Genomic DNA, 55,858 nt, shown 5'->3' with positions numbered 1-55,858 from the left:
TCAACGGAACGGGGAAAGCCGAGGATTTTACATGTTCTGGATTGCGATGGGGAGAAGTTTGCTGGGGCTCGCCGGCCGGCCAAGCGTTGAACTATCGGGCGAAACTGATTAAAGTGAGGCGGCCGGATAGGTGGTGCCGATAACGCTGCCGTAGAGCGGCGGCCGGGACGGCTTTCGATCATTAGAATAACAACAAGGGGATCAACATGAGAGGTTCATCAGGCTGGAAACGCGCGGCCTTGCTGTGCGCGGTGTTCTTTTCGGGCGCGGTAGCGGCGGTAACGCCCGACGAAGAAGAAAAACAGCAATGTAAAAAACCCAAATTTCGGGACTTCGAGCCCGCGCACATGGCGGAAGTGGCACCGGGCGTGCCGTTGTCGTTTCACGTTTCGCCCAACGCCGACCCGTTTACGATCACCGCCGAGGCGCGTGGCGAGAAAATGAAAGTGGATGTTGTCAATAAAAAGACCTTCTATCTGGTCAATACGACTTTACCGGCGCTGAGCGGCGGGTTTGCCAGGATACACGTCACCGCGAAAGCCGCCGAAAGCAAGACCATCGCTAGCGGTTGCCTGGGTCAGGATGGTTGGCTGCTGAAAATCAAGGGGGCCGAGGCGCCCGCGAAAACGGCGGTGGCGCCGGCCGCTCAATAGCGGATTTTGTCGGTTTTGGCCTGCCAACGGCGGAACGGCAGATCGGGTTCCGCCAGCGGCAGTCGGCGCATTGCGATTTGGCGTTGCTCGGCGGCCTTGCCGATTTCGTCGTAGATAAAGCCGTCGTCGAAACCGGCTTGGGCTGCGTCGTGGCGGTCACAGGCGTAATACACCGCCTTTAGTCGCGCCCAATAAATCGCGCCCAAGCACATCGGACAGGGTTCGCAACTGGTGTAGAGCGTGCAGTCGGTCAGTTGAAAGTCGCCGAGCGCTCGGCAGGCCAGACGGATTGCCGCGACTTCGGCGTGAGCGCTCGGGTCCAGGTCGGCGGTCACCCGATTGCCGCTGGCGGCGATGACTCGGCCGTTCCGAACGATCAGCGCGCCGAACGGTCCGCCGCCTTGTTCGACATTGGCGGTGGCCAAATCCACCGCTTGCTGTAAAAAGCCGGCGTCCATTAGAGGCCCAACGGGTTGTCCGGGTCGATGCCGGTCATGAACGGCAAACGCCGGTCTTCGTTGGTGATTTGGTAAACCTTGCCCAGCCAATTGTTGAACACCGCCTTGGCGGAGTCGCGCCACGTAATGTCCAAATGGCCGAGTATCTCCTCCTCGGGCAGGGCTTTTAGCGGTCTGGCGCCGTGCCGGGCGGCCTTGACCTCCGCTTCGTACTCGGACAGTAGGCGTTGCGTCGCCGGGTCGAAGTAGTTTTCCGGAAACGGCGGGTAATCGTCGCGTTCCGTGCGGTAAAACCGCAGTACCTCGCGCTTGTATTCCTTCAGCAGGCTGATGTCGTCGTATTCCGGATGGCCTTGGAAGAATACGATACGGAAGCCGTCCGGACTGACCGCCAGATGTACGCCCGCCTGATCGCTGGCCACCAACACTTTCAATCCGTGTTTTGCCATGTCCGCTTGAAAGACTTCGTTGTAGCGCGAGTGCGGTACGTCGAAGCGGGTGTTGATTTCGGCCACCAACGGATGACGGCGGTCGACGACCTTGTGCGAGAACACGCCCCAGCGTTTGGCCGGCAGGCGGGTGCGCTCGACGCCGTAGCAGTGTTGGATCAAGGCATGGGTGGCGAGGCAGGAGCACAGGACCGACGTGACGTTTTGCTTGGCCCATTCGAAGACTTCGGTTAACGGTCCCCAAAATGCTTCGTCCTGCAAGTGGTCGTGGGTGACGTTGGCGCCGCTGATGATCAATGCATCCAGGCCGTCGCGCTTGATTTGCTCGAAGGATTCGTAATAGCGCTCGATATGAGCCAGCGCTTCAGGGCCGCGTTCGAGGCCGGCAATCGTGAATGGATGAACGTGAAATTGGGCAATCTGATTGCAAGCGCCGACCAGCCGGAAAAACTGGCGTTCGGTGGCTTCCAGCGCGGCATCGGGCATGATGTTGAGCAGGCCGATATGCAATTCGCGGATGGATTGGCCTAGCGCGCGCGCCGGACTGAGGATTTCTTCGCCTTCGTCGCGCAGACGGCCGAAGGTCGGCAAATCGGTATGGGCAACTAGCGGCATTGCGGTAGAGGCCTCATGCGCTCTGGCGGTCGATGGCCGCGGCGATCAATTCGATGAAATCTTGCTCGCTTTGAATCCGGGCCGTTTCGTCGGCGCTGACCGTGTAGCCGTATTGGGCGGCAATCGCTTCGTAGCGCGGCACGCGGGCCTTGAACAGCTCCGGAAATACCCAAGTGACGAAGTCGTCCGGCGGAATTTGGTCGGTCGAGGCGTAACCGCGTTCGCTCATGAATCGGGCTAGCTTGGCATCGACGAATTCGGGGCGGTAGTAGAGCGGTTTCGGATCTTGCTTGGCCCGGTCGATGATGGTTTGCTCCAGCGCCGGCGGAATCTGGATGTAAACGATCAGCGTGTGCTCGGCCAGCGTTTCGAGAACCTCGGGGCAATCGAGTTCGCAGACGCTACCGCCTGCGTCGTTCAAAAAATGTTTGTAGCCGTAAATCGCTTCGGCCTTATGAATGAAATCCGGCACGTCGTTCATCGCCGCGATTTCGGCCTGATGGTGTAGTGCCTGCCGGCGCTTGAATTCGGCCAGCGTCAGGCCGCCCTTGGCCGGATCGCCGATTTTGCCCAGGAAACTCGATACCGGCGCCAGATTATCGACGGTAATATTGTTGCAGATGTAGATCGAGTCCGATTTAAGCAGCTCGCGCAAAAACGGCACGCCCATCGCCTGCTGTTTGATGTTGTCCAGGATGGGTTCTTCCAAGTACTTGGTGCCGATCCGGTAGTCTCCGGAATAGTGGAACCATTTGTCCTTGGGCAGTTTGTTGGACAAGGTAGTCTTGCCCGCGCCGGACATGGCCAGCAGCGTGATGCTCTTGGATTCCCAGTCCAAGAATTGTTGGGCGGTCATTTTCATAAAAGGTGATTGCTTAATCCAAAAAATCGCTGATATCCAAATCTTCCGAGTCCGGGCGGGCGTGGCGATCGGGATCGGTATAGCCGAGATCGTCGGCTTCCAGGTCGTCGAACGGCGCGCTCCAATCTTCGGGGTCTTCGATATAGTCTATCGTCGAGTTGTACCAACTTTCGTTGTCGTATTCGCCCAGATCGCCATTGGCGTATTGGACTTCGATGTTGTCGTCGTTGCCTTCGATGGCGACGACCTTGAAGGTGAGGTTGCTTTCCAAGTCTTTATACCAACGGCCGATCACCGGGTCTGCGATAGTAGTCATCGTTGCGTCCTCGCTAAGTGGTTGACCCGCCCAATGATAGCGAGTTTGCCGAGACTGTGCGAGCCGAGTCGCCGGCGAATTCGGTTAGAATGGCGATTTACTCTTGGTCGGTACAGATCATGAACGTGGATAGAATCATCGAATTGGAGATCAGGCAGGCGTATCAGGAAGACCTGATACAGGCCCTGAATCAGGTGGTGGCCGGTCAACAAATCCAGATCGGTAAACTGGAAGAAACTTGCAAGTTATTGCACGACAAGATCAAAAGCCTGGGACATGCTATTAACGATGGCGGCGGAGCGCAGGCGGACGAGCGTCCGCCGCATTATTGAACCGGCCGGCATCCGGCCGGGCTGTGCTCGCGCCGTTTAGCCGGCCTTGACGTGCCGACGCGGCGTTTCGGCGCTAGCGACCGATTTGGCGGATGGCGGCAATGCCGTGCAATCCAGATTTTTAGAATGCAGTCGCCGGCAGAAATCGCGGCTGTCGTCTTGCGCCAGCCCGGTCCAAACGGTTTTCCAAAACACGCCGCCCTTGAATTTTTGGCGGACGATACGAGCTTGGCCGGCTTTGGCTAGCGGGCCGAGCGCGCTCCTGGCGCGTTTCAGATTGACGTCGGCGTCGATCTTGCGCGCGAAATTGCCCATCGCGACCGACCAGGCGCGCTCGCTGGAATGGCTTTTGACGCTGGCCGCGCGGATTTCCTTAACGGCCTTGCCGCGTTCCGAATGGCCGGGATTGATCCGAATCGGCTCGTAACGGTTGCTGCCGGAGTCGGCGCCCATCTGCTCGGCGCTACCGGCGCAACGATTGGAAGACAACTGGAACGGCGGCGGCGCGCCGCCGCCGTCTTGCAGTTGGCTGATGTGGCTGCCGTACAAGCCGCTGGCACTGTTGGTAAAGCCCAGGTCCAGCAGGTTTTCCATTTGTTGGAAGCGTTCGGCACTACTGTGCGCCCCCAACAACACGCCTATCAAGCGATGGCCGTTGCGTTTGGCGGAGGCGATCAGGTTGTAGCCGGAACCGCAAGTAAAACCGGTCTTCAGGCCGTCGGCATCCGGATAGCTTTTCAGAATCCGGTTGGTATTCGGCAGCACCCGGCCCTTGTAGTGAAATTCGGTCGCCGAGAAAAAACGGTAGTGCTGCGGAAAATCGCGGATCAATGCGGCGGACAACAAGGCTAAATCGCGAGCGCTGCTGATCTGGCCGTCGTCCGGCAGGCCGCTGGCGTTCTGAAACGAACTGTTATACATGCCCAGCCGATGCGCCGTTTGGGTCATCATCGCCGCGAAATTGCTTTCGGTACCGCCCAGATGCTCTGCCAGCACCACCGCCGCGTCGTTGGCCGAGCGGGTCGTTACCGCCATGATGGCCTGCTCGACGGTCAGGTTTTGGCCTTGGCGCAAGCCCAACTTGGAGCTGGGTTGCAGCGAAGCGTGTCGGGATACCGTGACTGTGTCGTTCAGGTGCAGGTGACCGGATTCTATCGCCGAGAACGTCATGTAAATCGTCATGACCTTGGTCAGCGAGGCAGGATACCAGCGATGCGTGGAGTCGGTTTCGTGAACGACTCTGCCCGTATCGGCATCGATGACAATGGCCGCGTAACGGGCGGCGGCCGGCGAACCGTGCAGCAGCAGGCAGGCGATTGAGGCGAGGGCCAGGTTTAGGCGCGGCACGGTACTCAAGTTCTTACTTTGCTCCAAGTAGGTGGTGTAAGGTTTTGACTGGATTATTTAATCAGAATAATCGTTTTCAAAAAAGGCTTATTTTCGAATCGGTGACCAAATATTCTGGAATTTTTTTGGGCAAGCTTAGCCGGTTTTTTGCTTGAACAAAAGGGCAATTGCGGTTTGTAAATGCTTAAAATTGTTATATTATCTAAGCTCGGGGCTGCTATTTGACAAACAGTCTGGGCAGCAAGGGATCTATAGTCGTCGGGATGGTGTCGCTTGATTGAAGAAAAACGTTATTTTGACAATAGTTTTGATGTGTTTCTGGCTGATACGCCCGAGAGTCTGGAAATCCATTACAACCTCCGGTTTCGGGTGTATTGCGATGAAATGGGCTACGAAGACAAGGAGCGGTTTCCCGATAGATTGGAGAAGGATTATTGGGATGAAAACGCCGTCCATTTTTTGGTCCGCCATCGCGATAGCGGCTGTTGGCTGGGAGCCATGCGGTTGGTCAAGCCGAGAGGCTATCGGTTTCCGCTCGAGGATCGCTGCACCCCCTACCAGCCTCTGTCGGTGAATCAATACCGCAACTCGGTGGAAATTTCCAGGCTGTGCGTGCTGCGGGAAGCGCGGCGCTTAAACTTGCACAGGCGGCCGGCCAAGGTGTTGGCCAACGGCGAAGTCGATCGGCGTGTCAGTTTCCTGCAAGATTATAAAAACTTGAGCCGTAGCGTGATGTGGGGTTTATATCGGGCGGCCGTCGTGTATTGCCGGCAAACCGGAATCAGAGACTGGTACATCCTGGTCACGCCGTCGTTGGCGCATGCGGTCAAGCGCGAAGGCTTTGAAATGACTCAGATCGCCGAACCTTGCGGGTTGAACGGCGTGCGTACCGCGTATCGATTGAGCGTGGCGCATATCCTGAAAAACCCGATATGGGAACACGACTACAAGCGCGATTTTCTGCGCTACTCCGAGCTGAACGACGAATTCGCCGCCTATGGCTATCTGCGCAGGCCGCTACGCCAGATCGGCTCGGTTTCCTATATTCAGCCGCGCTATTAGAAAAACTATAACGGCGGAAATCGATAGACCGGCAACTCGGTTGCCGATCATCGACAGAAGAGTGCCGCAGCGCTAGTCACGGCGTTAGTCCTTGAGCGTTCCGGCTTGCTCGAGCCATTCGGCAAACAGGGCGCCAGACGTGCAAACTGGGTTTGCGCGCCTGGCTTTTCCGTATCAACCACCGCCGGCTTGGCGAAACCGTGGTCAAGCGGAATCAATCCTCGCGATGCCGGCCGCGGCGGCATTGACTAAAGGTCGAGTCGGCGGCCGCCGAGGCATCGCGAGCCGCCACGCCGGTGTCCGGGAAGTCGGTGAACAAGCCATCCACGCCTAAATCGAAGTAGTAGCTCATTTCCTGTTGCGGGTCCGCGAAACCGTAACCGCCGGAGTCGTTGCGGAAGGTCCAGCTATGCACCTGCAAACCCTTGTCGTGCGCCATTTCCAGTACGCCGGTACTGCCGTCCACTCGGCGGTCGTGAAGGTCTATGCTACCGTCGCCGGTACGGTCCACGCCATCGGCCACCGTTTTCACCAGATAAGGTTTCCATGGGCCGATTGCGTCGGCATAGGACTTAACGAAATCCAGGCCGGTTTCGCTTAACAAATCCGCAAAAGTGCGCGGGTCGCCGGCTTTGACGAAATCGTAAGGCTGTTTGTAAGGCGGAACCAGCGACAGCGAACCATCGGCATTGACATCGTCGGCGTCGATCAACTGCACCAAGCGAATGTCGGTTTTCCTGCTCAGATATTGCAGATTGCCGACTTCGAAGGATTGGATGAACACCGGCGCGCAGGCGCTGTCGCCGTAGGCGGCGTGCAATTTGGCCAACAACTTGTTTTCGAAGAAATTCCGGCCGAACAGCGGCCGGCGGTTGGCGGCTTTCAAGTCGGCGTGATAGGTGGAATGCTTGATTTCCGGATAAATGCCGATGGTCCGGCCGGTTTCCCGGCTTTTTTGCTTGGCCAGCGCGATGACTTCTTCCAGTGTCGGAATTTCATACAGGCCGTCGTAGGCGGTGTTGGCCGGCCGCGTTTGCGGTAAACGTTCCCTGGCGCGCAGGGTTTTGATCTCGGCCAACGTAAAGTCGCTGGCAAACCAGTCTTCGTATTCGACACCATCCACCATCCGCTTGGTTTTGCGGCCGGAGAATTCCGGGTGATTGGCCACGTCGGTGGTGCCGCCTATCATCGGCTCGTGGCGGGCGATCATCTGGCCGTCCTTGGTCAACACCAAATCGGGCTCGATGAAATCGACGCCCATCTCGATTGCCAGCGTATAGCCCGCCAGCGTGTGCTCCGGCCGGTAACCGGCGGCACCGCGATGGCCGATGACGAGGGGGCTGGTTTGCATGGTGCCGTGATCTCGGTGATAGGAATGGGCGGCGGCGGTGCCGGGCCCAGTCAATATAGCCAGGGAAACGGCCGCCGCCGGCAGGTTGTAAAGCATTTTAAACATGTTGGCTCCTTAGTTAAGGAAAGGTGAGCTTCCTAGGAAATTAATCGCGGCGTTCGCCGTCGGCGGGCAGTACTTTGCTGAACACCGTCGCGCCGTTGATGTCTTTCAACGCCACCCGCAGGGCTCGGCTGCGTTGGTCGATATCGACTTGACCGAAGAACTGCAAGCCAGCGTACGGGGACAAGTTGACTTGGCCGGCCGGTGGCGCCTTGCTGAACACCACTTGCGGGCCGAAGGTGCCGTCGGTGCTGTTCGGGCCAAACGAGCCCGCGTTCAGCGGGCCGGCGACGAATTCCCAGAACGGCGCGAAATCTTTGCTGGCGGCCTTGCTGGGGTCGTAATAGTGCGCGGCGGCGTAATGCACGTCGGCGGTCAGCCACACTACGTTTTTGACGTGCGCGTGTTTGATAAAGCTCAGCAAGCGGGCGATTTCCAGCTCGCGGCCGGCGGCCGGACCGTTGTTGCCGTTAGCGACCGCTTCCCAGCGCGGCGTGCCGTCCGGCAAAGTGCCGTCGCCGATGTTTAAACCAAGCGGCATGTCGGCCGAAATGATTTTCCAGGTTGCTTCGGAGCTAGCCAAGGCTTCTTCCAAGCGAGCCAGTTGTTCCTCGCCCAAGAATGCGGTTTCCTCGCTTTCGGACGTTTGCAGATTGGCGGTGTTCGGACCCCGGTAGCTGCGCATGTCCAAGACGAATACCTCCAGCAACTTGCCGTAAGACAATTTTCGGTAAACCCGGTCGGATTCTTCCGCACCGTGCGGGCGTAGCGGCGCGTATTCGTGGAAGGCTTGGGTGGCGTGGGCGATCAGGGTCGGAATATCCTTGATGGTATAGCGCGCGTCGTTGCTCAGGTCCTTGGCATCCGACCAGTTGTTGACCACTTCGTGGTCGTCCCATTGCCAGATTTGCGGTACTTCGGCGTTAAAGCGGCGCAGATTGGCGTCCAGCAGATTGTATTTGTAACGGCCGCGAAACTCGTCCAGCGTTTCGGCCACTTTGGACACTTCCGGCGTGACCAGATTGGTCCAGACTTGGCCGTTCTCGGCGACCACGCTGTCCTTGATCGGGCCGTCGGAATACACGCTGTCGCCGCTTTCGATGAAAAACTGCGGATGGACTTGGCGCATTGCTTCGTAGATTTTCATGCCGCCGAAGCTTTCGTTGATGCCCCAGCCCTGGCCGGCGATGTCGCCGCCCCACACAAAGCGGATGTTGTCGCGTTTGCCTATCGTGTGGAAATGCCCGGTCACCGCCGCGCTGGCATTGCGAGCGTTGGTCAAGTCTTCGAACCAGACCTTGACGTAAACGTCTTGGCCGGCCGGCAGATCGACCAAATCCTGGCGGGCGGTGAAATCGGATTCCGGCGTTGCGTAGGGGCCGCGAATCGTCACCGGATTGGTGAAGTCGGCATCGAACGCATATTGCACGAACATCCGGGCCGGGCGGTCGGCACGGCTCCACACCACGGTTCTGCCCGGCAGCGGATCGCCGAATTGGATGCCTTGCGGCATTTGCGGAGCGTCCACCGCGCAAGCCGGGTTTGTTAAAGCGGCAATGGCCGCCAGCAGCGCCGATTGGCCGGCGATACGGGTAAATCTGCTTAATTTACGCATGCTTAATTCCAGGGCTGGGTAGAGGAGGCCGGGATTATAGGCAGCGCAAAATGACAGGATGATTAAGCGGAGCCGCTTGATTTCTCGAGGGAATCGGCGTGATCGGGTGGTGGGAGGGATTTGGAATGTCGTTTTTATCAGTCGTTCGTCGCGCGGATTTGTGCTGTGGCGAAGTCGTGGCAGACGCATCGAATGCGCCGTTAAGCCCGCCCGGCTGTTGCTGCCGGGCGGAATGAGCTGGCGTGAGGCTTTGCGTTGCAGGACACAGGCGGAATGCACTCGCCGTGTCGTTTCTTTCGCGCGTGCGTTTGGCGCGAAGGTTTGGGCTTGCGGCGCGGTCGGTTTACTGAAGACGTCGCGGCCGAGTTCCGGTGGGGACCGGTCCCCGGTTTACAAGCGGCCGTTTTGGTAGTCGTCTATCGCTTGCAGAATTTCGGCCTCGCTGTTCATCACGAACGGGCCGCGCTGAACGATCGGTTCGCGCAGCGGCCGGCCGGCGATCAGTATGGCTTGGCTGTCCTGTTCGGCGATCATCACCACGCCGTCGCTTTCCGACCGATTATTTAACACCGCCAATTGCCGAGCCGCGAGCTTGCGCCCGCCGACCGTCAGCTCGCCGCGATAAACGTAGATAAAGGCATTGCGGTCGGGCGGCAGCGCTTGGCTGAATGCGCCGCCGGCCGGTAAGTGCAGATCCAGAAACAACGGTTCGGTGGCCGGCCGTTGTATCGCGCCCGCCACGCCGTGACTGTCGCCGGCAATCACGCGGAGCAGGCCGCCGTTCGGCAGCTCGAGTTCCGGTATCGCCGGGCTTTGCACGTCGAGGTAGCTGGGGGGCTGCATTTTGTGCGCGGCCGGCAGATTGATCCACAGTTGAAAGCCTGCCAACAAACCGTCTTTCTGCTCCGGCATTTCCGAATGGATAATCCCGCGTCCGGCGGTCATCCATTGTATCCCGCCGGTCTCCAATAGCCCGGCGTGGCCGGCATTGTCGCTATGCCGCATGCGGCCGGCCAGCAAATAGGTCAGGGTCTCGAAGCCGCGATGCGGGTGGCTGGGGAAGCCGGCGACATAATCGCCGGGGTTGTTGCTGCCAAAGGCGTCCAGCAATAGAAACGGGTCCAGCCGTTTTTGTAAACTTGGCGGTATCAGCCGCGTCAGTTGGACGCCGGCGCCGTCGGTTGTGTTAAGCCCGGTGACTAATTGTTCGATAGTCCGGGAGTGATTTACGGTGGAAGCGGATGTTGGGCTCATCGGTTGATCTCATTTTAATTGGGCGTGTTTAAGGTCCCTTCGGCGTCGCGCGGGGGCCGAGCGGCATCGGCACAGTTCCTGATCCGAGCGTGGCGTTTCCCTGAGCGGAGCGTGGCGTTCCCTGAGCCGAGCCGAAGCATCCCCTGAGCGTAGCCGAAGCGTTCCCTGAGCGGAGTCGAAGGGAACAGCCCGGTCGATTCAATCACCGGCAGGGCAAATCCTCGAGGGGGTGACGGATTTGGAACTCGCCGCAGGATGGGGGGCCGCCGGTCATATTTCCAGCGCGGCAATTTCCAGCTCGGCTTGCCGCAAGGCCAGTTCGGCGACATCGCCGCTTCTTGCCAGACCTTCGGCATGGATGAACGTCAGATCGGTCATGCCCAAAAAGCCCAGCATCGTTTGCAGGTAGGGCGTCATCGTATCCAAGGGAGTGTCGCTGTGTTGTCCGCCATAAGTTAAGGTTAAATAAACCTTTTTGCCGCGCAACAAGCCTTCCGGGCCGGACTCGGTGTAACGAAACGTCAGGTCGGCGCGGGCAATGGCATCGAACCAGGCTTTGAGCTGGGCGGGAATCCCGAAGTTGTACATCGGAACGCCCAGCACGATACGGTCGGCTTGTTGGATTTCGTCTATCAAGGCGTCGAAACGTTCCGCCAAGGCCTGCTGTTCTGCGTCGCGCTGTTCGGCCGGCGTGAACAACACGCCGAGGGCCGCGCCGTCCAACAGCGGTGGAGCGGATTGCGCCAAGTCGCGTTTAATCAACTCGGAATCAGGGTAGGCGGCTTGTAGCTTTTCAGTCAATAGTGTCGCCAAATGGCTGGAGTGGCTTTGTTCGCCGCGAATGCTGGTGTTGATTTGCAGAAGGTTCATCGTTGGTCTCCCAAATGTCAGTGGATGGGGCTACTATAATTCGGGATAATCAAAACGATAAGACGTGAAAATGGATAACATTATTCCACTAGAGCAACAATATCCCGGCATCGAGCCGAACGATTTGTGGCTATTCGCCAAGGTGGCCGATTGCGGCAGCTTTTCCAGGGCCGCCGAAGCGGCGGGATTGCCCAAGTCGTCGTTGTCTAGGCGCATCGCGTTGCTGGAGCAGCGTCTGGGCGAGCGTTTGTTGCAACGCACGACGCGTAAGTTGACCCTGACCGAGCTAGGCGAACGTTTGCGGGAACATGGTCGGCAAATCGGTGAGGAAACCAACGCGGCGGCGGCCTGGGCGGCGCATCGGCAAGTGACGCCGTCCGGCCGGTTGCGTTTATCCGTTCCCGGCGATTTCGCCAGTTTGGCTTTGGCGCCGCTGTTGGCCGAATTCGGGGAACGCTATCCCGATGTGATGTTGGCCCTGGATCTATCGCCGCGACGGGTGGATTTGGTTGGGGAAGGCTACGACTTGGCGATTCGGGTTGGCGAATTGGCCGACGACGCGATGTTGGCGGCTAAGCGCCTGGACCGGTTCGAATTCGGTTTGTACGCGGCGCCACATTATTTGGCGAGCGCCGGCACGCCGGATCATCCCCGGCAATTGGCGGAGCATACCGCGTTGCATCTGGTAGCGGCCAATCAAGAAATCGCGCCCTGGCGGTTGCGGCGCGGTGAAGAACTTTGGACCGGCCTTCCGCGGGCGGCGGTCACCGCCAATTCGCCGGAGTTGTTGGTTAAACTGGCTCGTCTGGGTCGCGGTATTGTCGCGGCGCCAAAAGTCTACGGTGAATTGAGTTTGCATACTGGTGAACTGGTGCGTTTGCTAGCGGACTGGCAGCTTCCCGGTGTCGATGTCTGGGCGGTATTCCCCGGCCGAAAGTTAATGCCGACCAAGACTCGAGTGTTCTTGGATTTTTTGGCGGAGCGCTTTGGTAAGGGGGCATTCTAATGAACAGATGATTTGTCGCCGAGGAAGGTGAAAAAGCTGGGCGTAGTGAGGTTACTTAGGCTACGATAAGAGGTGTCGATTTAACGGTGCTGCCCTTATAAATATGGCATATTGAGGGGGAAATGCTGTGTAGTGAGGCCAAGTTACAAAAGTTGACCGGAAGCACTAAGGCAAAAAATAACCGCCAGTCTGTTAGAACTGGCGGTTGGTATATAGCAATATCGCTTGGTAATTCGATCTGCTTACGCGGATATTATGCTCTGGCTTTGAGTTTACGCTGACCCGCTAGACCTAAAAGCCCGATTCCTAACAGCGCTAACGATTCAGGCTCTGGTACGGTTATTGTGTTGCCGTTAAGCTGGCCGTTTCCCCCGTTTGAGTACTTGTCATTGGCGGTAGTGTCAAAAAACGCACTGGAGTTGTATTCAAGGGTTTTGGGGTCGAAATAGGAATATGCCGTACCGCCGACTGCTCGTAATGTTGCTGAAACGCTACCGCCTTGGATATTGGAACCGTTGGTAAAGATCAAAGAATCAATCACTAGATCAAGCCACACGGTCCCAGTCTGAGCGGCGGCAACTTCTGCGCCACTACCAGCCGGAGTGGTGTAGTTTGGGGCCAAGTCATTAACGTAAATTCTAACCCATGCGTTGGTCGTATCGTAGGTTGAGTCGAAATTCAACGAAATACCTCCAAACGCAAATGTCAATTCGTAACCTGCATCCATAAAAGCAGGGCCGGATGAAAATCCTCCGTTAACGCGGTCGATTTCGCCTACACCTTCTAGGTAGAAACCAGTGGCTCCAACACCGCCACCAGCGACAGTACTTGTTACGGTATTGATCGCGACTCCGTTATTGAACACTGCGGAACCGGTGTCGCTGGCTGAGTACCATTGAGTAAACTTGAATTCACTTAGAAAGTCATTATCTGTAGAGTCAATGTAGTTTGGATCCCAGTTTACGTGGCTAACGCTTAATGCGCTTGCTGTTCCGCTGAGAGCTATCATGCTGATTGCGCCGATTAATTTGAGTTTTGTCGTTGTTTTCATGTTGGTTCACCTTAGTTTGATTGGTTAAGGACTTGTATGAGTCGTATTTTTACAAGCATGTATTGTGCCGCTTTTCTTAAATAGCCATAATATATTGATATTTATGATTTTTATTCTGTCTTGTGCGATCAGCGCTCTCTGGTATTTTTTGTGGTGTAAAAAAAGCCGACGCTTCGTTTTGCCGCAGGAGAGGTCAATGGTTCTTGGTTGAAGCTGCTATACTTTAAGGACTAGTCGGTTTTTAGGGGAATTAAAATGGAACCAGATACATTTGCCATTGCCTTGACCCGTTTTCAACAAGCAATTGGTGCTGATAGGGTCAATGCTGATTCGGATATGTTGGACATCGTTACTAGCGATTGCTCTATGTTACGGCGCCGTATTATCGCTACCCTTGAGCTTTCGAGCGCTTCGGATGTGTGTGAAGTTGTTAGGATTGCCAATGAGCATCGCATTTCCCTCTATCCCTTTAGCACAGGACGAAACTGGGGCTATGGATCGAAAAATCCCGTCCAGGATTGTTCCGTACTGGTGGATTTGTCACATATGACTCAGATTATCGACTTCGATGATGAAACAGGTTTAGTTACTATTGAGCCTGGTGTTACTCAACGTCAATTAGATGCCTTTTTACGAGCGCATGGGCATCCTTATATCGTCCCTGTAACGGGAGGCGGTCCGGATTGCAGTTTGGTCGGCAACGCTCTAGAACGCGGTTACGGTATAACGCCTTATGCCGACCATTTTAGCGCGGTGATGAGTTTGGAAGCTGTTCTGCCAAACGGTGAAATTTATCGTTCCATGATGGAGGGGTTGGGCGGAGTTGAGATAGATAAGGCCTTCAAGTATGGGATGGGGCCATACTGTGACGGTTTGTTTTCTCAAGGCAATTTTGGAATTGTGACGAAAATGACGATAGCCTTGGCGCCTAAGCCAGAACGAGTCGAGGCTTTCTTCTTTGGCGTAAAAAAGTCTGACGATTTGGAGTTGGCCGTAGAAAAAGTGCGGCAGGTTCTTAGAGAAGTCGGTGCGGTGACGGGATCGATAAATTTGATGAACGGACACCGGATGTTGTCGATGTCGGAACCTTACCCGAAGGATAGGCTAGGCGAGAATGGAATGATTCCTGACGCGGTTTTGAAAAAACTGATGCGGCGCAATCTATTTATGGAATGGACCGGCGTTGGAGCAATCTACGGCAATAAGAAGGTCGTGAAGGCGGTGAAAGGCGAAATTTGCAAAATATTAGGTCCGGTTGCTAAGCGGTTGGTGTTCTTCACGCCAAAAAAAGCGAGATTTTTATTTAAACTAGCTTCAGCTATCCCGATCTTCCGGGATTCGCAAATTGTAAAGGGTTTGGCATCTGTCAATAAGAGCATGCAGATATTTGCAGGAGAGCCAAGCGAAATAGCCTTGCCTCTCGCTTATTGGCGATCGGGTGTCATGCCGGCAGACGGGACGCCTATGAATCCAGATGTCGACGGTTGCGGTTTAATCTGGTACTCCCCGCTTTTGCCGATGAAGCCGAGTTTGACAAGAGCCTATGTTGATATGGTTACGAAAATTTGTGTAAAACACAAAATTGAGCCACTAATTACGCTAACGAGTATTTCCGATCGCTGTTGGGATAGCACGATACCAATTTTGTTTGATAGGCAAAATTCAGAAGAGGTTGCTCGTGCTCATGCGTGTTATCACGAGTTGTTGGATACCGGTATAGCATTAGGATTTATACCTTATAGGCTGGGCATTCAGTCTATGTCTTTGCCAAGCGAAAAAAATGCAGTACCTTCGTTCTTGCAAGTTGTAAAGAAAGCAGTGGATCCGAGTAATATTATGGCTCCCGGGCGTTACGGATTGTGATTCTTGGCTCATTCAGCAATGTAGTCGTTAGCAAAATCAAAAGGTTTAATAAATCATAATCCTTCGAAAGACAGGTTGTATATACTTGAGCATTGCGCAAAAACCACTTGTTATTTAAATCGCTGGCGAGTCCAATATCGTGTAATTACTGTTTGAAAATATGTGTGGGTTAAAGGTGGCTGGATCGGTAGAGTCTGCACTGATAATTGGTTGTCAAAGCTGGTCCGAGCCTCTAAATATGCTAAAAAAAAAGGAAATGACTTTGTTTTTCGGCGGGTGCTCTTCGGGATAAAATGTTTAGTAGCTTTGGTTAATATATTGAAAGCCCATAGTGGAATAGATATAACTTTCGGTATATCTAAAACATGCTCCTTTGATATACATTGTAATATTTTTATTATATCGACTAATTTTAATGCTTGATCGGGTCCGGAGCAAAGATGAAATATTTTTCCAACGAAATCTAGTCTTTGCGAGCTGGTTTTTATACATTTTGCAACATAATCAACGGGTATTATATCCAGCTTTGCGTTGCCGAGGTGCGGTAATAGTCCAAATGTAAGGCGTCCTGACAGAAAGTCACAAATATAATAAAAAATTTGGAAGTGAATGATCTTACCTGTTTCGGAGTGTCCGACAACCATACTCGGACGATGTACAGTTACAGGTAAACTGAGTTCGAGCATCTTTTCTCTTAAGTAATCTTCTGCTTCAGCCTTGGATTGCTCGTATGTGTTATGAAATGCTCTCGTTTCGGTAATCCATGTTTCCGGTATTAAGCCGGACATCTTGCCAGCTACCCCAATAGTGCTGACATATTCTACCTTCTGCAATACTCCCGCCACTTGGCAGGCGTGAGCCAGTTCGACAATGTTTTTGACGGCGCTCAATGCGTGTTTGCGAGCCGTGTCCAGCGGCAGATTCATCCGTACCACGCCGGCGCTATGGATAATATGCGTGCATGATTCAGCGACCTCTCCATAGGCTTGCTCGGATAGGGCAAAGCGCGGCTCATCGGTGTCCCCTTGTAGTAGGGTAATCCGTTGGCGCGCATCGTCGGCTTGAGTGGTATCCAATTCCCAGAATTCAATCAGTTCCTCTAGTCGTTGTCGCAAATGCTCGGGTGATTTCGCGCGGATTAACAACCAAATTCGGTTTTGTGGTTCTTCCAGCAATAGCGGTACCAGCATGCTGCCGATAGCGCCGGTCGCGCCGGTGACGAAGTAATTGGATTTCATCGTTATTCCTTGGGTGCGATTGGACGATCTGCAAAAGGACTTGTCAGGTCGGTAACTTCAGCAGCACGATATTAGGTTCAATCAACAGTGGTTGCTGGTGAATAATTGAATCGCCATTGTCTAATGCGTCGTAAAGCTGGTTAATCCACGCTCCGTAATCTCTTTGAATATTCCTCCGCAACAGCTTTAAATTACGCGTCAGTTCATTTCTTTCGACCGACAGCGACGAAAAGCTTAACACAGCACCGACCGGGCGCTTGTAATTGGGTAATTCCGCTGCGGTTTCGGCGAGCGTTTTCGCTAATTTTCTGGCGAAATCGAGCATTTCGCCGGCGTCTTCCGGTCGTTTGGCTCCCACGGTTACCAAGGTTGTCAAAAATTTGCGGTTTGCGCCGAATACAACCGCGTGCTCGATTTTACTATGGCTTTTTAACAAGTCTTCGATTTCGACGGGGGCGATTTTGCGGCCGGTGGAGGTCTTAAACACGTCGGATTTTCGCCCGGTCAGGCGAATGTAGCCGTGTTCGTCGATCTCGGCATAATCCCCGCTCGCCAAATAACCGTCCGTAGTTAATCTGCGGTCTTCTTGTTGTTCCGCTACATAGCCACCAAAAACTCCGCTGCCTTTAACGAGTAATTCACCGTCTTCCGCAAGTATTACCCTATTAGGGCTTAGTGGTTTCCCGACAGTGCCGAATCGGTAGTCGTTGCCGCGGTTTGCGGCAATCGGAACAACGTTTTCGCTGAGACCGTAGGACTCCAGAATCAACAGCCCTGTTGCGTAGAAGCGTTTTAGCAGCCAAATTGGTATCGGAGCGGAACCGCTAATCAAATATCGGATGTTGCATCCGAACAATGAGGTAAACGACTTGAATAGGCGGCGATTGATAAAACGAAATAGGCATCCGACCGGCGAATCGTTTTCCCCCGCAGACAGACAATAGCAGAGGAGGTGATAGATGGGTTTTGGTTGTCTATTTAATTTGTTCTCGACTTCTTGATAGAGCTTTTCGTAAAAACGCGGGACAGCAATAAAGACATGCGGGTTGATTTGAGGTAGATATTCAATGATTTTTTGCGGCTGAGTTACGAAAAATATTTCCGAACCTCCAGCAAGCGCACATAGGTTTACAATGCGTTGAAAAAGATTCGATAACGGCAACCAACAGACCAAATGGCAGGGGGCTTGGCCAATTTCCGGGAAGGTGTCCAATATGGCTTGAATAGCGGTGACGATCTGTTCGTGTCTGTACGCTATTCCCTTGGGGGTACCGGTGGTGCCGGAGGTGAATATGATCGTTGCAATGTCGTTGGGGAATATCGCCGTTGATAAAACCGTGTGGTCGAGTTTTTCGTCGAGGTGGTCGTGAATGGTCACCGAGTGAAGCTTGCTCTTACCGGATTCGCTGGCATCTTCAAGTGAAATAACGGTGGATATTTGATTAAAGACGCTGTCGCCAAATTTTTCCAAACGTCCAACTCGATCGATAATCATGGCATCGATTTTGACCAGAGTGGAGATGGTTTCGAGATGTTCCGCGGTTTCTTCGGGATCTATCCCGACAATGACGCCGCCGAGCATCAGAATAGCGTGATGTGCCAACTCCCATTGGCTTGAGCTTGCCGCCAAAACAATGACGGTCTGCCCTTTTTCGATACCGAGAGTTTTTAGCTGCCAAGCTAGATCGACTGCCTGTAAATAGAATTGGCTGATGTTGGTGGGTGACCATTGGCCGTGAATATCGAGCGACCAATGAGCGTTAGCGTTCGGAGTTTGCCTGGCTCTTGTGGCTAACAATTCAGGGAGCGTCACTCTTTGCATTTTGCAATCTCCTTGTTGCTATCATGGGTGGATCGTAAGCACCCAGTGGGTGGTTTACGGTCAATTCCTTTTCCGATAGGTCAAGCCATTTCAGGCTTCTTGTCACCTCACTGCCTAAAAATACTTTCTTTTTGAGCATAAAGTCGATTATAGGCACGAGTATGCGCCATTGGTTTACATTGGCCTTGCCCTCGCGTATTAATGCGGAAAACTCCGGCAGATACGGGTTGTACCCAAAATGCTTTAAGTCTGAATACATTAATAGCCAATTGATTGGGTAATTGCTGAATATCGGGCTGGCGTGCTTTCCGGATTTTACCAAACCCAGTTGCACGACTTTTTGCATGATCTGTTCCTGGTTGTAAGGCCAGGCGTGATAGGGTGCTAAGTATCTGGGAAATACAGTTCCGGAAGGATAGTTCTGGGGATTGAAAAATCGGGAAAGCTCTAGTTCGTCAAATTCGGTGCTGGTTTTCAGTGCCGGTGGCGTCCAATCGACTTTGGCAATCAAATCCCTGGAGAACTCGTAAAGCATTCGTTCAGGTTCGGGTTGGCCGGGCGAATATCCGGCCAGTATCAGCGGAATATTTTTTTCGAGGGCCAACTTAATGGCATCGCCCTCGAATAGCGGGGCGTAGACGTACGACACGGTGTATACCGCGCCGCGCGGTTCCTGGTTTTTCAGCAAATGTCGGAAGAGCTTTTGGTAAAACTGCTCGGAAGGCCGGTAAACGACATGGTCTATGTCCAGCTTATTCAGCGTGCGGCGGATATTGTCCCAGGCTAACGGCGGAATATTGATGTCGGTGGTGAAGGCCAGAACCTTAAGGCCGTATTCGACTTTTAACTTATAAAGTAAATAAATGCTGTCCTTACCGCCGCTAAGCGGCACCAAGCAATCGTATTCCGCTTGATTCTTACACTCGCGCAGGGCTTTTTCCAGATCGGCTTCGCGTTCGGCACGCTGTCTATCTAAAATTTGGCTGTCTTCCGGTTTATAGTTTTCGCACAGATTGCAAATCCCATTTTTGCCGAGTATGACTCCGGGTACCGCATCGGATATTAAACATTTAACGCAGTTTGCCATAATAGTTCCAGGGACAGGTTCTTAATTTCGCGCTAACAGGCGAGGGGTGTTGCGCTCGGTAAAACTATCTGGCTCCCTTACCCCATAAGATGACCTCGACGGTGCTCATCATGATGGTCAAATCTAAAAACAGACTGTAGTTTTTTACATAATATAAGTCATATTGCAATTTCTGCAGGGTGTCGTACTCGCTGGCGCCGTACGGGTAGCATAGCTGCGCCCAGCCGGTGATACCGGGTTTTACCCGGTGCCTTTCCTTGTAATAGGGGATGCGTTCTTCGAAACCTTGCACAAATTCGGGGCGTTCGGGTCGTGGGCCAACGAAGCTCATGTCGCCTTTCAACACGTTCAGCAGCTGCGGAAGCTCGTCTATCCGATATTTGCGGATAAACTTGCCGACCTTGGTGACCCTGTCGTCTGTTTGCGCGGCCCATTGCGCGCCGTTTTTTTCTGCATCCACTCGCATGCTGCGGAATTTGATGACGTTAAATACCTCGCTACGATAGCCTACCCGCCGCTGCCTATAAAATACCGGCGCGCCAAAGCCGCTTTCGACGTAGATCGCCATCATGGTCAGCACCATGATCCACCAACTGACGGATAGCAATAACAAGCTGGCAATCACGTCGAACGTGCGTTTGACGATAGGGCGGGTGCCGTCGTTAACGAAACCGTCGGAGAACACCAGCCAACTCGGGCTTAACGTTTCCAGATATATCAAGCGCTGTTCGCGCTCGTAAAAGGTTTGCAAATCCATGATTTGAACGCCAGACATCTTGACGTCCAGCAGCTCGTCGACAGGGAGCTTTTTGCGCCTATCGTCCACCGCGATGACAATTTCGTCGACCTCGGCGGCTTCGACAATGTCGTTCAAGCGCAATTTCTCGTTGAGTGCGATGGCGTGCGGTACGTTGATGGGTTCGTCTTCGAGTGTCACATAACCGACAATTTCGAAGCCGCGATAAATGTAACTGGAATTGATGACGCTCAATTCCCCGGCTCGCTGGCCGCAACCGATGACCAGTACCCGGCGCTTGAGTTTTTCCAAGTTCACGAAACGATAAAACAGGTGGCGGGTCAGCAGTAGCCCGGCGTAGGAGAGAATCAGCGCGGAAATCAAAACGCTACGTGCCAACATCAGGTCTGGAATCACGTAGTAGATAAATGCCAACATGAAAACCGCAATGGCGAACGCAAAACTAATACGCTGTAGGATATTGTATTCTTCCTTATCGAGCGTTTTCCGGTATAGCCCCAACGCCGAGCACGCGGCGGTAAATACCATTGAGTACATCAAGGCGGCGGCTCCCAGTTCGTTGGAGGTATACCAGGAGGCCGTATAGAGAAAACGGACTGTCGCGCCACAATACATCGCCAGAAAAAAGACCAGCCATTCCAGGATTAACAGCCATAAATAAGCCGTTGAAATATAGTGTCGAAAGATTCGAATCATATTGGGTGCGAATTACGGTCCGGGAAGAATTATTGGAGAGACGTTTGGCCGGCCAGTGCTCGGATGTATTCGGCCGGAATGGCATAAGTGATGCCACTGGGGTTGGTGATGGCGTTTTCCTTGCTGCCTTGCACGAACACCTTGTTGATGATGCCGACGACCTTGCCCGAGTCCGGATCGTAAAGCGGGCTGCCGCTGTTGCCCGGATAGGCGGTCGCGTCGAGTTGGAACACGTTGTACGGGGTCTGCAGTTTTCTCAGCATGTTCACATTCAATTGATTGGTGGCGATGGCTGGGATTGCATTGGGCGAAATCGCTGAAACCATGGTGTGATGGGTGACAGGGTATAAGCCCAATACCATGCCGATCGGATAGCCGGTAAAAGCGAATTGCTCGCCTTCTTTAACCTTTCGCGAATCGCCGATTTCCAGCGGCGGCAGTTTGCCGCCTTCGAGCGTCAGCATAGCCAAGTCATGCTCTCCGTCCACGCCGGCAATATTCGCGATCAACATGTGCTCTTTTTGGTCCTGCAGATAGAACACGGCGAAACGCTCCAACCGGGCGCCGTCCAGCTTTTTCTCGAGCACATGGGCATTGGTGACGATCCGGTCGCCGTTACCGACCGCAAAGCCGGTCGCCAAAAACAGCGCTCTGGGATTACGGGTAGGCATGTAAGTTCCGACAGCAACCACGCCGGGTTTGATAAGGGCGATGGTATCCGGAAGTTTGTTGTCGTTGGCAAGCAAGTTGCCACTGGCGGCAAGCGTTAAAGCACTACCCAGAAAATATGCCGCTAAGTTAATCATGCAGAACTGTCGAGGGGGTCATACGAAGCCATGCCTAAAGTTTAGCCTATCTTGCCGTCAATACTAACACCCTGCCGAGAGTAGCGGCGCAAATTCGTTGGTGGTTCGATCCCAGCAGAGTTTTGGCTTGGAAACGGTTCGGTCGGGATGGCTGGATGAATTTGGAGACGCGGAGTCGCTACGGTTGGTTTTTTCCCGAAACAGCGGAACTTGACCGGCATTGGCCGGTCTACTTGGACGGAGATAGTGCAGCCGGTAGCGCCGCGATCGGGAAACAGTGAGATCCCGTTCCGCGTTACCGGTTTTTTTATGGGTATAGCCTTTCCTGCTGAAACGAGGAGCCGTTCCAGCACAGTGCGCTGGCGCCGTCCATCGTCCAGTCAGCCAGCACGAAACGCTTGGCATGGCGGCCTTCCAGCAGGAATTCGTGCAGGTTCGGGCGATGGGTGTGGCCGTGTATTAGAATGTCGCAGCCATGTTGGCGCATCGTTTCGGCGACGGTTTGTTGATTGACATCCATGATTTCATCGGTTTTGCCGCGCTTATGATAAAAGCTGCGTAGGCGGTACCAGCGCGCGGCCAACAGGCGAAGTATCAACGGTTTGCTCAGTACATTGGCGCGCCACCGAGGATTACGGGATTTTTTCCGAAACGCTTGGTAAGCCTCGTCGTCGGTGCAGAGCAAATCGCCATGCGTCAATAAAACTCGGGTGCCGTTCAAGTCGATAACGCTGTAATCGTCCAGCAATGCGATGCCGGTTTCCCGACAAAACTGTTCGCCCAGCAAAAAATCTCGATTGCCTTGCAATAAAAAAATCCGGATTCCAGCTTCGGTCAGCGCTCTTAATGCTTTTTTGATACTTCGATTCGGCGGAGTTTTGTCGTCGTCGCCTATCCATGCGTCGAAGAGATCGCCGAGTATATAGACGGTTTGGGCGCGCGAGGCTCGGTACTGCAAGAAATCGAGAAAGCGCCGGGTTAGTCCCGGCTTTTCCCATGCCAGATGCAGGTCGGAGATGAACAGAATATCCTGGTGTAGAGACGCCTGCTTCGGCGTCTCTAGCGAGGATTGCGGCATGGCGTTATTCGACGACTTCGGCTTTCTCAATGACGATGTCGGTTTTGGGGACGTCTTGATGCATGCCGCGGTTGGCGGTGGGTTGCTTGGCCATCGCATCGACGACATCCATGCCTTCGACGACTTCGCCGAATACCGCATAGCCCCAGCCGCTAGGCGTTTGGTTGGTATGGTCTAAAAAGGCGTTGTCTTTATAATTGATAAAAAATTGCGCGGTGGCCGAATGAGGATCGTTGGTACGGGCCATCGCGATGGTGCCGCGCTTGTTTTTCAGGCCGTTGTTCGCTTCGTTTTGGATGGTGGCCTTGGTGGCTTTTTGATTGAACGACGTGTCGAAACCACCGCCTTGAGCCATGAACCCCGGAATGACACGATGGAAGATCGTGCCGTTATAAAAGCCGTCGTTCACGTAGGCAATGAAGTTGGCCGTTGATGCAGGCGCTTTGACGGCGTCGAGTTGGATGACGATGGTGCCTAGCGTGGTGGTCAATTTGACTTTGGATTGGGAGTCCGACATTTTGTTTTCCGTTGCAAATGAAAGGGTTGAAAATAAAAACAGCATCAGGTAAGCGAACCGGTTACGCATGAAATATCCTCGTTAGCGCTGTAAGCGGCGAATTCTATGTGTTTTTATCTTGAAAGAGAAGCCGGAATCTTGGTAGATTGCGGAGTCTTTGCGCCGTAATCGATCAACGCCGATGCTGAAAATTTACAACACCCTGACTCGCAGCAAGCAAGAATTCATTCCCCGGGAACCCGGCAAGGTCGGCATGTACGTTTGCGGCATGACTGTTTACGACTATTGCCACGTCGGCCACGCTCGGGTGATGGTGGTTTTCGATACCGTGGCCCGCTATTTGCGCCATGTGGGATACCAACTGACGTATGTGCGGAACGTCACCGATATCGACGATAAAATCATTCAGCGCGCCAACGAAAACGGCGAAGCCTTTACCGAATTGACCGAGCGTTTTATCGCCGCAATGCACGAGGACGAAAGGGCGCTGGCGGTATTGCCGCCGGACATCGAGCCGCGCGCTACTCAATCGATTGCCGACATCATCCGGATGATAGAAACGCTGATCGACAAGGGCTACGCCTACGTCGGCGGCAATGGCGACGTGTTTTACGCGGTCAGCCGTTTCGACGGTTACGGCAAGCTGTCCGGCAAGAACATCGAAGATTTGAATGCCGGCGAACGGGTCGGCGTCGATACGGCCAAACGCGATCCGCTGGATTTCGTGTTGTGGAAAATGGCCAAACTCGGCGAACCGGCCTGGGAGTCGCCTTGGGGCATGGGGCGTCCCGGCTGGCATATCGAATGCTCGGCGATGTCCACTTGCTGCTTGGGCAATCATTTCGACATTCACGGCGGCGGCATGGATTTGCAGTTTCCGCATCACGAAAACGAGATTGCCCAGTCCGAGGGCGCCACCGGTCAGCCCTTTGTCAATTATTGGATGCATAACGGTTTCGTTCGGATTAACGAAGAGAAAATGTCCAAATCATTGGGTAATTTTTTTACCGTACGCGAGGTGCTGAAACAATATCGGCCGGAAGTGATTCGGTTTTTCATACTGTCCAGCCACTACCGCAGTCCGCTAAATTACGCCGACGAGCAGCTCGACGAAGCCGGTACCGCGTTGACCCGTTTATATACGGCGTTGCGCGGCGTCGAAATCGCCGACATCGACATCGACGTCGATTATCGGCTGCGTTTCGAGCAAGCGATGGACGATGACTTCAATACGCCGGTGGCCCTGGCGGTACTTTTCGATTTGGCTCGCGAATTGAACAAAACCGAACACAAAGCCCAACTGGCGGCGACGTTAAAGCGTTTGGCCGGAATTTTGGGATTGCTGCAAGACGATCCGGACAGTTTTTTGAAAGGCGGTAGCGGCGCGGACGGTTTATCCGAGGCCGACATTGAAAGTTTGATTGCCGATCGTAAAGTCGCCAAAACCAATAAAGATTGGGCGCGAGCCGACGCGATCCGGGATCGCCTAAAAAGCTCGGGCGTCATTCTGGAAGATGTGGCCGGCGGGAACACCATTTGGCGGCGGGAAAACTGAGAGACAGCAATGACTGAAATCAAAGACCAATCTATTCAGCGGTTTCTCGACGAACTAGCCAGCAAACAGGCGACACCGGGCGGCGGTAGCGCGGCGGCGTTGCTGGGAGCGCAAGGCGCTGCGTTGGTTTCGATGGTTTGCAATCTGACGATAGGCAAACCCAAATACGCCGAAGTCGATGCCGAGCTGAGAGTGTTGTTGGTCGAGGCGGAAGCGTTGCGGGAAACATTGACCGGGATGATTCAGGCCGACATCGAGGTGTTCGATCGCTTGATGGCCTGTTATGGCCTGCCCAAGGCCAGTGACGAGGAAAAAACTCATCGGACCGAGCAAATTCAGGCGGTGCTGAAGGACGCGACCGATGTGCCCTTGGCCTGTGCTAGGGCTTGCGCGCAAGCGATCGCATTGAGCCGGGTTGCGGCCGAAAAAGGCGGGCAGGCGGTAATCAGCGACGCCGGCGTCGCGGTGATGGCGGCCTTTGCCGGTTTGAAGAGCGCGGCGCTGAACGTCCGGATCAATGCCGGAGCCTTGAAAGATAGGGCGTTCGCCGACGGTCGGCTGGCGGAGTTGCAAGCCTTGTTGACGACAGGCGAGCGGGAGGCCGATGCCATTTACCGAATCGTGCAAGACAAACTTTAACTCGCGAATCGCCCGAATCAGCCGCTCGGCTATCGGGGCGTTCGCTTTGAGCTGTCTAGGTTACAACAGGCCCAAAGCCGATAAGTTAAGTGCTTACGGTCGATCTAGGTCGGGCTGAGGGAGTCGAACTAAGCCGCTGGCTGAGCGGAGTCGAAGCCAGCCGTTTGCTTCGGCTCTGCTTAGCGAACGGCTTAACCTAACGGCAACGGCATTTGCAGCAGGCTTAGGCGAGGATTGGCTCAAAGCTGTTTGACGTTAATATTCAAGGTTTGAATCCGATAGGCGATCTGCCTCGGCGTCATATCCAACAAGCGCGCCGCCTTGGCCTGCACCCAGCCGCTTTGTTCCAGCGCCGCGATTACTCTTTCCCGCTCGTCCATGTTTTCGTCGTGCAGATCGATTTGCTTGATCTGTTGCGGCGTCCGGCCGATGCCAATTTCGCTTTCCAGCCCGGTCGCGGCAATTACGTCGCGATCGATGACGCCGTCCTGGCTCATAATCGCGGCGCGTTCCAGGCGGTTTTCCAATTCGCGGACATTGCCGGGCCAGTCGTGTTTCATCAAAATGCGGATCGCGCTTTCCTTGACTTCCAGCGGCCGGCCGCCTTGTTGCTTGGAAATCCGGTTCAGTAAAAAGCTGGCCAGTTCCGGAATGTCTTCGATGCGCTCGCGCAGCGGCGGCATATTGATAGGCATCACGTTCAGCCGGTAATACAAGTCTTCGCGGAAGTTGCCGTCGGCCACCTCCTGCTCCAGATTGCGGTTGGTCGCGGCGATGATGCGGACGTTGACTTTCAGGGTGCGGACGCCGCCGACCCGCTCGAATTCGCCCTCTTGCAATACCCGCAATAGTTTGGCTTGGAACGAAGCCGAGATTTCGCCGATCTCGTCGAGAAATAAGGTGCCGCCGTCGGCCAGTTCGAAGCGGCCCTTGCGTTGACCGATCGCGCCGCTGAACGCGCCTTTTTCGTGACCGAACAACTCGGACTCGAGCAAGGTGTCCGGTAGTGCCGCACAGTTCAGTTTCAGAAACGGGCCGTTGGCGCAGGCCGAGTTGAAATGGATGGAACTGGCGACTACTTCCTTACCGGTGCCGGATTCGCCGCGAATTAAAACGGTGGTATGCCATTTTGCGACCTGACGAATGATGTCGAACACCTTCAGCATCGGTTCGGAATGGCCGATGATGTTTTCGAAGCGATAGTTTTTGACCAGAGTCTGTTTGAGGTAGTCGCGCTCGCTGGCCAGTTCGTTTTGTTTGCGTTCCATGACCCGCAGCATGTTGACGCTGTGGGCGATCAGGTTGGCAACCATTTCCATGAAGCGGGCGCGTTCGCCGAGGAAGCCTGCGTCGCATGGCTGAGCCGCCAGGATGCCGACTACTTCTCCTTGTTCGACGGCCAGCGGCGAGCCGATGAAGGGTAGGTCGGGGTTGTATACGCCGAGCCGGCTTAAGAAGCGCGGTTCGTCGGCGATGCGCTCCACGACGATGGTGCTGCCTTCGTCCAAAATCGCACCGACCAAGCCTTCGCCGGGTTGGTAGCGGACCGAACGGTCGATGTCTTCGCCGTAGATTTCGCAGATGCTCATGCTGTCGTCTTCAATGTCGCGTAGCGTGATCATCCCGAAATGCAGGCCGGTACGTTTGTGCAGTATCTCCAATATCCCCTTCAGTTTGGTTCTCAGATCGTGGGTGCTATTGAGAAGTTGGCTGACCAAATACAGGGTGTCCAGTTCCGATTCGACCAGTAGTAATCTTTCACTCATGGATGCTCACCATGGCTGAGTTTTTTTGACAGGGAAAACTGAGTTTGAAACTGCAGCCGTTTTGATAGTCCGGATCGATTTCGATCATGCCGTTGTGCTGGTTGACAATTTCCTTCGCCATTACCAGCCCCATGCCGGCCTGTACGCTGCCCATCGTCGGCGAAGTGGTGAAAAACGGTTCGAACACTTTGCTGCGTTGATTCGCCGGGATGCCGGGGCCGGTATCGTCGATAGCCACGTGTACCCAGGCGCGGTCGCTGGCGGTGCTGATCTTGATCAGCCGTTCGCGACTGCCGGCGCGGTTCATGGCATTGACCGCATTGTCGATCAGTTGTTTGAACAGCATGCGCAGTTTGTTCTCCGACCCGAGGATAGAAGGCAAAACCGGATTGGGCAACCAATCGACGACGATGCCGTTGGCCAGAAACTTGGTGCTGTAGAGCAGCATTACCTCGTGCAGCAGTTGATTCAAATTGACGGGTACGACCGCCGATTCCGGGATCTCGGGCACGCAGCGTTGCAAAGTCGCCAGGGTTTCCTCGCCCATGGCTTGTACCTGACTGAGCAGGTCGCGCAACGGCTGGTTGTGCGAATCGTTGCGCTGACTCATGATCTGTATCGCCGCGTGAATTTGATTGAGCGGCTGGCGGATTTGGTGCATCGCGCCCAACAGGGTTTCGCGGATGCTGCGTATGTGTTCTTCCTCGGTCAACAAATTGCGTAAAGTTTGAATCTGCAGTTTTTCCTGCTGGCGACGCTGTAGTGTGATGTCGTTGACGCTCAACAATAGATAGTCTTTAAATTGCTTGGCGAAGAAAGTGTCGGCGCAGACGTCGTTTTCGGTAAACCAGTTGCCGGAGCAGGAAAACCAGCGGGTGCCGCGGATGCCGGTGCCGTCGTAACGGATTTCCCGGTTGGTGAAGCCTTGGCGAGTCGTGGCGGCGTTCCACAGATCGCCCATATCCTGCTCCAACGCGTCGAGGAAAAACAATGCCGGTTCCGGTTTATCCAGTTCGCTGATCAGCATCTTGTACATTTGGTTGTCCAGGACCACTCGCTTGTCGCTGTCCAATACCGCCATCGCCACCGGCGATGCGTTCAGCACCGATTCGATCAATTGCTTTTGGTTACTGACCTGCTGTTCGACGTGGTGAGCCTGGGTGACGTCCCGGTGCATGCCAATGTAATGACTGATGGCGCCGCGTTCGTCGAACATCGGCGCGATCGTCAGGTCCGCCAAATAGCGGTCTCCCAGTTTACGCCGGTTGACCAACTGGCCGTGCCAAACTTGCTTGCGGGAAATGGTGTGCCATAGGTCGTAATAAATTTGCCGGGGCGTGGACTTGTCGGAGAGCTTGGATTCGTTTTGGCCCAGAATTTCGGCGGCGTGGTAGCCGGTCACTTGGGTGAAGGCATCGTTGATATACAGGATATTGGCTTTTTTATCGGTGATCGATATGGCGACCGGGGCTTGTTCGACCGCTTTCACGAACAGCGAGAAAGGTAGGGTTTGGTTTCGCTTGTCGCCGCGCTTGGCCGGGGCGGTATCGGCCTGGCCGGGCGCCAACAGATTGGCCGTGTCGATCTCGATTTCGCCCAGCATGAAGTCACGGGTGGATTTGGTCATGGCAAACTGCTCTCTAGGTATATTCCGGATGAATGATTGTTGCCCGCCGAGCAAACGACAGAACCGCGGGCGGCAAGGGCGACCGGCTCCGGGCCGGTATTTCCTTAAAAGCATATGCAATTTGGACGCCAAAGTTGGTAAGGCTAGTCTGCTGTTGCTTATTCCCGGCTAATTGTAAGGTTTACGACATTTATTTGCCCGCTTGTTTTGAATCTGTGTTTTTTGGCACAGAGCTTACAGGAAACCTGAGCCCTGATTTCGCGGGATTCGGCGGGTATTCGCCGAGATAGTCGCTTGGCACGGATGATGCTGAATGGTTAACACTACACAAGGTTCTTAAAACGATGAGCGAATACTTATTGCTGATATTGGGCACGGCGCTGGTAAACAACGTGGTGCTGGTCAAGTTCCTCGGATTATGCCCGTTCATGGGGGTTTCCAACAAACTTGATACCGCATTGGGCATGGGCTTGGCGACCACCTTCGTACTGACGCTGGCCTCGGCCGCGAGTTGGGTGTTGGAGCACCGCTTGCTGTTGCCGTTCGACATCGGCTTTTTAAGAGTGTTGGGTTTTATTTTAGTGATCGCCGCCGTCGTGCAGTTCACCGAGATGGTCATTCATAAGACTAGTCCGGTGATGTATCAGGTGTTGGGTATTTTCCTGCCGCTGATCACTACCAATTGCGCGGTCTTGGGCGTGGCCTTGCTGAACATCCAAGAACAATACAACTTCGTCCAAAGCCTGTTGTTCGGCTTTGGTTCGGCATTGGGTTTTACCCTGGTGATGGTGCTCTTTGCCGGTCTCCGTGAACGCTTGGCGTTGATGGCTGTACCGGCACTTTTTTCAGGCACCCCCATTGCGTTTATCACCGCCGGCATTATGTCGCTGGCATTCATGGGATTTGCGGGTCTATACAGCAAATAAGAGGCGCAGCCATGTACGTTTTATCCGCGATAGTGATTTTGACCGCTCTGGGCCTGTTTCTGGGCATCAGTCTGGGCATTGCCGCTAAATATCTGAAAGTGGAATCCGATCCGCTGGTCGAGCGAGTGGAAGAATTAATGCCGGGTTCGCAGTGCGGCCAATGCGGTTTTCCAGGCTGTCGGCCGGCGGCCGAGGCCGTGGTGTCGGGCGCCGCTCCGGTGACCTTGTGTCCTCCGGGAGGAACGGCCTTGGTCGAGCAACTGGCCAAGCTGCTGGGTGTCGATGTCGACTTGAGTCAAACTCAGGATCAAGAGCCGATGGTCGCCAGGGTCAGTGAAGAGACGTGCACCGGTTGCACTCGCTGCTTTAAGGTCTGCCCCACCGATGCGATCGTCGGCGCACCAAAACAAATCCATGCGGTCGTTGCGGATGCCTGCATTGGCTGTAAAAAATGTGTGGAAGTTTGCCCGACCGAGTGCCTGCAAATGCATCCCGTCGAAGTCACCTTGCGGAACTGGCGCTGGCCCAAGCCTTTGGCGGCGTAAGGAAAAAGTTTATGTTTGGATGGTTTGAAAATCCTAGATTACGCGGCGGCGTGCATGCCGAAGAGCATAAGAGCGAAACGGCGGAGTTGAGTATCGCCAGTGGCTTTCCGATTCCGAAAAAGCTCTACATTCCGGTGCAGCAGCACGTCGGCAAGCCCGCCGAGCCAGTCGTTAAGGTCGGCGAAAGAATTCTAAAGGGTCAACTACTGGCCTATAGTCAAGGCACCATTTCGGCGCCGGTTCATGCACCAACATCGGGCGTTGTCGCCGACGTGAAAGATTTTCCGGCGCCGCATCCCTCCGCGTTGCCGATTCGAACCGTTGTCATCGAAAGCGACGGACAGGACGAATGGGCGCCGCTGGAAGTGCCCGACGATCCGTTTGAACTTGATGCGGAAACGATTTGCGCGATGGTCGGCTCCGCGGGCGTGGTTGGCTTGGGCGGTGCGGTGTTTCCGTCCGCCGTTAAACTCAGTCTGGGCCGAAAAAGCAAAATTCATACATTGTTGATCAATGCTGGCGAATGCGAGCCCTACCTGACCTGCGACGATAGGTTGATGCAGGAAAAAGCCGACGAAATTGTTGCCGGTATCCGCCTGATGCTGCGCGGCATGGGCGCGCCCAAAGCGATGGTCGGTATCGAGGACAATAAGCCGGCCGCGTATCAGGCCATGCGCGATGCTTGCCGGGATTATCCGAATATCGTGGTATCTCAAGTTCCGACCCGCTACCCGATGGGTTGGGACCGGCAGATGCTGCGTTATCTGACCGGTCAGGAAATTCCGGCCGATGGCCGAGCCGCCGATATTGGCGTCGTGGTTCACAACGTGGCGACCGCCCACGCCGTTTACAAAGCGATTTGTCTGGGTCAGCCGTTAATTTCCAGGGTGGTTACCGTGTCCGGTGCCGCCGTTGCCCAACCTCGCAACGTCGAAGTGCCGATCGGCACCTTGATGTCGGAAGTGCTGGCATTCTGCGATTGGGATAAAACCAAAATGGCCCGCTTGGTGATGGGCGGACCGATGATGGGCGATGCGCTGCCTATCGCCGACGTACCGGTCGTCAAGGCGTGCAATGGTATTTTGGCTCTAACGGCCGCCGAAATCGAAGAACCCGAAGTGCAACCGTGCATTCGCTGTTCGAGTTGCGTCACGGCTTGCCCGGTGGGTTTGCTGCCGTTGGAAATGGCTAGCCGGATCAAGGTTAACCAACTCGATGCCGCGGTCGATCTGGGCTTAAAGGATTGCATCAGTTGCGGCAGCTGTTCCTATGTTTGTCCTTCGAATATCCCGCTCGTGCATTACTTCAAATTCGCGTCCGGCGAACTGGTCAAGCGCCAGCAGGCCGATCACAAGTCGGAACAAACCAAACGTCTGATCGACGAACGCAATCAGCGAATGGAGCGCATCCGTCTGGAAGCCGAAGCCGAGGCGCAACGTGCTCAGGAAGCCCGCGCCGCCCGTTTGGCCGCTCAACAAGCGCAGCAGGCACAACAAGCCCAGGCGAAAGCGGAGGAAACCGTATGAGTGTAAAACCGGTTAGTGGTCCTCACGTACTGGCTACCCGCCGTTCCGATCAGATCATGCGTCTGGTGATTCTGGCGATGGCACCGTCCGTAGGTTTCGGCGTGTTGCTATTCGGTTGGCCGGCCTTGTATTTGCTGGTTGTCACGGTCTTCTCCGCGCTGGCCTTTGAAGCGTTCTGCCTGAAATTGAAAGGCGTGGCGGCCGGACCCTATTTGCGCGACGGCTCCGCGATCGTCTCCGGCCTGCTGGTGGCGATGACCTTGCCGCCGTGGGCGCCCTGGTGGATAGGCGTCGTTGGTGCCGGTATCGCTATTGTGTTGGGTAAGCATGTCTATGGCGGTCTGGGACAAAATTTATTTAATCCGGCGATGCTGGCCAGGGTGGCCTTGCTGATTTCATTTCCGATCGAAATGACGACGTGGGCGAACGTATCGCCGCTGTTCACCGGGCCTGGCGTGTTCGACAGCTTCGCTATCACATTTTCGGGCTTGAGCAACGCCGATGCGGTAACCGGTGCGACCACGCTGGGCCTGGTCAAGACCGAATTTTCACAAGGCCACGTATTACCCGGCATATTGAACGACTATTCCGGCTTCTTGGCGATGTTGGGTTGGGAGCGCGGCAGTCTCGGCGAAACTTCGACGCTGTTGATTCTCGGCGGCGGCCTGTGGCTGATGCGGCAGGGCGTGATCCAGTGGCATATCCCGGTTTCGTTGTTGGCGACGATTTTCCTGCTGTCCTCCGGCTTTCATTTGTGGGACGCCAAACATTACTTGAGTCCGTGGGTGCATTTGAATTCCGGCGCGGTCATGCTGGTGGCCTTCTTTATCGCTACCGATTACGTGACCTCACCGAATACGCCGCAAGGACAGGTGATCTTCGGCGCCGGCTGCGGCTTGTTGATATTCGTAATTCGTTCCTGGGGGGGGTATCCCGAGGGTACCGGTTTTGCCATTTTACTGATGAACGCCGTGACTCCATTGATCGATCATTACATTCGGCCGCGCATTTACGGACGTTACCGTAGCGGTAAACCGCTAGACATTTCCAATTCCTGAGATTGCCGATGAGTTCCGATCCCGTGCAAAAACAAGCGGCTGGCGGCGAAGCGCTAGCGGCGGCGATTTCCGCCGGCAAAGCACTTAAACGCAAGCTGGCGATCTGGCTGGAACCCGAGAATTTGCAGGCCTTGCGGCCGCAATTGCAATTTCAGGCCGGCGTTTTGGCGGGTTTCGCGTTACTGGCGGCGTTGTTGCTGGGCTTGGCCGATCTGGCTACCCGCGGCGTGATCGCGCTACGCTTGCAGGAAGACTTGCAGGCCAATTTGGCTCAGGTGGTGCCGGCCGATTTGCACGACAATAACTTGTTGGAAGATAGCGTGATGTTGGATTCCGCCGATGCGAATCTGGGCTCGCCGCAAACACAGGTGTATCTGGCCAAGAAAGCCGGCGCGGTCAACGCGGTGTGTTTCAAGCTGATCGCGCCGGACGGATATGCGGGACCGATCAGTCTGGTCATGGGTGTGGACCGAAACGGCGAAATTCTGGGCGTGCGGGTGATCGCCCACGTCGAAACGCCGGGTCTCGGCGACAAAATCGAAATTACCAAATCCAAGTGGGCCTTGTCTTTCGACGGCAAATCGCTGGATAACCTGACCGTCGAACAATGGGCGGTTAAGAAGGACGGCGGGGTGTTCGATCAATTCAGCGGCGCGACCATCACGCCACGTAAAGTCGTGCAAGCCATTCGGCGCGGTCTGGAATTCTATCGCGTTCATCAAGCCGAACTGCTGGCCGCGGAATAGTCCTATCCTGGTAAACCACGTTTTCGTTTCGGAGTGTATCCATGAATCTCTCGATATTGTTTTCCGAGCCCTACCGCAAAATCGCCAAAGACGGCTTGTGGGACAACAACGTCGTATTGACCCAGAATTTGGCCTTGTGTCCGCTGCTGGCGGTGACCGGTACCGCGACCAACGGGCTGGGCATGGGCTTGGCGACGATGGTGGTGATGTTGGCGTCCAATGCCGCCGTGTCGGCCAGCCGGCATTTGATTCCGGCCGAAATTCGGATTCCGATCTTCGTGTTGTTGATCGCGGCTCTGGTGACCTTGGTCGATTTGTTTCTGAACGCCTGGATGCACGAGTTGCATAAGGTGCTCGGTTTGTTTATTCCGCTGATCGTTACCAACTGCGTCATTTTGGGCCGGGCCGAAGCCTTCGCCTCCAAGCAGGAAGTGTTGCCGTCGATGTGGGACGGCTTGATGATGGGCGTTGGCTTCACCGCCGCGATGGTGGTGCTCGGCGCGATGCGGGAGATCAGTTCGGCGGGTACCTTGTTCGCGAATGCGTCGGTGTTGCTGGGTGAAAGTTTTCAATTTCTGGAAACCGTGTTGATTCCGGAATATAAAGGTTTTCTGCTGATGGCGCTACCGCCGGGCGGATTCATCATGTTGGGATTCATGGTGGCCTTGAAGCGACTGTTCGATCGCAAGGCCGCCGAAAAACCGGTCCAACCGGCCGCGCCGATCGAAGCAGCCGTCGTCGAATAACCGAGGTCAACGATGAACGTAGGAGTTTGTTACGCTCAAGCGGATCGGCAAATCTGGATGCGTCTGGAAGTGCCGGAAGGTAGTACCATCGCCGAGGCGATAGAATTATCCGGTGTTTTGAGCCAGTACCCGGAAATCGATCTGGAAACGCAAAAGGTCGGGATCTTCGGCAAACTGGCCAAGCTCGATACCGTGGTCAAGGAAGGCGACCGGGTGGAAATCTATCGCAAAATTACCGCCGATCCCAATCAAGTTCAGCGGCGCCGGGTGGCTTAGCCATGTACGTCTGCGTTTGTAAGGCATTTACCGAACGCCAGCTTGATGCGGCAATCGCCAGTGGAGTATCCTCGCGTAAACAATTAACCAATTGTTTCGGGGTCGGCGGCGAATGCGGTAAATGCAACCGGGAGCTTTCGCAACGATTGCTCGGCAAAGCATCTTCCGGCTGTTCATCCAGCATCCATGCCGCGACCAATCATTAAAACGAATCACCGGGAGAATCGACATGCAAGGCGATAAAAAAGTCATCGAGTTTTTAAACAAAGTGTTGGAAAACGAACTGACCGCGATCAACCAGTATTTTTTGCACGCGCGGATGTTCAAGAATTGGGGTTTGCACAAACTTAACGAAAAGGAATATCACGAATCCATCGACGAAATGAAACATGCCGATCGCTTGATAGAGCGGGTGTTGTTTCTGGAAGGATTGCCCAATCTGCAAAGCTTGGGGCGCTTGATGATCGGTGAGAACCCCAAGGAAATGCTGGAATGCGATCTTAAATTGGAACAACTGGCGTTGCCGTTGTTGAAGGAAGCGATTGCCTATTGCGAGTCGGTGGCCGACTACATTTCGCGCGAATTGTTGGAGCATATTCTGGAAAGCGAGGAAGAACATATCGATTGGCTGGAAACTCAGCTGGATTTGATCGAAAAACTCGGCATTCAAAATTACCTGCAATCGCAGATGTAATCCCTATTTCGCCTCTTCCATCCGGCCGCCTCCGCGTGGCTGTTGTATGGAAGGGGCCAAGCTTCGTCTTCTCACGTTATCTTCTTTCGAACGTCCCGTTCGCGTAAAACCGGGTGCCCGTGGTGTTGGCGTTCGTCCGCCGTTTTTTCCGAAGACATTGCGGAGCGCCGATCGCGCCAACGGGATTTTTCCCAGCGCTCAGCAGAATCGTCGGTTTCTCGCTAAAATGACAGCTTGATTCTCTACCGGCCGGACCAACGAACGACACGCATGGCTTGTCCGACGTCCAAGGCCAACGATCGCCAGTTCGGTGCCCACTGAAAGGATTTATGCTGCAAAACGCCTTTACGCTCGAATCATTGCTGGAGACTCACGATCTGCCGTTCGTGATCATCAATGCCGATTTAAGGATCGTCGCGGTGAATCGCGCTTGGGAATTAAGTTTTGGCGTCGATAGGCAGCAGCAGGTTGGTCGGCCCTGTTGTGCCGATAGCGGTCGCTGCCGCCACCGGCAATTGTTTCAGTCCTTGGAAGGTTACGCGGGCGTTCATGGCGGTGTCGGTACCGTTCCGCCCGAGCTGTCGTTCAATGTAAGGGGGTTTCCGCTGCTGGATGCCGATGGCACGCTGTATTTGGGTGAAACCCTGGCTCCGATCAGCAAGCCGACCGGTGCTTACAGCGGGCCGACGATGATAGGCCAGTCGGCGGCGTTTACCCGCTTCAAATCCACGTTGTTGCAAGCCGCCGTCAGCCAGGCGCCGGTGATGCTGTTGGGCGAAACCGGTACCGGTAAGGAATTGGCGGCCGAATTCGTGCATCGCCAATCGCCGCGCGCCGATGCGGATTTCGTCATTGTCGACTGCACGATACTGGGCGAGGATTTATTCGAAAGCGAATTGTTCGGCCACGAGAAAGGCGCGTTTACCGGCGCCGCCGTCGCCAAAAAAGGCCTGTTCGAACTGGCCAACGGTGGAACCTTGTTTCTCGATGAAATCGGGGATCTGCCGTTGTCGCAGCAACCCAAATTGCTCCGAGCCTTGGAAAGCGGCCAGTTTCGCCGGGTCGGCGGAACGACCATGTTGAAGTCGGACGTGCGTATCGTCTGCGCCACGCACCGTAATTTGGCCGATATGGTTAAAGCGGGCCGGTTTCGCGAGGACTTGTTTTACCGGCTTTCGGTGTTTCCGGTGGACGTGCCGCGCCTGCGCGACCGCAAACAGGATCTGCCGGTGTTGATCGATTTTTTTCTGGAGCAGCTCGGCGGTCGCGACGGCCGTACTTATCGGCTGAACCAGCAGGCTTTAATCAAATTGCTGCAGTACGGATGGCCGGGTAATATTCGCGAATTGCGCAATTGCTTGCAGCTCGCCGCCGGCTTGTCGCAAAACGGCGTGGTCTCGGAGGCTTGCGTGCATTTCATGCAGCCGCTGAACCAATCGGCCGCAGTCGAAGCGACGGTCGCGGCAACGCCGGAGCGCAAGCCCTGTTTGAACAGTTTGGCGGAATTGGAAGCCGATTTCATCAACAGCCTGATCGTCAAATATCAAGGCAACCGCAAGTTGATCGCCGCCGAAATGAACATCAGCGAGCGCACGCTTTATCGCAAACTAAACCGTTTGAATTTGAATTAGGTCGCGGAGCATATCGTTATGGAAGCCAATCTTATCAACTGGACCTTAACCAGCATCAGCCCGCAACGCAACGGATTTACGCCGCCGCGCGACATGCGGGAGACCGTGGCTCAAATCAAGGCCTTGCCGCCATTGCCGGGTAGCGCGATGCGTATCTTGAAACTGACTTCGGACCCGCACGCCGACGCCGCCAAGTTGGCGGAAATCATCGAGCTTGATCCTTTGTTGACCGCTCAGATCATACGCTGGGCCAGTTCGGCCCTGTACGGTTACCGGGGCAAGATCACGTCGGTGCATGATGCGATAACCCGGGTGCTGGGTTTCGACTTTGTCATGGATCTGGCCTTGGGCTTAGCAGTATTGGCGCCATTGAAAGCGCCCAAGGACGGGCCGATCGGCACCCGGATGTTTTGGACGCATGCGCTGGCCAGTACGCAGTTGATGGCCAAATTAGCAGCGGCGATGCCGGAGCCGAGTCGGCCGTCGGCGCAAGCCTTGTTTTTGGCGGCGCTGATGCACAACATTGGTTTTCCTCTGCTGGGCCACCGTTTTCCCGACGAATTCGCCTATTTGAGCGGTTTGATCGCCGCCAATCCCAGCTTGGTGGTGTTTCACCTGGAAAACTTCGCGTTCGGCGTCAATCACGCCGAAATAGGGGCGTGGCTAATGAACGATTGGTCGATGCCTCGATTGGTAACCGACATCGTTTATCACCACCACAACCCTTGTTACCGAGGCGACAATTACATGCTGAATTTGCTGACTTTCGCAAACGATAGCTTGCTCGGCGAACTTGGGATAGGCGATGCCGCCAATCAGACCTGTTCGGAGCAGGCCGTCGAGCAATTGGGTTTGACGCAGGACGCGTGCCGGGAAGTACTGGACAGGCTGAATGACGATCTGGCCAAGGTCGTCGCCACCGCCGAACAGCTGACCGAATAAGCTCGCGCCACTAGTCGCGCATGACCGCGTTGCGGCGGTCCTTGCGTTTCAACACGCCGCCCAATATCCACATTTGGTACATCGATACTGTCCACATGAACACGAACGCCACGCCGAGGCCGGCACCGGCGAGAATCACCAGTAGCGCGAAATGCGGATTAAGCTTGGTCAACCACCAGGATGCGATGTCGATCAGTAAAAACAAATACGGCATCACCACGGCCGGATATTTGTACTTACAAGGCACGCCGGTACTGAAGCTGAAAATAATACCGACGAACATGAAGATAAAACTGATCCCAAACAGGTGGATGTGCGAAATGCGTATCAGCGATTGAAACGTGGCACCTTCATTGGAAGCGGCCAGTTTCTTTAAATTGTCGAATCGGCCGAAGTCCGGCAACGAGCCGGCGGAGGCGTTGTGGCACATCAAGCAGCGGGTCTCGACAATCGGCTTGATGTCCCGATCGTAAGTCGCTTCCTCGGCGCCGTCCCGCACCCACTGGATGATTTTGAAGCGTTCCTGGTCGGGGGCGTTGTACTTCATCGAACCGTTCAGTTTCGATTCCAACACCGAACCGGAGCGGTCGCCGTAATAACTGTAGACGATGTCGTCCAACGACAGGCCGAACTTGCCGTCGGCCATCCCGTGAGTGAACAGGATTTGAATCAGCGCCATCAGATAACCGGCACCGACCGTGGTCAGGTAACCGCTGAACAGCAGTTTGATTGAGGTGCCGAAGCTGATCAGATTGATGCCTTTGCCGGCGCGGTCGAGAGTAGGTGGATCGCAGTTCATGGCGGAATTCCGAGGCTAAACGAAAATGCCGCCCGGCGCGTTGGGCGCCGGGCGGGCGAGGGCGATTTTCGCGCTCGCTATTGTTGACTATTCTGGTAGTACAAGCCAAGCGCCTCGATTTCGGGGTCGCTCAAGGTCTCGGCCAGAATCCGCATTCTGGCGTAGATGTCGTTGTGACGTTCGCCGGATTTAAAGGCGCGCAAGCTGGCTGCCAGATAATCCCCGCTTTGGCCGGACAACGCCGGAACGTCCTGCGCTTGCCCCTTGCCGTCGGTGCCGTGACAAACTTCGCACGGCGGCAATAAGCGCTGCTTGTCGCCGCGCTTGACCAAGTTTTCGGCGGTCGGATAGGCGCCTTTCGCGTTAGCCGACAAAATCGCCGCCGGTCGAGTCGAAAACCAAGCCGCCACATCGGCCGCGTCTTGTGGCGTTAGGCCTTTGGCGATGCCGTTCATCAGCGGATTTTGCCGACTGCCGTCGCGGTAGTCTTGCAGTTGCTTGAATAAATAAGTCGGCAACTGGCCGGCCAGCGACGGATAGGTCGGCACGGCGCTGATGCCTTGCTCGCCGTGGCAGGCGGCGCAGGCTTGCGCCAGTTCCCGGCCTTTTTGCGGATTGCCGGATTCAACCAAGCTCAATTGCTCGGCGGTCCACGCCAGTTTCGACGAGGGTTCGGCGCAAACCAGCGCGGGTGTCAGTACTGCGATCAAGCAGAATAGGTTTTTCATGATCAGACCCCCCATCTGCCGGAACCGAAGGTTTCCATCAGGAAGAATTGCAAAATCGGGTAACCGAATGCAATCAACATGAATACCGCGATGACCGCGTTCCACAATCCGAAACTGTTCAAATAGGCTGGTAAATCCCGGACCGGATGAATCGGTTCGGCGTATTCGACTTCGCCTCGATAGGCTTCCGTGCCGCACTGGGTTTTATACAGGTTGTAGAGCAACATGCCGGAGGACACCAGCAGGATCGTGCCGCCGAAGATCATCGTGACTTCGTAGGGCTCCCAGGACAAGGTCAGCAAGTTGTTGTAATTGACGCTGTCTATCCGCCGCGGCTGGCCTAGCAAACCCAGAATGTGCCAGGGCGTGGTCATGATGATCATGCCGACGAACCAAGTCCATAATTGGGTGATCGCCAACGACGGGCAATGCAACGGTTTACCGGTCAGAACCGGCCAGAAATAATAGGCGATACCGAAATACATGATGATGGTCGTGCCGCCGAAGATCAGATGGAAATGGCCGGATACCCAGGCGGTGTTATGTACCATCGCGTTCATTGCATAGCTGGCGTTGACCAGGCCGCCGAAGCCGCCGAAGATGAGCATCAGCAAGCCCAGAATTAGCGCCAACACCATTGGGTTGTTCCACGGCAGCGCGGCGATCCAGCCGAACAAGCCCTTGCCGCCGTTAAGGCGGCCGGCGATTTCCAGCGAGGCGATCACGGTAAAACCGGTGATGAAGGTCGGCAACGTGACGACGAAGGTGCCGATCGCGTGCAGGATTTTCCAGCCGTGCCCTTGCTCAGGATCCATGTACAAATGGTGGAAGCCAATCGGCAAACTGAATACAACCAACAGAATGAACGCGGCTCTGGCCATTTCGTCGCTGAACAAATAACCGCCGGCCTGTTTGGGGACCAGGGTATAAAACGCGGTATAGGTTGGAATCAGCCAGAAATAGACGATGGGATGCAAGGTCCAGGCGAACAGCGTACGAGCCAAACCGGCGTCTATCGTATCTATCCAGCCCAAGGCCCACGGGATCAATTGAAATAGGACTTCCACCGCGACGCCAACGCTGGTCCACAGCCACAGAATCGCATTGGCCGTGGTGGCGAACATCGCCAACGGCACCGCTTGGCCAGGATGAGCTTTTTTCCATTGCATGTACATCACGATCATCGACACGCACCAGAACCACGAGCCGACTACCAGCAAGGTCGCGCCGATGTAAAACAACGGGTGGGCCATCAACGGCGGATAAAAGGTAAACAACACCGAGGCCTTGCCCAGCAGCAACGGCAGCGCGGCCAGCACCACGCCGGTCAGGGCAACGCCAAAACCGCTCCAAGCGAAACTTAGGTTCCAGATTGGCAGTTTCAGCGTGCTGGTGGCCACGTAGTAGCCGAAGCCCATGATGAAAAACGTTGTCAGTACAAAGCCCATCAGCACGCCATGGGTACTGACCGAGGCGTAATACACTTCCCGCGACTCCAAAAAGCCGAAGAAACCGCTACGTTCAATGACTTGGTACAGCCCCATCAACGCCGCCAAACCGAAGGCGGCGAACGCGACCCACAGATGGGTCAGCGCCAGTTTTTTCGCGCTTGCGTTATCCATGTTGTTCTCCCCCTTGCTTGGCCAGCGCGTCCCACTCGGCCTTGCCTACCACCTTGATGTTGCTCCACATGTGGGCGTGGCCCATGCCGCAATACTCGTTGCAGAGCAAGGGATAGTCGCCGGTGTGGTGCAGTTCGGTCTTGACCTGGGCGACATAGCCCGGCACGATCATCGTGCTCATATTGGTCATCGGCATGTGGACGCCGTGGATGACGTCCAGGCTGACCCAGCGGAAGGTGATCGGCGTTTCGGCCGGCACCGTGAGAGTTTTTGGGAAAAAGCCGTAGCGGCCGGCCACCATGCGCACCGTGACGCTGCCGTCCGGATTGCGGCTGGCGCCGAGTTTGTCCTCGGCGAATTCCTTGGACAAATGCAGTTTGGCCGAGTCTATGGTTTCGACATTGCTCGGCGCGTGTATGCCGTGCAGCAAGGCCGAGCCGAGAATGGCCGAGACGAACACGCCGGCGATACCCAGCGCGACACCGGCCCAATTTCGTTCCAGTTTATCGATATGCATGGTGCCCCCTCAACCGATATGGCCGCGCGGCAGGAACACCCCGTAATACATCAGCAGCCAGGCGATCAGCATGCCGCCGCTGACGATCAGCATCAGCGCCCAGGTGCCGACCGGCGAGCTTTCCAGGATTTTTTTTCGTTCTTCTTCGCTTAATCGAGTCATACCCATCCTTCCTGTTTAATTATTTTTAGGAATTGAGCAATAAGCGCCGACTCGCGGCCCGTCATTCTTGGCGATGACTATTCCCTGGTTATTGCAAGGGAGATCATACCCTGATCGCGCGCGGACGCAAAACGCCAAGGTGGCGCTCGCGTTCCAGCTGCTTTAATGCGGGTGGGCGTTGAGGCGATACAGCTTGTAATCGACGAACTCCCCAGCTTCGGTCAGCGTTTCGGCATGGGTGAGCTCGATGTCGAAATGTTCGGCGTAAAGGTGCCGTACTTCGGCGGCGATCTCGGGGGGCGTGGCAACCGTTTCCGTGGTTTCGGCTTCCTCGGCGGTCAACAGAAAAATCTTGTCGGTATCGGGCAGAATGCGCTCCAGATGTGCGACGTAAAGTTTGCGAACCTCTTCCGGCAAGGCAGTCAATGCCGCGCGGTCGTAAACCGCGGCGACGGTGCCGAGATCGGTAGCGGTCAGCGAAAAATAATCGCCACACAATATCGTCAGGCGATCATGCCGCCACGCCACGAATTTGCCGATTTTTCGACGGCTGGGTTTCAAGCTGTTCTCGCGGAAAAACGCCGCGACAGCAACCGGGCTGAGTTCGATGCCAATCACTTCGTGGCCTTGTTCCAACAACCAGATCAGATCCAGGCTCTTGCCGCACAACGGCACGAATACGCGACTGCCCTCGGCCAAGTCCTGTCCGTTCCAAAAGCGACGTAGTAAGGGATTAACCGCGGCTTGATGGAAGTCGTCGCGTTGGTCTCGCCAAAATTGCAACCAAAGCGGATTGTCGCGGGCGGTGGCGGCGGACGAGGAAGGCGTGGCAGGTTGCTGGGCTCGGTTGGACATGGCTGACTCGCTATGCGGTAGGGTTGTGCTTCGAAAAGGTTCTGATCGAACGGGCACAACGCTTCGCGAGAAGAGCGATGCAGGCCGAAAAGGCGCTTGCGGCGGCGGAGCGACTGTGTCAAAAGTGCCCGCTGGGGTCAAGGGTAACACGCGGGCCGGTTGTCGTGCCGGAATTTGTCCGGTTTGGCGCGTGCCCAAGCCGCGCTTCGATCTGAGCGCGGTCATAGTGGTCGAACCGAGGCCGGCGAAATCGGTTTGTGTCGGCCGTGCGACTGCTGGGTTGAGAGGGCTGGACCCGCGCCGGGGCGACCGTTGGCCGCCCCGGCGCGGGTCTGGGTTATAATGGCGGTTTTTTCAAAATCAACGAGTCGTAACATTGTGGACGTAACCCGCTACATGCAGCAATTGGGCAAGCAGGCCAGACAGGCCGGTCGCGAGATCAGCAAGGCCGATACCGGCCGCAAGAATCTGGCCCTGGTGAAAATCGCGGAAGCCTTGGCCGCCAACGCCGACACGTTGATTGCCGAAAACGCCAAGGATTTGCAAGCCGGCCAAGCCAACGGCCTGGATGCCGCTTCGTTGGACAGGCTGGATCTGACGCCCGCCCGTATCGAAAAAATGGTCGAGGGCTTGACCCAAATCGCCGCGTTGCCGGACCCGGTCGGCGAAATCACCAACCTCAGTTACCGGCCGACCGGCATTCAAGTCGGACAAATGCGGGTGCCGCTGGGCGTGATCGGTATCATTTACGAATCCAGACCGAATGTCACCGTCGATGCCGCCGCGCTGTGCCTGAAAGCCGGGAATGCCTGCATTTTGCGCGGCGGCTCCGAAGCCATTCATTCCAATCGGGCCATCGCCGCCTGTATCGCGCAAGGTTTGGCCGAGGCCGGACTGCCGCAACAGGCGGTGCAAGTCGTCGAAACCACCGACCGAGCGGCGGTCGGCGCGCTGGTGACGATGAAGGAATTCGTCGATGTGATCGTGCCGCGCGGCGGTAAAAGTCTGATCGAGCGGATTAGCGCCGAGGCGACCATCCCGGTCATCAAACATCTGGACGGCATTTGCCACGTTTACATCGACGCCAAGGCCGACCTCGACAAGGCGGTGGCGATCGCGCTGAACGCCAAGACCCATCGCTACGGCGTCTGCAACGCAATGGAGACGCTATTGGTTGCCGAAAGCGTTGCCGGTGCGGTATTGCCCATCCTGGCCGAGCAATACGCCGCCAAGGGCGTGGAGTTGCGCGGCTGCCTGAAAACTTGTTCATTGATTCCGGGCGCGGTCAGGGCCAGCGAAACGGACTGGCACACCGAATATTTGGCGCCGATTTTATCGATCAAGATCGTCTCCGGCATCGACGAGGCGATAGACCACATCAACACCTATAGCTCGGCGCATACCGAAGCCATCGTTACCGAGGATTTCACGCAGGCCCGGCGTTTCTTGCGCGAGGTCGATTCCAGTTCGGTGATGGTCAACGCCTCGACCCGTTTCGCCGACGGCTTCGAATACGGTCTGGGCGCCGAAATCGGCATCAGCACCGATAAATTGCACGCGCGCGGACCGGTCGGCTTGCACGGCTTGACTTCGTTGAAATACATCGTGTTGGGCGACGGGCATATCCGCCAATAATGATCGGCGTTTACGGCGGCACCTTCAACCCGGTTCACTACGGGCATTTGCGGACCGCATTGGAAGTGCGCGAATGCTTCGAATTGGACGACTTGAAAATGATTCCGTGCCGGGTGCCGGCGCATCGCGGCGAGCCGGATGTTTCGGCGGAGCACCGTTTGCGGATGCTGGAATTGGCGGTCGCCGGCACGCCCGGTTTGAGCGTCGATAGACGCGAACTGGACCGGCCGGGACCGTCCTACATGGTGGATACCCTGCAATCGCTGGCGGCGGAGTTGCCGGGGTCCGGCTTGGTGCTGTTCGTCGGTGCCGACGCCTTCACCGGTCTGGAAGGCTGGCATCGTTGGCGGGACCTGTTCGATTACGCCCATATTGTGGTGATGGCCCGGCCAGGCTTTCAACCGTCGGTACTCGGCGATTTTATGCGAGCCCGCCTCGCGGCGCGGCGGGACGAGTTGCGCGACGCCAGGGCGGGCAAGTTGTTTTTTCAAGCGGTGACCTTGCTGGACATTGCCGCGACCCAAATCCGCCGGATCGTCGCCGACGGGACGAATCCTAGATTTTTATTGCCGGACGCCGTTCTGGCCTATATTCAACAACATCAACTTTATCGAGCAAGCTCGACCTCTACGGAAACCTGAATGCAAAGTACCGAATTAGCCCAATTGGTCCAAACCGAACTGGATCTGCGCAAGGCCCTGCATATCGCGACGTTGGACGTGCGCGACAAGACCAGCATCACCGATTTTATGATCGTGGCGACCGCGACCTCGGCGCGGCACGCCAAGTCGCTGTGCGATTACGTTGTCGTGAAAGTTAAGGAAAACGGCATCCAACCGATCGGTACCGAGGGCGAGCAAGGCTCGGATTGGGTTTTGCTGGATCTCGGCGACGTGATTGTGCACGTGATGACCGGCCAGGCGCGCGAGTTCTACCAGTTGGAAAAACTCTGGTCGGTGCCGGCCAAATCCGCCTGAGCCGGGAGCCGGCGCGGCCGATTTAAATTGGCCGTCCTCCTCAAGATTTCGGCCGGTCAGTCGATGACTAGGCTAGCCCGAGGAGGAACCATGAACACCCTGAGACTGCTGTTAATCATCCCGTTGTTATGGCTGGCGGGCTGCGCCGGGCCGGCCGGCAAATCCGCCGGCTTGTCCGAATCCAAGACGCTAAGCGCTAGTGGTATCAGCCGCTTCGACGACAGCGGCGCGCTGAATGTCAAGCAACGCTGGCAGCAAGCCCAGCAGAATGCCAAACTCGACGCCTACCGTGATTTGGCCGCTCAACTTTATCGCGAGCCGCTGCCCAACGGCTCGACGGTCGGCGCCCAGGTGATGCGCGACGAAGCCTATCGGATTTACGTCGATAGCTATTTGCGCGAAGCCCGTCCCGCCGATTACCGTACCGTTCGCGATCATTTGAAAGCCACGTTGGACCTGACCTTGACGCCGCGCTTTTATCGCTGCATGGCGGGCGATGCGGGGCAGGTCGGGCAATGTCAGCAACAGGACCAAAAGCTGGCTTTCAGCCGGTTGGGGTACAGGGAGGCTACCGTGGTTTCCGCGAATCTGGCTTGCGGCAATCGGGATTGTAGCGACCAATACCACGTCAAGGGCTTTTCCAAACAACCCAATGTCGTCGATGATGTCTTGCTTGATGCCGGCATGTACGACAGCGAATGGACAATCAACACCGGCGCGCGTACGCTGTTGAATTATTTCCTGACCAACGGGTTCCTCAATGCGCTGTAACGGCTTTAGCCACGTTTTACTGATTTTGCTGTTGGCCGGTTGCGGCGGCGCCGGTACGCGAGACGATAGCGCCAGCGATTTGGCGGCCTCGCGACAGGTTAGCGCCGAGGGTAGCGCAGCGATTGCCGGTGCGAATCGCGAGGCGGCTCGGCGGGCCGCTATCGACAACGCGGTCGACGCGGCTTCGGCTCGGCTGCGGCGCGGCAATCGCGGCGACCAGTTGATCAGCGATATCAAGGTGGTCGACGAATGGCAGGACGGCGCCGTCTACCACGTGCAAGTGCTGGCAATGTTGGCCGACAGCGAGCGTTGCGCGTCTCCCTATCGCAAGAAGATTGTCGCGACCGGCTTTCCGATTATGAACGCCGACCAGCTCAGCGGTTCCGAGAGCCAGGATTTGTACAGCGGCATTCCTCGCGAGATCAACAATCGACTCATGGAAACAGGCGACTTTATCGGCCGCAACCTGACCAATGCCGCGCTGTACGCCCGACCGGACATCGCGCCGGAGTTGGTGCCGGCCGAGGGCAGCGGCGAATCCATGGTGTTGAACGTGGCCCGCCAGCAAAACGCGCAGTTCGTGCTGTCCGGCGTGATACGCGACTTTCGGATCGAATCCACCGAGTACGTGCGCGGCACCGGCGTGTTGGCCGATCTGAAATCGCTGGTCCGCGATTTTGTCGGTCGGCGCAGCATCGGCATCGACGTATTCGTTTACGACGGCTTTACCGGGGCGCTGTTGTTTCAGCAGCGCTACACCGACTCCATCGTCGGCGATGTCAGCCTGCCGACCGGCTACACGGTCGGTAGCGACCGCTTCAACGCGACGCCTGCCGGCCATAAGATCGATGAGATCATTACTCAGGCTTCGGAAGACATACACAAAATGTTCGGCTGTTACCCGTTCGCTACACGGGTGGCGCGGGTTGAATCCGGTCGTGTCGTGATTGCCGCCGGGGCGCAAGATAAGGTCAAGGCCGGCGACAAATTGATGGTGTATCCACTGGCCCAGAATCGGGCCGATACCGGCTTGGGTGACCCCAGCGGCATTTTGACCATCGTCGACGTTAGTGCCGCGACCGCCGTCGGTCAAATGGACGCCGGCGCCGCCATTGTCCGGCCCGGCGACTGGGTCAAGAGTTTTCAGTCGCGTTAAACGGTTTCCGCCAATAAGGCTTCGATGTCGCCGTGCAAGGTCTCCGGAGCGGTCAGTGGCGCGTAGCGTTGTTTGACGCAACCATCCCGGCCGATCAGAAATTTGGTGAAATTCCATTTGATCGCTTCCGAACCCAGCACGCCCGGCGCGCTAGCCTTCAGAAATGCGTACAACGGATGTGCGCCGTCGCCGTTGACTTCGATTTTTTCGAATATCGGGAAGTCGATTTGATAATTCATCGCGCAAAATTCGCCGATCGCCTGGCTGTCGCCGGGTTCCTGGGCGCCGAATTGATTACACGGAAAGCCCAACACCGCGAAGCCTCGGTCTCGATATTCGCGGTATAGCGCTTGCAAGCCTTGGTATTGCGGGGTGAAGCCGCAACGGCTCGCGGTATTGACGATCAACAGTACTTGGCCGCGGAAGGTGTCGAGTACCAACGGCGCGCCGCTCAGGGTGACGGCTGAAAACCGGTAAATAGTGTCCATGGTAGCTTTGTCGATGAATGTGGGTGGCCCGGACCGGCGGGAGCCGGTCCGGGGCGTTGACCCTCAGGCCGGAAAACCGCCGGTTAGGCGTTTGTCCAGTTCGGTTTGCAACAGCGCCGCGTAATGCCGCTTCAACGCGGAGTCGGTCGGTTGCGGCGGCAATTGGGATTGTATATCGGACAGCAATTGCGTCAGTACGTGCCGTTTCAACACCGAGTCCTCGGGCAGCTGCGCTGATTTGGGTATGGGGCGGGCCGGCTGGTGGCCGGCTGCCGACGCCGGTCGCACTGCGGATGCCGTTTCGAGTGCCGCTTTTTGCATTGCGTCGTAGTGTCGGCGCAGCACGGAATCGGTGGGATAAGGTCTCGCCCGTTGCTCGCGCTCGGCGAGGCGCATCGCCAGAAAATGGCGGCGCAGCACCGAGTCTTCCGGGATCGCCGTATCGCTCGCGGTGTGCGGCAAGGGCACCGCGGAGACGGCGCCGAGGTTGACAGGCGCGGCGCTCGGTTTTGCAGGCTCGGCGCATGTCGGTTCCGCCGCGGGCGGCGCGTTCAGGTGTTGTGGGTTCGCGTCGGCTAGCATTGCCGAACCAGGCGTTGCAATTTGCGCGGTTTCCAGCTGCCGGCGAAGGGCGATCTTGCGTTTGATCGCCCAGACCAACAGACCCAGCAGCAATAGCGAAAAAATGGTTGAGACGACGATAATTTGGATCATGAGCTTTCCCCTGGTTATTGTTGTTATCGATCCGGAATGGACGTCGGGCCTGTAGTGGTTTCAGGCTGAGCTCGGCCCAGCGGCACGGTCCGGTTCAAAGCATCGTTGCGCTTCCGCGTTCCGTTCGTCCTGGTGCCGGCGTTACCTTGGCGGTAGCGCTTTCGGGGCGCGGCGATCGGTCGGCGGCTGGCCGGCCAATCGGGGTGATTTATATCATAAATCCTTGAAAAACTTATGAAGTCTATTTAAGTGGCGTCCGCGTCACTCTATCGACGGTACGCTCACTTGGGTCTGTCGGTATGCGCTGACAAAGGGCGCGGTATAGTTGGTCGTGGCGGTCTGGTCGGACGAATGTATCGACCCGGCCGGATAGCCGCAGGGGCCGCCAGCGCATTGCGTGCTCAGGGACGGCGACGAGAACAGCAGGATTTGCGGGCTGTAATAGCTCATGATCGTGCCGAACAGGTTGTCTATGCCCCAGGCGTAGGAATATTCGAACTTGCCTTGCAAGTTGCTAAACTCCCGGTCGTGGACGTTACCGAGCGTATGGCCGATTTCGTGGGCGAAACTGCCGGTGGTGCAATAGTAATTATCCGATTCCAAGGAATACCCGTCGCCGACCACCGCATAGGCCAAGAACGGATAGGCATCGCCGCCGTTGTAGAACCCCTGGTAGGCGATGCCGCACATCTGGCCCGACGCCAAATGGTAGAAGGGACGGAAAAATACCACCACATCGGCGCCGTAGCGGTTGCGCAGAGCCTCGACATTGGCAAACGCGCCGTTACCGGCGCCCAGATCGTCCAATGCGGTGTTGTCGAGGTTGGTTTCGGTATAGGCGCTGGCTTCGGTATGCACCAGGCGCAGACTGGCGTGGATGCCCGAGTCCCGGTAAGCCTGGTTGCTGACATCGACCAGATATTGAATGCGCTGCTTGGCGTAATCGGCGCTTTGTCCAACCGTGGTGTAGAGCACCATCACGTCGACGACGTTGGTTTCGGTGGTATTGCCGCCGCCGTTTCCGTTATTACCGTTATTTTCGGTATTGCCTCCGCCGGTCTCGTTCAGTCGGGCGGCGTAATCGGCTTCGGCTTTTTCGGCCTTGGTATTGGCCTTTTTATACGCGGCGATCTTTTTGTTGTAGGCGGACAGTGCCGATTTTTCGAATTTCTTGACCGCCTTGAGGTTGGTGTTGGCCTGTTTTTCAGCGGCTTTGGCGGCATTCAGCGCGGATTTGGCGCTGGCGACCGCCGCTTGCAAGGTTGCGTCCTTGGGTGCCGATTTCAGAGTCTGCTTTCGGCTTGCCAGCTCGGCTTTCGCGGTTGCGGTGTTTGCCTTGGCCGCGGTCAAGGCGGTTTGCGCATTGGCGACCAGTTGTTGGTTATCGGTGTAATTGCCGTACAGATTCGTGGCTTCCTGATTCAGCGCGGTGGCGTCCGCCCTTAGCGACTCGGCCTTGGTTCTCAGGCTTTCGGTCGATAGGCTGGCCTTGGCCATTTCGGTTGGCGCCGGCAAACCCGACGGTTCGATATGGTCGCCGTCGAAACCGCCTGCCGTCAGGCCCGAATGCTGCAGGTCGACCAGCACCGCGGCCTCCCCGGCACCTTCGATCAAATATTCACCGTCCGGCGTGTAGAGATTGCCCATCAGTCCGGCCGCGCCGACGGACAGATTCAGCCGGTACCCCAGACCTTCGTCGGCGAGATGGCCGGTCCAGGTCGATGAGCCGTCGGCATGGTCGGTGCGGCGGTCGTGTTCGACTTGGTATTGACCGATCGGCAGATCGAGAAGTGTGCGGTCGCCGGCTTTCAGTTGCCGCAACTGGGCCATTGGCAGTTCGACCGGCATGGCCGAGCCGGGTTTCAGGCGGCGGTAACGTTCCGGCAGACCGTCGACCTTGCGCGGTTCGATAGCGATGCCGGCGGATGTCGGGTCTACAAGGCCGTTGTGACGGCGGCCGCTGATCAGAACCGAGCGAATCGCGCCGGGTTCGCCGACCAGCGTGTAGTTGTAATCCTCTAACAATTGCGCCAATGCCGCAGGCCAATCGGCGGCGGCCAGCTTGCGATTCAAACGGTCGGATTCCAGGCCGGCGGCGATCCGGAAGCCGAAGCCGCCGCGATTGGCGATCGATGCCGCCGCCTGGGCCAGGGTTTGATCGCGAACCACGTGATAAATCGGATGCGGTGGTTCGACCAAAGTCGCGCGCGCGCCGTCGGCCAGCGCACTGGTCGCGCCGAGCCAGACAGCCAGAGAGAGGTAGCGTAAGTTCTGGTTGATTTTCATCCGCTGATAACCTTGAATGTGACGGGCTTCGCAATTTCTGATCAAGAATACCACAGCTCGGACTTCCGGAAAACCGATTGACGAAAGATTTAGTCCGTTAGGAAATAATCCGGTTAAAACCATAAAAAGCTGCAATAAACGCCGGGGCCGTGTATCGTTCCCAGGCCGAAGCCCGAAATTACCGGCCGAGGCGAGAGGAGGCCACCGGCGTGGCTGTTTTGTCTGACTTTTTGATACGGATTCACTATGTGTTTTAGCGCCGATATGTCGTTGGGCTTGGGCGTCGCGGGTTTGGCCGCGGCGACCGTGACTGTGCTGGACAAGGACGAAGCGTTTTGGGTCAGGTTGGCCCGCGCTTACGCGATTTTTCATTTTTCGCTGATGGAATTCATTCAGTTTTTCGCCTATCCGGTCGCCGACCAATGCGGCTACGGTACCAATCTGCTGCTTAGCGAATTGTCCTCGGTACATATCAGCCTGCAGGCCTTCGCGATCATGCCGGCCTTGGCGACGTATTCGAGCGACCCGGCGGCCTTGAAGAAGGCCTTCATCGCCGGGGCGAGTTTAAGTGGCTTGTTTCTGGTGTTCGGCCGGCTGCCGAACGAGTGGCAATTGTTCGGTTTGGAGCCCAATTTCATCGGTCGGATGAACTCCTGCCTGTTCATGGGCATTTATCATATCGGTTATGCCATTTCCAGCGCCTTCGGTACCTTGGTGACCCACGGTTCCTTGTTCGCGCTGGCGCTCAGCGGTTTCGTCTGGAAGCACAACTGGCGGATCGCGTCTTACCATTTCGGGATGGCGATGATGACGCTGTTCATGCCGCAATGGTTGTTCGGCGTCAGTACCGGCGAGGCGGCGGCGATGTATTGCTTTTATTCGATTCCGATCACCGCCAGCTTCATGCCGCAATTCAAAAAGTTGTTCGCGGCGCGGCCGGACGACTGGTCCGGTCGGTTCGCCAAGCAGCAATCCTGAATCGAGCCGGGCCGGGGCCCGGCTTTTTTCTGGCCGCCGCCCAATTTTCAGGCGCGGCGTCCGCCTCTAACGAGCATCGCCGCCATACCGGATGCAAACAGCAGCGCGCCGGTTGGTAACGGTACCGCGACGATGCTCAGGTTGAAATCGGCGGCAATCGCCACCGGCCCCCGGTTCAAAAAAATCAGGCCTTGATTCGGATCGGCCAAATCGCCGCGTATGCCGACGATGGCGCTACCCGCCGCCAGCGCCCGAAAGTACAGCGTGGCGAGTGTCATATTTGCCGGCGTGTCGTCGGCGCTCAGTCCGGGAAAGGTCGAGCCGGCCGCAGTTAGGCCCACGGCGGCAGAATCGTCGCTAAACACCGGATTCACGCTGACGCCGGTCCACTCCAGACGTTCGTCGTCCAGATCGCCGAGGTTTAGACCGAAGGCCAGCAGCAACTCGTCCGAGTCCGCGTCGCCGAACAGGTCGTGAGCGACCACGTCGGCCGCGAAGGTATCGCCGACAGTGACGGTCGCGCTCCGCGGAATCAGGCTAAGGCTCAAGGCGGCAGCGTCCGCGGTAGGCCACAAGCCGACAGCGGTCAGAATCAAAATACAACTCAGTGTTTTCATGGCATGTTCCGGTAAATGAAAGTAAAAAGCGGCCGGTCGGCGTCATGCCGACCGGCCGTGCCGGCTTAGAGGCCGGTCGCGGCGGTTTGATACCGCTGGTAGTGGCCGTACCAAGTCCGGTAATCCGCGTAGGAAACGCAGCCGTTATTGTCGTAATCCGCTTCGCGGTTGAACGTCTGCCGGCTCGCGCATTGGCCGATTTGCGCCTTGGCCGCGGCGGCATCGGTGCTGTCCACATCGCCGTCGCTGTCCAGGTCGCCGGCCACGAATAATTGCACCAACAAGGGGTCGTGGTCGGACGAGCGATAGGCGTCGGCGGCGTAAAAGTCGGCGATCTGCCCGGCCGATTTGAACTCCTCGTTGTAATCCAGCGCCCTCGGCTCGTCGGCGTTGATGTGCCACTCCGAGACGGCCTTGACTTGCGGCGTTAGAGCGGTATTTGCCAAGGCGTGATCCAGATAGCCGGAAGCGCCGTCGAACACGTAGCTGTAGGCGGCGTGATTGCCGACCAGATTCTCCAGCAGATTGCGATAGCCGGCCGATTTTAGGGCGCTGATCGGATCTTCCTCCGCGTAGCTGTTCAAGTCGCCGACGATCAACGCGTTGGCGGAGCCGGTATGGGTGGGGTCGGTGGCGAGCCACTGGGTCAGCACCTGGGCGGCGGCGGTGCGAGTCAGATTGCAATTGCCTTGGCCATCGCCGGTATCCGGGTCGTTGACATCGTCGCAAGCCGATCCCTTGGATTTCAGGTGGTTGACCGCGACGGTCAGCAACTTGTTGGAGGTTTTGTCGCGGAAAGTCTGGGCGATGGTCGGCCGGTTCTTGGTATCGATAAATGCCGGGTCGAAGGCTGAGCTCAGAATGGCCGCCGGACCGATCGGAGAGGCCTTGGCCGGTTTGTAAATCAGACCCACGGCGATTTCGTCGCTGCCCACCGGCGAGACGCCCGGGTTGATATAGGCATAGGTGCCGGGGCCGGCGGCTTGATTTAGCCCGGCCACCAGGTCGGCGATGGCGCTGTTGGCGGCGTAGCCGTCGTTCTCGATTTCCATCAGGCCGATCACATCGGCGTTTAGGCGAGTCAGGGCCGCGACGATTTTGGCGCGTTGCTTGGCGAATTCGGCCGGGCTGTCGGCGCCGCGCGCGGTTGGGAAGCCGCCGCCGTTGCCGTCGCCGTTGAAATAATTCAAGACATTGAAGCTGGCGACGGTCAAGGATGTGCGTCGGTCCGGCGTGGGCGCCTGGTCGCGAGGGTTGTCCGCATTCAGCGTCAATGTTTGAGTCGGTTGCAAACGGTAGGCGCCGAAGTCGTACGCCAAGATCCCGGTCGCGCCGCTTACGCTGTCGCCGACCCTTAAAGTATTGGCGGCACTCAGACCGGCCGGCTCGGGGTAAATCACGGGATCGGGATTTTGCAGATTGGCGCCGTCGTCAACCAGCAGTTGATTGGCCAGGTTTTGCGCGGCGATGGCCAGGGCAGGCGCGCCGGGCTCGGCGGCTTGGGTCGGCGTTAGCAGACGGCCGCCCGACGAGAGTAGGAATTCGCCATAGCGAGCCAGATTGTAGTTTTCGGTGACGGTCAGGGTTTGCGGCAGGGTTACCAGCATGCCTTCTCGGCTTTCCTGCCGGTTGTCCGGGCTGAACGGCAACTCGACCGCGACGGCGGCCGGCAGCGCCTGTCCGCTGGCGCAGACCTGCGGCGGCGAGACGTTTTCCAGCCGAGTCATGCCGTAGGTTTCGGCGACGTTGCCGGAAATGCGTACCCGGTCACCGACATGGATCGATGCGGACGCCGCTATGAACAGGCCTTCCGAACTGGTTGGATCGGCGTCGGTCTCGCCGTCGGCTTGCTGGACGAAGAAGCCGTTCAGTTTGGCGCCGCCGCTGAAATCGGCGGTGACGATGGCCTCTATCGTCTGGCGTGTGCCAACCAACGGACTGTCGATGTCGTTACCTTGGATCGCGCTAATCGCGGTGGCGGGATCGCCGCATTTGTCGGTCGAGTCCGGCGGCGCGGCGGCAAAGCTTTGACCAGCGTTGACGGCGCCGAAGTTGTCGTCGGATGCGCTAGCCCAAAGGAAGTCTTCGTAAACCTGACCGCTACCCTGCAATTGCAGCGAAAATCCCACCGGCGTGGCGCTGGACTCGGACACGCCGATGTCGGTGCCGGCTTGGCCGGCGGCCGGTCCGCCAACCGCGTTGAACGTGCCTTCGTAGCTTAAAAATTGTACGGCGACCTGATTGGCATCGACCAAAGCGATCCCATCCGGCGCGCCGTTTTGAATACCATCGGTCGGAAAGCCGAAACTCAAGGTTCCGAAGCCGCTGCCCGATTGGTCGGCGATGACGCCGCTTAACGTCGCGGTTCGGTAATTGGCGCCGCCGTTGCCGTTGTAGAGCACCAACGACCAACCGCTAAGGTCGGTACCGGCCGGGCCGGCGATTTCAACGGCTTCGCCGCTGTCGGTGCCGGTGTTATCGTAATGGATTTCGTTGATGAATACCGGCGTGGCGGCTTGAGCGCCGCCGAATAAGCCCAGCGCGGCCAGCGTGGTCAGTGCCGGTTTGAAGAGGGGTCGTCTTCTGAACATGGTCGGAGTATCTCGGAAAAAAATGTAGACGCGAACGGGCGCTTGGCCCGGCTAGGCCCGACCCGGTCTGAAGCCCGGCCGAGCCGAGCCGAGCGGGTGCTTGAGCCGGCGATCATTTTGGCGTTAAAACGCCGACACTGGGTTAAGGATGCGTGACGGTTTGCTGAAGATTACGTGAAATGTAATACAGGCTTGGGCCAATGTTTGGACCCTCGCCGCGATCGCGGTCGGCCCGCCCGGCGGGATTATTGCCAGCCGGCCAGGATGTGTTGATAGAAAGCGGGGTCCTCGACTGTCGCGCCGTGCCTGCCGACCAGCGCGGACGCGAAATCCTGCGCGCGGCGTAGCGTTAGCGGTAAGGGCCAAGTGGAGGCGATGCCGTGCAGCAGCACGGCGGCGAAGGCGTCGCCGGCGCCGACCGTGTCCGCGACTTCGAGCCGGGCGTTCGGGGTGACGCCGAGTAGTTCGCCGTCGGGCGTCAGAGCTAGCGCGCCTTCTTCGCCGCAGGTGACGAAAATGCCTTGCAAATCGAATTCTCGAACGATCAGGCGCATTTTGTCGGCGATATCCTGAGTGCCGGGGAAGAGTTGGGCCAGCTCGGCGTCGTTCAGTTTCAGCCAATCGGCGCCGGCGATCAAATCGAAAATGCGGCCGGGTTGCCACCAGGGCGCGCGCAAATTTACGTCTAAAAACACCGGCCCGCGCCAGGCGCTCGCTAGATCGGTCCACGTATGGCCCGAAACCTCGCCGCGTAGCGCCAAACTGCCATGATAGAGCAGGCCGTCGCCGGTCCCCGGCTGGACAGGCTGGATAAAGTCGTAAGCTTGGCGGTCGAGAATTTGGTAATCGGGTTGGTCGTCGGTTATGCTGACCGCCACGGTGCCGGTCGGCCGACTCGGGTCGATTTGCAGGTCGGACGGGTCCATATCCCAGCGGGTCATCGCGGCCAGGATGTCGTTGCCCGCCGCGTCGCCGCCGACCCGGCTGATAAAGCGGGGCCGGTCGCCGAAGGCTTGCAGATGCCAAGCGACGTTGAACGGCGCACCGCCCAGTACCCGGCTGCCGTCGGGGAAACAGT

At 56.4% G+C, this 55,858-nt stretch carries 55 protein-coding genes; 24 read left to right on the top strand and 31 right to left on the bottom strand.

The genetic code is table 11. The features are described from left to right. Window positions 1-206 precede the first annotated feature (206 nt). Window positions 207-653 carry a hypothetical protein gene (locus A1355_RS01450; protein ID WP_064024245.1) on the top strand — a complete coding sequence of 149 codons (447 nt, stop codon included), beginning with the start codon at window positions 207-209 and terminating at the stop codon, window positions 651-653. On the opposite strand, the gene A1355_RS01445 is transcribed toward A1355_RS01450, so the two are convergent. The 4 genes from A1355_RS01445 to A1355_RS01430 are packed head-to-tail and all read right to left on the bottom strand — an operon-like array spanning window position 647 to window position 3,353. Next, window positions 647-1,111 carry a nucleoside deaminase gene (locus A1355_RS01445; RefSeq protein WP_064024243.1) on the bottom strand — a complete coding sequence of 155 codons (465 nt, stop codon included), beginning with the start codon at window positions 1,109-1,111 and terminating at the stop codon, window positions 647-649. The genes A1355_RS01450 and A1355_RS01445 overlap by 7 nt on opposite strands. Continuing rightward, window positions 1,111-2,175 (bottom strand): homoserine O-succinyltransferase MetA, encoded by a 1,065-nt coding sequence (gene metA / locus A1355_RS01440; RefSeq protein ID WP_064024240.1) that lies wholly within the window; start codon window positions 2,173-2,175, stop codon window positions 1,111-1,113. Before metA ends, A1355_RS01445 begins: the two co-directional genes overlap by 1 nt. Window positions 2,176-2,188: 13 nt before the next feature. Next, window positions 2,189-3,037, bottom strand: a complete 849-nt coding sequence (locus A1355_RS01435; RefSeq protein ID WP_064024237.1) for a hypothetical protein — start codon at window positions 3,035-3,037, stop codon at window positions 2,189-2,191. 13 nt (window positions 3,038-3,050) lie between these two features. After that, complete coding sequence (locus tag A1355_RS01430; RefSeq protein WP_064024235.1) at window positions 3,051-3,353, bottom strand: DUF6763 family protein; 303 nt, start codon at window positions 3,351-3,353, stop codon at window positions 3,051-3,053. Window positions 3,354-3,472: 119 nt separating this feature from the next. On the opposite strand from A1355_RS01430, the gene A1355_RS01425 reads away from it, so the two are divergent. Beyond that, entirely contained in the window at window positions 3,473-3,685 is a 213-nt protein-coding gene (locus tag A1355_RS01425; protein WP_064024233.1) for a SlyX family protein, read from the top strand. Window positions 3,686-3,721: 36 nt separating this feature from the next. Here A1355_RS01425 and A1355_RS01420 read toward each other — a convergent pair whose 3' ends face one another. Continuing rightward, window positions 3,722-5,032 carry a D-alanyl-D-alanine carboxypeptidase family protein gene (locus tag A1355_RS01420; RefSeq protein WP_231883513.1) on the bottom strand — a complete coding sequence of 437 codons (1,311 nt, stop codon included), beginning with the start codon at window positions 5,030-5,032 and terminating at the stop codon, window positions 3,722-3,724. 273 nt (window positions 5,033-5,305) lie between these two features. Here A1355_RS01420 and A1355_RS01415 point away from each other — a divergent pair, with 273 nt between their 5' ends. Next, complete coding sequence (locus A1355_RS01415; protein WP_064024231.1) at window positions 5,306-6,094, top strand: PEP-CTERM/exosortase system-associated acyltransferase; 789 nt, start codon at window positions 5,306-5,308, stop codon at window positions 6,092-6,094. A 214-nt stretch (window positions 6,095-6,308) separates the two neighbouring features. On the opposite strand, the gene A1355_RS01410 is transcribed toward A1355_RS01415, so the two are convergent. From A1355_RS01410 to A1355_RS01395, 4 genes are all read right to left on the bottom strand, one after another. Continuing rightward, window positions 6,309-7,550 (bottom strand): glycerophosphodiester phosphodiesterase, encoded by a 1,242-nt coding sequence (locus tag A1355_RS01410; protein WP_231883512.1) that lies wholly within the window; start codon window positions 7,548-7,550, stop codon window positions 6,309-6,311. Between the two features lie 40 nt (window positions 7,551-7,590). After that, window positions 7,591-9,162: an alkaline phosphatase D family protein gene (locus A1355_RS01405; protein ID WP_064024229.1), complete on the bottom strand. Its 1,572-nt coding sequence runs from the start codon at window positions 9,160-9,162 to the stop codon at window positions 7,591-7,593. Between the two features lie 390 nt (window positions 9,163-9,552). Then, the gene (locus tag A1355_RS01400; protein WP_064024227.1) at window positions 9,553-10,416 is read right to left on the bottom strand and encodes a pirin family protein; all 864 of its coding nucleotides are present in this window, start codon (window positions 10,414-10,416) and stop codon (window positions 9,553-9,555) included. A gap of 270 nt (window positions 10,417-10,686) precedes the next feature. Then, the gene (locus A1355_RS01395; protein ID WP_064024225.1) at window positions 10,687-11,286 is read right to left on the bottom strand and encodes an FMN-dependent NADH-azoreductase; all 600 of its coding nucleotides are present in this window, start codon (window positions 11,284-11,286) and stop codon (window positions 10,687-10,689) included. Between the two features lie 70 nt (window positions 11,287-11,356). Here A1355_RS01395 and A1355_RS01390 point away from each other — a divergent pair, with 70 nt between their 5' ends. Beyond that, window positions 11,357-12,292, top strand: a complete 936-nt coding sequence (locus A1355_RS01390) for a LysR family transcriptional regulator (protein WP_064024223.1) — start codon at window positions 11,357-11,359, stop codon at window positions 12,290-12,292. Window positions 12,293-12,545: 253 nt separating this feature from the next. Here the strand turns inward: A1355_RS01390 and A1355_RS01385 are convergent, their stop codons facing one another. After that, the gene (locus A1355_RS01385; protein WP_064024221.1) at window positions 12,546-13,343 is read right to left on the bottom strand and encodes a PEP-CTERM sorting domain-containing protein; all 798 of its coding nucleotides are present in this window, start codon (window positions 13,341-13,343) and stop codon (window positions 12,546-12,548) included. A 255-nt stretch (window positions 13,344-13,598) separates the two neighbouring features. Between A1355_RS01385 and A1355_RS01380 the strand changes: the two genes are divergently transcribed. Further along, complete coding sequence (locus A1355_RS01380; protein WP_064024219.1) at window positions 13,599-15,206, top strand: FAD-binding oxidoreductase; 1,608 nt, start codon at window positions 13,599-13,601, stop codon at window positions 15,204-15,206. Window positions 15,207-15,316: 110 nt separating this feature from the next. Here the strand turns inward: A1355_RS01380 and A1355_RS01375 are convergent, their stop codons facing one another. From A1355_RS01375 to A1355_RS01345, 7 genes are all read right to left on the bottom strand, one after another. Then, window positions 15,317-16,444 carry an SDR family oxidoreductase gene (locus A1355_RS01375; protein ID WP_064024217.1) on the bottom strand — a complete coding sequence of 376 codons (1,128 nt, stop codon included), beginning with the start codon at window positions 16,442-16,444 and terminating at the stop codon, window positions 15,317-15,319. 43 nt (window positions 16,445-16,487) lie between these two features. Then, entirely contained in the window at window positions 16,488-18,266 is a 1,779-nt protein-coding gene (locus tag A1355_RS01370) for an AMP-dependent synthetase/ligase (protein ID WP_082885289.1), read from the bottom strand. Continuing rightward, complete coding sequence (locus tag A1355_RS01365) at window positions 18,244-19,353, bottom strand: hypothetical protein (protein WP_064024213.1); 1,110 nt, start codon at window positions 19,351-19,353, stop codon at window positions 18,244-18,246. Before A1355_RS01365 ends, A1355_RS01370 begins: the two co-directional genes overlap by 23 nt. A 64-nt stretch (window positions 19,354-19,417) precedes the next feature. Then, entirely contained in the window at window positions 19,418-20,806 is a 1,389-nt protein-coding gene (locus A1355_RS01360) for a TIGR03013 family XrtA/PEP-CTERM system glycosyltransferase (RefSeq protein ID WP_064024211.1), read from the bottom strand. Between the two features lie 29 nt (window positions 20,807-20,835). Further along, the gene (locus A1355_RS01355; RefSeq protein WP_064024209.1) at window positions 20,836-21,612 is read right to left on the bottom strand and encodes a S1C family serine protease; all 777 of its coding nucleotides are present in this window, start codon (window positions 21,610-21,612) and stop codon (window positions 20,836-20,838) included. Window positions 21,613-21,919: 307 nt separating this feature from the next. Continuing rightward, on the bottom strand, window positions 21,920-22,690 hold the full coding sequence (locus tag A1355_RS01350; protein ID WP_064024207.1) for a UDP-2,3-diacylglucosamine diphosphatase: 771 nt from the start codon (window positions 22,688-22,690) through the stop codon (window positions 21,920-21,922). A gap of 4 nt (window positions 22,691-22,694) precedes the next feature. Continuing rightward, entirely contained in the window at window positions 22,695-23,207 is a 513-nt protein-coding gene (locus A1355_RS01345) for a peptidylprolyl isomerase (protein ID WP_269454742.1), read from the bottom strand. A 181-nt stretch (window positions 23,208-23,388) separates the two neighbouring features. Between A1355_RS01345 and cysS the strand changes: the two genes are divergently transcribed. Together cysS and fchA are read left to right on the top strand one after the other, a co-directional pair. Next, complete coding sequence (cysS, locus tag A1355_RS01340) at window positions 23,389-24,762, top strand: cysteine--tRNA ligase (RefSeq protein WP_064024203.1); 1,374 nt, start codon at window positions 23,389-23,391, stop codon at window positions 24,760-24,762. A 9-nt stretch (window positions 24,763-24,771) separates the two neighbouring features. Then, a complete protein-coding gene (fchA, locus tag A1355_RS01335; protein ID WP_064024201.1) occupies window positions 24,772-25,401 on the top strand; it encodes a methenyltetrahydrofolate cyclohydrolase in 630 nt (209 codons plus the stop codon). Window positions 25,402-25,640: 239 nt separating this feature from the next. Here fchA and nifA read toward each other — a convergent pair whose 3' ends face one another. Both nifA and nifL read right to left on the bottom strand, forming a co-directional pair. Beyond that, a complete protein-coding gene (nifA, locus tag A1355_RS01330; protein ID WP_064024199.1) occupies window positions 25,641-27,167 on the bottom strand; it encodes a nif-specific transcriptional activator NifA in 1,527 nt (508 codons plus the stop codon). Continuing rightward, entirely contained in the window at window positions 27,160-28,794 is a 1,635-nt protein-coding gene (nifL, locus tag A1355_RS01325) for a nitrogen fixation negative regulator NifL (protein WP_082885288.1), read from the bottom strand. The genes nifA and nifL overlap by 8 nt, the downstream gene beginning before the upstream one ends. A 344-nt stretch (window positions 28,795-29,138) precedes the next feature. Between nifL and rsxA the strand changes: the two genes are divergently transcribed. The 11 genes from rsxA (at window position 29,139) to A1355_RS01275 (ending at window position 37,884) form a co-directional block, all read left to right on the top strand. Then, entirely contained in the window at window positions 29,139-29,720 is a 582-nt protein-coding gene (gene rsxA, locus A1355_RS01320) for an electron transport complex subunit RsxA (RefSeq protein ID WP_064024198.1), read from the top strand. Window positions 29,721-29,731: 11 nt separating this feature from the next. Next, the gene (rsxB, locus tag A1355_RS01315) at window positions 29,732-30,265 is read left to right on the top strand and encodes an electron transport complex subunit RsxB (protein ID WP_064024196.1); all 534 of its coding nucleotides are present in this window, start codon (window positions 29,732-29,734) and stop codon (window positions 30,263-30,265) included. An 11-nt stretch (window positions 30,266-30,276) separates the two neighbouring features. Next, the gene (gene rsxC / locus A1355_RS01310; RefSeq protein WP_064024193.1) at window positions 30,277-31,791 is read left to right on the top strand and encodes an electron transport complex subunit RsxC; all 1,515 of its coding nucleotides are present in this window, start codon (window positions 30,277-30,279) and stop codon (window positions 31,789-31,791) included. Further along, a complete protein-coding gene (locus A1355_RS01305; RefSeq protein WP_064024191.1) occupies window positions 31,788-32,849 on the top strand; it encodes an RnfABCDGE type electron transport complex subunit D in 1,062 nt (353 codons plus the stop codon). Before rsxC ends, A1355_RS01305 begins: the two co-directional genes overlap by 4 nt. Before the next feature lie 8 nt (window positions 32,850-32,857). Beyond that, window positions 32,858-33,595 (top strand): electron transport complex subunit RsxG, encoded by a 738-nt coding sequence (gene rsxG / locus A1355_RS01300; protein WP_082885287.1) that lies wholly within the window; start codon window positions 32,858-32,860, stop codon window positions 33,593-33,595. A gap of 41 nt (window positions 33,596-33,636) precedes the next feature. Then, window positions 33,637-34,341 (top strand): electron transport complex subunit E, encoded by a 705-nt coding sequence (locus A1355_RS01295; protein WP_064024189.1) that lies wholly within the window; start codon window positions 33,637-33,639, stop codon window positions 34,339-34,341. 12 nt (window positions 34,342-34,353) lie between these two features. Then, window positions 34,354-34,617, top strand: coding sequence for an RnfH family protein (locus A1355_RS01290; protein WP_064024187.1), 264 nt, complete (start codon window positions 34,354-34,356; stop codon window positions 34,615-34,617). Window positions 34,618-34,619: 2 nt separating this feature from the next. Then, the gene (locus A1355_RS24225) at window positions 34,620-34,823 is read left to right on the top strand and encodes a (2Fe-2S)-binding protein (RefSeq protein ID WP_082885286.1); all 204 of its coding nucleotides are present in this window, start codon (window positions 34,620-34,622) and stop codon (window positions 34,821-34,823) included. A 23-nt stretch (window positions 34,824-34,846) separates the two neighbouring features. Continuing rightward, the gene (gene bfr / locus A1355_RS01285; RefSeq protein WP_064024262.1) at window positions 34,847-35,311 is read left to right on the top strand and encodes a bacterioferritin; all 465 of its coding nucleotides are present in this window, start codon (window positions 34,847-34,849) and stop codon (window positions 35,309-35,311) included. A gap of 329 nt (window positions 35,312-35,640) precedes the next feature. Next, on the top strand, window positions 35,641-36,942 hold the full coding sequence (locus A1355_RS01280; protein ID WP_064024185.1) for a sigma-54 interaction domain-containing protein: 1,302 nt from the start codon (window positions 35,641-35,643) through the stop codon (window positions 36,940-36,942). A gap of 18 nt (window positions 36,943-36,960) precedes the next feature. Beyond that, window positions 36,961-37,884 carry an HDOD domain-containing protein gene (locus A1355_RS01275; RefSeq protein WP_064024183.1) on the top strand — a complete coding sequence of 308 codons (924 nt, stop codon included), beginning with the start codon at window positions 36,961-36,963 and terminating at the stop codon, window positions 37,882-37,884. A gap of 10 nt (window positions 37,885-37,894) precedes the next feature. On the opposite strand, the gene A1355_RS01270 is transcribed toward A1355_RS01275, so the two are convergent. The 6 genes from A1355_RS01270 to A1355_RS01250 all read right to left on the bottom strand — a co-directional run bounded on the left by A1355_RS01270 (window position 37,895) and on the right by A1355_RS01250 (window position 42,567). Beyond that, entirely contained in the window at window positions 37,895-38,683 is a 789-nt protein-coding gene (locus tag A1355_RS01270) for a hypothetical protein (RefSeq protein ID WP_064024181.1), read from the bottom strand. 77 nt (window positions 38,684-38,760) lie between these two features. Continuing rightward, window positions 38,761-39,411: a c-type cytochrome gene (locus A1355_RS01265; protein ID WP_064024260.1), complete on the bottom strand. Its 651-nt coding sequence runs from the start codon at window positions 39,409-39,411 to the stop codon at window positions 38,761-38,763. A gap of 2 nt (window positions 39,412-39,413) precedes the next feature. Continuing rightward, window positions 39,414-41,033 (bottom strand): cbb3-type cytochrome c oxidase subunit I, encoded by a 1,620-nt coding sequence (locus A1355_RS01260; protein WP_064024179.1) that lies wholly within the window; start codon window positions 41,031-41,033, stop codon window positions 39,414-39,416. Then, window positions 41,026-41,550: a cytochrome C oxidase subunit II gene (locus A1355_RS01255; RefSeq protein ID WP_064024177.1), complete on the bottom strand. Its 525-nt coding sequence runs from the start codon at window positions 41,548-41,550 to the stop codon at window positions 41,026-41,028. The genes A1355_RS01260 and A1355_RS01255 overlap by 8 nt, the downstream gene beginning before the upstream one ends. A 9-nt stretch (window positions 41,551-41,559) precedes the next feature. After that, on the bottom strand, window positions 41,560-41,712 hold the full coding sequence (locus tag A1355_RS25525; RefSeq protein WP_168031802.1) for a hypothetical protein: 153 nt from the start codon (window positions 41,710-41,712) through the stop codon (window positions 41,560-41,562). A 162-nt stretch (window positions 41,713-41,874) separates the two neighbouring features. Then, the gene (locus A1355_RS01250; protein ID WP_064024175.1) at window positions 41,875-42,567 is read right to left on the bottom strand and encodes a thiopurine S-methyltransferase; all 693 of its coding nucleotides are present in this window, start codon (window positions 42,565-42,567) and stop codon (window positions 41,875-41,877) included. A gap of 396 nt (window positions 42,568-42,963) precedes the next feature. Between A1355_RS01250 and A1355_RS01245 the strand changes: the two genes are divergently transcribed. The 5 genes from A1355_RS01245 (at window position 42,964) to A1355_RS01225 (ending at window position 47,106) form a co-directional block, all read left to right on the top strand. Then, window positions 42,964-44,202 carry a glutamate-5-semialdehyde dehydrogenase gene (locus A1355_RS01245; RefSeq protein WP_082885292.1) on the top strand — a complete coding sequence of 413 codons (1,239 nt, stop codon included), beginning with the start codon at window positions 42,964-42,966 and terminating at the stop codon, window positions 44,200-44,202. Further along, a complete protein-coding gene (gene nadD / locus A1355_RS01240; protein WP_064024171.1) occupies window positions 44,202-44,843 on the top strand; it encodes a nicotinate-nucleotide adenylyltransferase in 642 nt (213 codons plus the stop codon). The genes A1355_RS01245 and nadD overlap by 1 nt, the downstream gene beginning before the upstream one ends. Further along, window positions 44,844-45,179, top strand: coding sequence for a ribosome silencing factor (gene rsfS / locus A1355_RS01235; RefSeq protein WP_064024169.1), 336 nt, complete (start codon window positions 44,844-44,846; stop codon window positions 45,177-45,179). Between the two features lie 90 nt (window positions 45,180-45,269). After that, window positions 45,270-45,950 (top strand): hypothetical protein, encoded by a 681-nt coding sequence (locus tag A1355_RS01230; RefSeq protein WP_064024167.1) that lies wholly within the window; start codon window positions 45,270-45,272, stop codon window positions 45,948-45,950. Continuing rightward, the gene (locus tag A1355_RS01225) at window positions 45,940-47,106 is read left to right on the top strand and encodes a flagella assembly protein FlgT middle domain-containing protein (protein WP_064024165.1); all 1,167 of its coding nucleotides are present in this window, start codon (window positions 45,940-45,942) and stop codon (window positions 47,104-47,106) included. Before A1355_RS01230 ends, A1355_RS01225 begins: the two co-directional genes overlap by 11 nt. On the opposite strand, the gene A1355_RS01220 is transcribed toward A1355_RS01225, so the two are convergent. The 3 genes from A1355_RS01220 to A1355_RS01210 form a co-directional block, all read right to left on the bottom strand. Beyond that, window positions 47,103-47,594 carry a glutathione peroxidase gene (locus A1355_RS01220; protein ID WP_064024163.1) on the bottom strand — a complete coding sequence of 164 codons (492 nt, stop codon included), beginning with the start codon at window positions 47,592-47,594 and terminating at the stop codon, window positions 47,103-47,105. The two genes, A1355_RS01225 and A1355_RS01220, sit on opposite strands and share 4 nt — an antisense overlap. Window positions 47,595-47,657: 63 nt before the next feature. Continuing rightward, a complete protein-coding gene (locus A1355_RS01215; RefSeq protein WP_064024161.1) occupies window positions 47,658-48,308 on the bottom strand; it encodes a hypothetical protein in 651 nt (216 codons plus the stop codon). Window positions 48,309-48,569: 261 nt separating this feature from the next. Then, window positions 48,570-50,594, bottom strand: coding sequence for a reprolysin-like metallopeptidase (locus A1355_RS01210; RefSeq protein ID WP_197471682.1), 2,025 nt, complete (start codon window positions 50,592-50,594; stop codon window positions 48,570-48,572). Between the two features lie 246 nt (window positions 50,595-50,840). Here A1355_RS01210 and A1355_RS01205 point away from each other — a divergent pair, with 246 nt between their 5' ends. Beyond that, window positions 50,841-51,572: a DUF5765 domain-containing protein gene (locus A1355_RS01205; RefSeq protein WP_064024157.1), complete on the top strand. Its 732-nt coding sequence runs from the start codon at window positions 50,841-50,843 to the stop codon at window positions 51,570-51,572. Between the two features lie 47 nt (window positions 51,573-51,619). Here the strand turns inward: A1355_RS01205 and A1355_RS01200 are convergent, their stop codons facing one another. From A1355_RS01200 to A1355_RS01190, 3 genes are all read right to left on the bottom strand, one after another. Next, entirely contained in the window at window positions 51,620-52,189 is a 570-nt protein-coding gene (locus A1355_RS01200) for a hypothetical protein (RefSeq protein ID WP_064024155.1), read from the bottom strand. Between the two features lie 65 nt (window positions 52,190-52,254). Then, on the bottom strand, window positions 52,255-54,780 hold the full coding sequence (locus tag A1355_RS01195; protein ID WP_064024153.1) for an ExeM/NucH family extracellular endonuclease: 2,526 nt from the start codon (window positions 54,778-54,780) through the stop codon (window positions 52,255-52,257). A 245-nt stretch (window positions 54,781-55,025) separates the two neighbouring features. Next, the coding region (locus A1355_RS01190; RefSeq protein WP_064024151.1) for a PfkB family carbohydrate kinase at window positions 55,026-55,858 on the bottom strand (833 nt) is incomplete at its 5' end.

Source organism: Methylomonas koyamae (assembly GCF_001644025.1).
Lineage (GTDB): Bacteria > Pseudomonadota > Gammaproteobacteria > Methylococcales > Methylomonadaceae > Methylomonas > Methylomonas koyamae_A.
This window is presented reverse-complemented; position numbering and strand designations above follow the sequence as displayed.

What these genes read in the sequence shown, in the direction of transcription:
- A1355_RS01450 (WP_064024245.1), top strand. Translation starts at nt 207, where the DNA reads ATGAGAGGTTCATCAGGCTGGAAACGCGCGGCCTTGCTGTGCGCGGTG.
- A1355_RS01445 (WP_064024243.1), bottom strand. Translation starts at nt 1,111, where the DNA reads ATGGACGCCGGCTTTTTACAGCAAGCGGTGGATTTGGCCACCGCCAAT.
- metA (WP_064024240.1), bottom strand. Translation starts at nt 2,175, where the DNA reads ATGCCGCTAGTTGCCCATACCGATTTGCCGACCTTCGGCCGTCTGCGC.
- A1355_RS01435 (WP_064024237.1), bottom strand. Translation starts at nt 3,037, where the DNA reads ATGAAAATGACCGCCCAACAATTCTTGGACTGGGAATCCAAGAGCATC.
- A1355_RS01430 (WP_064024235.1), bottom strand. Translation starts at nt 3,353, where the DNA reads ATGACTACTATCGCAGACCCGGTGATCGGCCGTTGGTATAAAGACTTG.
- A1355_RS01425 (WP_064024233.1), top strand. Translation starts at nt 3,473, where the DNA reads ATGAACGTGGATAGAATCATCGAATTGGAGATCAGGCAGGCGTATCAG.
- A1355_RS01410 (WP_231883512.1), bottom strand. Translation starts at nt 7,550, where the DNA reads ATGTTTAAAATGCTTTACAACCTGCCGGCGGCGGCCGTTTCCCTGGCT.
- A1355_RS01405 (WP_064024229.1), bottom strand. Translation starts at nt 9,162, where the DNA reads ATGCGTAAATTAAGCAGATTTACCCGTATCGCCGGCCAATCGGCGCTG.
- A1355_RS01400 (WP_064024227.1), bottom strand. Translation starts at nt 10,416, where the DNA reads ATGAGCCCAACATCCGCTTCCACCGTAAATCACTCCCGGACTATCGAA.
- A1355_RS01395 (WP_064024225.1), bottom strand. Translation starts at nt 11,286, where the DNA reads ATGAACCTTCTGCAAATCAACACCAGCATTCGCGGCGAACAAAGCCAC.
- A1355_RS01390 (WP_064024223.1), top strand. Translation starts at nt 11,357, where the DNA reads ATGGATAACATTATTCCACTAGAGCAACAATATCCCGGCATCGAGCCG.
- A1355_RS01385 (WP_064024221.1), bottom strand. Translation starts at nt 13,343, where the DNA reads ATGAAAACAACGACAAAACTCAAATTAATCGGCGCAATCAGCATGATA.
- A1355_RS01380 (WP_064024219.1), top strand. Translation starts at nt 13,599, where the DNA reads ATGGAACCAGATACATTTGCCATTGCCTTGACCCGTTTTCAACAAGCA.
- A1355_RS01375 (WP_064024217.1), bottom strand. Translation starts at nt 16,444, where the DNA reads ATGAAATCCAATTACTTCGTCACCGGCGCGACCGGCGCTATCGGCAGC.
- A1355_RS01370 (WP_082885289.1), bottom strand. Translation starts at nt 18,266, where the DNA reads ATGCAAAGAGTGACGCTCCCTGAATTGTTAGCCACAAGAGCCAGGCAA.
- A1355_RS01365 (WP_064024213.1), bottom strand. Translation starts at nt 19,353, where the DNA reads ATGGCAAACTGCGTTAAATGTTTAATATCCGATGCGGTACCCGGAGTC.
- A1355_RS01360 (WP_064024211.1), bottom strand. Translation starts at nt 20,806, where the DNA reads ATGATTCGAATCTTTCGACACTATATTTCAACGGCTTATTTATGGCTG.
- A1355_RS01355 (WP_064024209.1), bottom strand. Translation starts at nt 21,612, where the DNA reads ATGATTAACTTAGCGGCATATTTTCTGGGTAGTGCTTTAACGCTTGCC.
- A1355_RS01350 (WP_064024207.1), bottom strand. Translation starts at nt 22,690, where the DNA reads ATGCCGCAATCCTCGCTAGAGACGCCGAAGCAGGCGTCTCTACACCAG.
- A1355_RS01345 (WP_269454742.1), bottom strand. Translation starts at nt 23,207, where the DNA reads ATGTCGGACTCCCAATCCAAAGTCAAATTGACCACCACGCTAGGCACC.
- cysS (WP_064024203.1), top strand. Translation starts at nt 23,389, where the DNA reads ATGCTGAAAATTTACAACACCCTGACTCGCAGCAAGCAAGAATTCATT.
- fchA (WP_064024201.1), top strand. Translation starts at nt 24,772, where the DNA reads ATGACTGAAATCAAAGACCAATCTATTCAGCGGTTTCTCGACGAACTA.
- nifA (WP_064024199.1), bottom strand. Translation starts at nt 27,167, where the DNA reads ATGAGTGAAAGATTACTACTGGTCGAATCGGAACTGGACACCCTGTAT.
- nifL (WP_082885288.1), bottom strand. Translation starts at nt 28,794, where the DNA reads ATGACCAAATCCACCCGTGACTTCATGCTGGGCGAAATCGAGATCGAC.
- rsxA (WP_064024198.1), top strand. Translation starts at nt 29,139, where the DNA reads ATGAGCGAATACTTATTGCTGATATTGGGCACGGCGCTGGTAAACAAC.
- rsxB (WP_064024196.1), top strand. Translation starts at nt 29,732, where the DNA reads ATGTACGTTTTATCCGCGATAGTGATTTTGACCGCTCTGGGCCTGTTT.
- rsxC (WP_064024193.1), top strand. Translation starts at nt 30,277, where the DNA reads ATGTTTGGATGGTTTGAAAATCCTAGATTACGCGGCGGCGTGCATGCC.
- A1355_RS01305 (WP_064024191.1), top strand. Translation starts at nt 31,788, where the DNA reads ATGAGTGTAAAACCGGTTAGTGGTCCTCACGTACTGGCTACCCGCCGT.
- rsxG (WP_082885287.1), top strand. Translation starts at nt 32,858, where the DNA reads ATGAGTTCCGATCCCGTGCAAAAACAAGCGGCTGGCGGCGAAGCGCTA.
- A1355_RS01295 (WP_064024189.1), top strand. Translation starts at nt 33,637, where the DNA reads ATGAATCTCTCGATATTGTTTTCCGAGCCCTACCGCAAAATCGCCAAA.
- A1355_RS01290 (WP_064024187.1), top strand. Translation starts at nt 34,354, where the DNA reads ATGAACGTAGGAGTTTGTTACGCTCAAGCGGATCGGCAAATCTGGATG.
- A1355_RS24225 (WP_082885286.1), top strand. Translation starts at nt 34,620, where the DNA reads ATGTACGTCTGCGTTTGTAAGGCATTTACCGAACGCCAGCTTGATGCG.
- bfr (WP_064024262.1), top strand. Translation starts at nt 34,847, where the DNA reads ATGCAAGGCGATAAAAAAGTCATCGAGTTTTTAAACAAAGTGTTGGAA.
- A1355_RS01280 (WP_064024185.1), top strand. Translation starts at nt 35,641, where the DNA reads ATGCTGCAAAACGCCTTTACGCTCGAATCATTGCTGGAGACTCACGAT.
- A1355_RS01275 (WP_064024183.1), top strand. Translation starts at nt 36,961, where the DNA reads ATGGAAGCCAATCTTATCAACTGGACCTTAACCAGCATCAGCCCGCAA.
- A1355_RS01270 (WP_064024181.1), bottom strand. Translation starts at nt 38,683, where the DNA reads ATGAACTGCGATCCACCTACTCTCGACCGCGCCGGCAAAGGCATCAAT.
- A1355_RS01265 (WP_064024260.1), bottom strand. Translation starts at nt 39,411, where the DNA reads ATGAAAAACCTATTCTGCTTGATCGCAGTACTGACACCCGCGCTGGTT.
- A1355_RS01260 (WP_064024179.1), bottom strand. Translation starts at nt 41,033, where the DNA reads ATGGATAACGCAAGCGCGAAAAAACTGGCGCTGACCCATCTGTGGGTC.
- A1355_RS01255 (WP_064024177.1), bottom strand. Translation starts at nt 41,550, where the DNA reads ATGCATATCGATAAACTGGAACGAAATTGGGCCGGTGTCGCGCTGGGT.
- A1355_RS25525 (WP_168031802.1), bottom strand. Translation starts at nt 41,712, where the DNA reads ATGACTCGATTAAGCGAAGAAGAACGAAAAAAAATCCTGGAAAGCTCG.
- A1355_RS01250 (WP_064024175.1), bottom strand. Translation starts at nt 42,567, where the DNA reads ATGTCCAACCGAGCCCAGCAACCTGCCACGCCTTCCTCGTCCGCCGCC.
- A1355_RS01245 (WP_082885292.1), top strand. Translation starts at nt 42,964, where the DNA reads ATGCAGCAATTGGGCAAGCAGGCCAGACAGGCCGGTCGCGAGATCAGC.
- nadD (WP_064024171.1), top strand. Translation starts at nt 44,202, where the DNA reads ATGATCGGCGTTTACGGCGGCACCTTCAACCCGGTTCACTACGGGCAT.
- rsfS (WP_064024169.1), top strand. Translation starts at nt 44,844, where the DNA reads ATGCAAAGTACCGAATTAGCCCAATTGGTCCAAACCGAACTGGATCTG.
- A1355_RS01230 (WP_064024167.1), top strand. Translation starts at nt 45,270, where the DNA reads ATGAACACCCTGAGACTGCTGTTAATCATCCCGTTGTTATGGCTGGCG.
- A1355_RS01225 (WP_064024165.1), top strand. Translation starts at nt 45,940, where the DNA reads ATGCGCTGTAACGGCTTTAGCCACGTTTTACTGATTTTGCTGTTGGCC.
- A1355_RS01220 (WP_064024163.1), bottom strand. Translation starts at nt 47,594, where the DNA reads ATGGACACTATTTACCGGTTTTCAGCCGTCACCCTGAGCGGCGCGCCG.
- A1355_RS01215 (WP_064024161.1), bottom strand. Translation starts at nt 48,308, where the DNA reads ATGATCCAAATTATCGTCGTCTCAACCATTTTTTCGCTATTGCTGCTG.
- A1355_RS01210 (WP_197471682.1), bottom strand. Translation starts at nt 50,594, where the DNA reads ATGAAAATCAACCAGAACTTACGCTACCTCTCTCTGGCTGTCTGGCTC.
- A1355_RS01205 (WP_064024157.1), top strand. Translation starts at nt 50,841, where the DNA reads ATGTGTTTTAGCGCCGATATGTCGTTGGGCTTGGGCGTCGCGGGTTTG.
- A1355_RS01200 (WP_064024155.1), bottom strand. Translation starts at nt 52,189, where the DNA reads ATGAAAACACTGAGTTGTATTTTGATTCTGACCGCTGTCGGCTTGTGG.
- A1355_RS01195 (WP_064024153.1), bottom strand. Translation starts at nt 54,780, where the DNA reads ATGTTCAGAAGACGACCCCTCTTCAAACCGGCACTGACCACGCTGGCC.